This window comes from Dyella sp. (assembly GCF_036384435.1).
Classification (GTDB): domain Bacteria; phylum Pseudomonadota; class Gammaproteobacteria; order Xanthomonadales; family Rhodanobacteraceae; genus GSA-30.
This window is the reverse complement of the sequence record NZ_DASVMI010000080.1, coordinates 1-57,671: the sequence shown is the minus strand read 5'-3', so window position 1 is coordinate 57,671 and position 57,671 is coordinate 1. Positions and strand designations below refer to the sequence as shown.

Genomic DNA, 57,671 nt, shown 5'->3' with positions numbered 1-57,671 from the left:
AATTCAAAGACCAAGTCAGAGTAGACTGCCCGAAGGAACAGAAGTTATGAATTGAAATCACCGAGGGAGAGGATGTGGCCCGTCTGGAAGTCAATCGATCTGGCGAACTCGAAGTCTTCGTGCGCGTGATCGAGTTGGGCGGTTTTTCCGCTGCGGCCCGAGCCTGTGGCATGACGCCTTCAGCTGTCAGCAAACTCGTTGCACGCCTGGAGCAACGCCTTGGTACGCGCCTGGTGAATCGGTCCACCCGGCAACTACAACTCACCCCGGAAGGCTGTGTGTTCTACGAACGCGGTGTGCGCATCCTGGCTGATCTGGAAGAAGCTGAGCGATGCGCGAGCGAACACGCCGCACCCCGCGGGCGCCTGCGCGTTAACGCCAATGTCCCCTTCGGGCATCATTTCCTGCTGCCTCTGGCATCGGAGTTTCTGGAACGTCATCCCGACGTGACGTTGGATATCGTGCTGACCGATGAGGTCATCGATATCCTGGAGCAACGTACCGATATAGCCGTGCGCGCCGGCCCGCTGAAAAGCTCGAACCTGGTGGCGCGCAAGTTGGGGAGCACACGCATGATGATCGTGGGCGCTCCAGGCTACCTCGCTCGCTACGGCATGCCAACGACGCCGGATGATCTGCTTGCACACAATCGCCTGGGCGCTAACTACGTGCGAGCGCAATCCGGCTGGCCGCTGCGATATGCCAATGAAGACATCCTGTTTCCGGTGACTGGCAATGCGCAAGCCAGCGATGGCGAAGCCTTACGCCATCTGGCCTTATCTGGCCTGGGGCTGGCGCGCCTGGCTGCCTTTCAGGTTCGCCACGACATAGCCGCCGGACGACTGCTGCCGGTGCTTGAAGATTGCAATCCAGGCGATGTCGAAGAAGTTCACGCTGTCTACGTGGGCCAAGGCGGCCACCTGCCGGTGCGCGTGCGAGCGTTCCTGGATTTTCTGGCAGAGCGGGCCAATATCGGTCAAAGCCAAGCGCGAGCCATGGTAACGAAGCGCGGGTATCACCTTGCGTAAATAGCTGAGGCACGCGCCGTTCACAGCCGCAGCTGAACTGTGCGCGCTGGGCTTTGCTCGATCAGTGCGTTACCGTCCGGGTCATGTCCAGCGCATGAGCGCGGCCCATGGGCTTTCGACCTTTCGTGGCACGAATTCGGCATCGGTTCTATCGAACCGCACCAGAACCTGCTCAGCCTTGACGAACTGGATATCGTCGGAGTCCATGGTGACTACGACTCTCGCCACCTGCGGCGGGATCTGCACGACATGGCTGCCGACATGTGCGTTGTCGGCATGTCGGCGAGTTCAACATAGTGCGCGATGATTGCTCAATACCCGATGCCGGTTGTGCGTTCCAAGGCAAACACGCCCGTGACTCTAGCGGAGTAAAGCTACGTTCTGGTCGATGCGGCGCTGGATCGTGCGCAAGGTCTCTTGGGTAATGTCCTGCGGGTACATAGCTTGGGCGAGGACTGCGAATTGGCTCGCCACGTCGCAAATGCCGTCAATCATCACGCTCGCAACGTCCCGGGGCACTTCGGCCTCCTCGGCAAGTCGAAGTACATGCGCACGAGAGATCGACAGCGCCTCTCCCATGACGTCCATCTGGTGATATCCACCAGGGCCCTCACAGAAGGTCACGTCGTAAGCGGGGGCCAGTTTCCAATGGCCCTCCGGCGCCATGATGTACGCGAAGTTCTTGGGATGATCGTCCCTGTTGTTGAATGCAACGTTGAAGACGCAGCGTTCGAAGGCCACCCTCATCTCTCGCACATCATTGGTACATATCCGCGTTGCCCGCAGGAAGCTGACGTAATCCAATGCCCCTGGCATCTGGTAGTTGGCCCCCGTAAACGCGGCAAGGCTCTGCATCGGCACGCGCATTCCAGCGTGGCGATCAAAGCGCTTACTGGCGAACGCGGCGAGCCCGCCAGGCAAACTGAAGTACAGCGTGTGCGCCGTCTCAATACCGCACCTGCGCAAGCATTCAGCGTAAACCATTTCGATGGCACACACCTCAGGATGCTCGCCTTTAGCAGGAAACTTGACCAGCCAAGCGTCGAAACCGGGCCTGACGGCCGTGGTAAACCCGCCCGATTGCGGATCGCGATAGACCAGCGCCTTCGGCCTTGCGCCTTGGGGCGAGCCCCCTACCGATAGCAACGCCTGCAAGAACTCTCCGCCTTCTCCATCGAGTACCTCCTGCACGTCGGCAGCTAGCTGCTCCAATGGAATGTGTACGTCAGGCTCGGCGCCTTCGGGTACTACAGGCTCGAACGTCATGGCGCCCATCGCGTTGCTACCGACATAGGCCAACCGTTCGAGGGCACCCATACGCGCCGGAGCGAGCCCACGGCGCTTGAACATGCGATCCATGAGCAGCATGCCCCATCCATCCGGCAAGGCATCATAGACAGGCCCGGGCAGCTGCCATTGATGGTCTGGGAAGCCACGCCGCAATTGGGCTCCCTCCAGCGGCAGCGTATACGAGGATAATTCCAGGCCTCTTCGCTTGGCCTCCGGGCTGTACTGAAACACAGTCAGCGGGCGACCGGTCACTGCGGTCGTCGTGACCAGTGTGCCCCAATGCCATCGCTCCCCCCAGCCCTGATAGAAGACATCCACTCTTTCAAGCATGGTCGGACTTCTTCTTTTTTGTCCGGACGCGACTTGCGGCGCTTTCATAGCGCTTAATGTCCTCAATGCTGTCCAGCTTTGGCAGGAACAGGCCTTCGAGCTCCTTGACTCGACCAAGCGCCATCGCAACACGAACCAAGGCCTCGAAGCCGACATTACGCCCGGCTTCCAGATTGGACACCGTATTGGTCGCAATACCGGCACGCCCGGCCAGGTCGGCTTGCGTCAGGCTCAGGGCCAGACGCTCTGTGCGCAAACGAGCGCACAGACGCCTGACGACCTCACTTGGCTTGCTAAAGCTTAAATCCAACATGATGTGTACTAAGCCCCGAAACGTCGCTTAACTCACAAAATTATAGAGTTAAAGGCCCCATCCTTCAAGGAAAATAAATCCTTTATCTTGTGAATTATCGCCCCATATCGAAGCTTAGACACAATATATTGGATTTAATCCGACGCAAGTGAGCCAGCGGTAGAGCGCCGTAAAGCTATGAGGACAAGCGGTTGCACCTCGCGCGAAAGCCACAGCAGACAAGACGCGAAAGCCTGGGTCTGTCGTCGACTGGCAAAGCACGTCGAATTCAATGCTGCTCAACATCCAAAGTGGCGGCTTGCGATCCTGGGGCAAGGCTTCGATAACCTTCAACGCCTGGCCGAACAGCTTCACCCCAGATAACCCTCATCGTCCAGGCCAAGATCATCGCTGAAACCCATGGCCCGCTCGCAAAAGAACACCATCAATTCAGCCAGCCCTTCCGGTTGACCGACAGCCTTCTTGTAATCAGTGATGGCTTTCTTGGCTTTAGCGATGGAGATGTCCTGGCCTTTGGACATGCCGGGCCAAAGCCCAACGATCCATGGTTGCCTTATAGGGCTTCAATACATCACCGCCCAATCCGAGGCGCGCATGCACCACCGTCTGGTTGTCCTGGTTGACGCTATAAAGATCGCGCACCAGGCCCGACCAATGCAGCATGATCGAACCCGGCGAGCAAGGCTTTGACATTCGCCGACCCCAACGTCTCTTTTCTACCCATCTTCAAGTTTTCTCCGCGCTTAGGATCTTCTCCCAGGACAGCCAGGCCGGAGAGCGGATAACAAAGATGGTCTGTCGATGGCCTTGCGATCCTGTGCTCTTTTACAGGCCAAGAGATTGGAAAGAAAAGCCTGATTGCTGAGTCAGACCCGCAAAGCCATGGCGCCTTCGCCCCAGATCATCGATCCACAGGTTGACCAGGATGATGCCGGCCGAGCAGGCCCATGTCTGCCTGCTCATATGCCAAAGCCTGGAAAACAGCGGTGACTATTTCGGCCCACACTCCCGACCTTGCCGGCCAGGGTGATACCTCTGGGCGTTCTCTGCGCAGGTCTTCCCTGCGCATGCTGCATTGACGCTTCATGATTGGGTCGCATCCCACTTCCCGATAAACGAGTGTGGATACACGATTTACTAAACCACACCTTCCTGGAGGGCTTGGTAGGTTGTCCGAATCTCGGGCGTAAAGCCCAAGCTTCGCGCCAGCGATCCGTCCATCACGCCTGACCATGGATTGGTCAGCGGCGTGGTGGTTACTTCCATCGGAGCGCCAGCTATCTCGCTCAATTCAAGAATGGTCATCGGCGCCTCATCCACCACGTTGATTATCCGACCGTCCAGCGCCCCCCTCACTCCCAATTTCACGAAGGTGGCGATATCGCGGTGATGAATCATGCTCAACCGATTGGCCGGATGTAACTTCAGAAACTTGGCGATGTGAGGTATCTGACCGATATGTCCATCATCGTCGCCATAGACAAATCCAAATCGCAGGATCGACCAGTTCAGGTCGCTTTCGCGCAGTAGCTTTTCGGCCGCGACTTTGCTGGCTGGATAGTCCCGCTTCGGTGCGACTTCATCGCTTTCCCGGGAGGGGCCCGGGCCATCTTCGTTGTAGACAAGGCCGGTGCTAGCCATGATGAATCGCGCCTTTGGGGCATATTCCCTGGAGGCCTCGATCAGATTCCGCGTGCCATCAACATTGACCTTCCAAATCTGTTCGGCCTCCTGCGTTCGCAAAACTGCTGCAAGGTGGACAATCGTCTCAACACCCTGCATAGCAGCCTTCAACGACGATGGATCAAGAATGTCGCCCTCGACCGCTGTCACCCCGGCGGGCACGAACTTGCCAGGGCGGACGAGTGCGCGGCAATCGAATCCGGCTGCGACAAGACGGGGCAGAAGACGGGCACCGACGAGGCCAGTACCTCCGGTGACAAGAATGCTCATGATTTTCTACCTTTCTGAGATGGGAGAAGGTTATTAAGCCGTTCAGTGCCTTGACTCAGCACTCGCACGACTGTTGCCAGATCATCTTCAGCGACTCCTTGGAAGGCGGTCTTGAGGATGAGGTCAATCGGGTCGGGCAGTTTTTTCCAGAGGACCCGGCCCGCTGCGGTGATCGATAGAATTTTCTGACGCAGGTCCTGCGGATCGGTTACCTGTGCGACAAGTCCTTTTCGTACCAAAGCGGAAACAATGGCACTCAGCGTTGGCTTCTCGATTTGTAGACGGGAAAGCAGATCGCGTTGCGCCATCGGCCCGTCATGAATGAGGTGCCACAGCACATACCACTGAGAAGCGCCAAGGTCATAGGGGCGCAAGGTTGCGTCAAGGACAGCACGACTTGCGAGGTAGTACTTCTTCGCCCACGCACCTGCCGAATTGTGGTTTGAACTAGTCATGACATGCGATTTGGTTAGCTAGCGAACAATTTAGTTCGGTACCTAACCAGTGTCAAGCATCCAGGCGTCGTCCACGTGAAGGCACAACTGACGGGCGCTCGTAAAACCACCGATCGACGTGCCAAGTCGATCGGCCGGCCACATCGTGAGGGCGATTCACATGCTCGAACGTGGCTAGCGACGCGCCCATAACGACCGATCGCCCGCGTCTCGCGTCAGCAGTTGATGCGGCAGCATAGCGGCACGTGACGGCACCCCCAGGCGATACCGTCACGTATATCCCTTCCCGGTCGAAAGCCTTATGAATCTTGGACGCAGGCTTGATGTTAAGCACACCGGTTGGGGCCTGGCGCAGGAAACCAAGGATCCGCTCTTCGGTAAAACGCTTCTTCACCTGCAATCACCGTCGGTTACGGGATTGGACCCAAATCTCGCGCTACTTAAAACCGTGGGAGGCCATCAGCCTGGGTATCGGCGCTTCATTGGCACACTGCCGGCCAAAATTTCCAAGCGGCAGACGGCGTCCATTTCACGAATCGACGCAGTATTCGTTACTCAAAGTCGGTCGAGAGCGTGAGCGACTTCCACTGCTCGGCAGTTTCCTGGAGTTGAGCAGCCTTCTTGCGGAACACCGCGTAGGCATCGGAGCCAGCGCCGACCTGAAGCGGGGGCTGGCTGCTCATGACCAACTTCAAGATTGCCTGTGCAAACTTGGCGGGATCACCCTGCTGCAGATGGTTGTCGTTATCAAGCGCCCTGCGGCGGGCGTCTGAAGAAGCAGCGTAGTCATTGATAACGATCTCGCCATAGCGAACCGAGCTGCCATCGAGGAAGTCGGTGCGGAAGCGGCCCGGATAGACGCACGTCATTTGAATACCGAAGGTCGCGACCTCTTTGGCGACGCCCTCCGACCATCCGGAAAGAGCGTGCTTCGTGGCGCAATAGATCGATGAACCCTCGAAGCCTTCGATGCCTGCGATCGAGGCTATGGTCAGGATGTGACCTGAGCGCTGGCGACGCATAATTGGCAGAATGGCCCTGGTGACATCGAAGACCCCGAACACGTTGGTGGCAAATTGCTTTTCCACCGACTGACGAGTGACTTCCTCGAAAGCCCCGAGTTGGCCGTACCCGGCATTATTCACGAGCACGTCCACGCCATCGAAGTACCGGGCCGCATCTGCGGCAATGCTTTCGGCCGTATCATGCGTGACGTCTAGCCGGACCGCATGCAGGCGATCCCCATAGCTTGGCAAGGCGCGCAAAATTTGATCAGGATCACGACCCGTCGCAATGACTTGATCGCCAGTGTCCAGAGCCGCTCGTGCGATTTCAAGGCCAAGGCCCCGAGCGGCTCCAGTGATGAACCAGGTTTTCATGTCTTCGGTCCTCATTCCAAAAAGGCGCCGTCAGGGCGCTAGAGTATTCATTGCACCGAATAGCCGCCGTCGACCATAAGCATGTGACCAACGACGAAACTCGACGCGTCCGAAGCCAACCACAGCACGGCCTCCGCGACTTCACTCGCCCGGCCGGTACGGCCTACCGGATGGGCCGAGCGGATCGGATCCATCACCGAGTCCGAACCGGCCAGTTCGATGAAGCGCTCGATCATGGGCGTATCGATGGTTCCCGGTCCAACGGCGTTGATGCGGATGCCCTGCTTGGCGTAATCCAGGGCGGCGCCACGCGTCAGGCCTAGGACGGCGTGCTTTGAAGCGGTGTAGGTACTCAGTCCGCCGATGCCAACTACACTCGACATCGATCCCATGTTCACGATCGCGCCTCGACCTTGCTTGACCATCTGGCGGATCTCGGCGCGCATGCACAACCAGAGTCCACGCGCACTGACATCGAAGACGTGGTCGTAGGTGTCGTCAGGTTGGTCGGCCAGAAGCTGCGAATTCTGTGTTATCCCGGCGTTGTTGAAGGCGACATCGAGGCTCCCATAATGCTGCACGGCAGCGTCAACTAGTCGCGCGACCTGCGTCGCGTCGCTTACGTCCGTCTGGATAAAGATCGCTTCGCCGCCCGAATCGCAAATACGCCCAACAGTGGCCTGACCCCCATCGAGATTCACGTCGGCAACGACGATACGAGCGCCCTGGCTGGCAAATGCGAGTGCCGCGGCCTGACCGATGCCGGAGCCCGCTCCCGTTATCAGCGCGACGCGCCCTCTGAATTCTTCGTAACGTGGCATGATGATTCCTTTGCGTTGAACATTAAATATGGGCGGTTGAGCCCGCCTCAGGCTCGCGCCGCATCCGCGCGATAAGGCGGATAGTCGATGTAACCGCGAGCACCTCCCGTGTAATAGGTAGCTCGGTCCGCAGGGCTCAAAGGCCAGTTGTGGCGCAGTCGAGCAACCAAATCAGGGTTCGCGATGAACGGTTGGCCAAAGCCGGCCAGATCGATCACGCCCTCTTCGATCAACTGGGTGGCTCGCGCTTTTGTGAGACCGCCATCAAGTATCAATGCCATGCCCGGTGCGGCCGTCCGCCACTGGCGAAGCAGATCTTTGATAGCGTCGCTGGTCGGGCGCTGGCCTTGGGGCGTATTGAAGAACCCGGTCTGATCCATGACATGGATGTAGGCGATTCGGCGTTCGCCAAGCGCGCGCCCCAGAGCCATGTAGGTCGCCTCGCTGTCGGGGAAGATCGGCATGGAGCCGATGACGCCGAACGGCGTCAACCTGATCCCCACGCGCGCAGGACCGATTGCGGCGCACACGGCGTCCACGACTTCGAGAGTGAACCTCAGCCGTCCCTCCATGGTGGCGGCCGAATAACGGTCTGTCCTGTCGTTGACGAGCGGATTGAGGAACTGGTCGAAGAGATAACCATTGGCGGCGTGAAGTTCGATGCCGTCGAAGCCGGCGTCCATGGCGTTCCGAGCAGCTTGCACGAAGTCGGCCACTACCCTGCCGATCTCGTCGGTCGCCAGTGCCCGTGGCGCGGATGCCGGAAGGAACCCCACCTCGCCGTCGGCATTGCGTCCGAATGCCATCGCCCCCTCCGCACCGCGAGCGGTGGAACTGACGGGTGACTGGCCGCCTTGCTGTATCGATGTGTGGGAAATGCGACCGACGTGCCAAATCTGCAGGAACATGTGCCCGCCAACGCTATGCACAGAGTCGGTCACTAGACGCCAGCCGGCGATCTGGTTCGGGGTGAAGATGCCAGGGTTGTAGAGGTAGCCCTGGCCTTCGTTCGAGATCGGTGAGCCTTCGCCGATGATCAAGCCTGCGCTCGCGCGCTGGGCGTAGTAAAGGGCGACCCGCTCCGTCGCTGCATCGTCAGGGCCGCGTGACCGCGTCAGCGGCGGCATGACGATGCGATTAGGCAAGGAAAGGCCGGAAAGATCGAATGGACTGAAAAGGTCAGGCATCACAGGTGCCTCGCAATGAACACGACGTCACTCTAGATGCCCATGTGATATAAGAAAACTTTCTTTAATTACTTTCACTACGGAGCAAAATTCCTCCATGGCGATGATTGAGAGCCTCGGCGCCATGCGCGCCTTCGTGCATGCCGCTGACAAGCGCAGCTTCAAGGCTGCCGGCCAAACCGTTGGCTTGACCCCCTCGGCGGTAGGCAAGGCGATCCAAAAGTTGGAGGAACAATTGTCCGTGCGACTGTTCCACCGTTCGACGCGCTCCATCACGATCACGGACGAGGGCCTGCTGTTTCTAGATCGCTGCCGCCGCATCCTGGGCGAGGTGGAGGCCGCTCAGGCCGAACTGGGGAACGCCGGCGCAGCCCCCGCTGGCCGCCTCAAGGTTAGTGTCCCGGTCGAGCCGACATTGCTGCTGCCGTTAATGTCGGAATTCACCGTGGCGTATCCCCAGATCGAACTTGAACTCGACATCAGTGATCGCTTCGTCGAGGTCATTGATGAAGGTTTCGACGCCGTCATCCGCTCGGGCGAACCAAAGGATAGCCGTCTTTCACATCGGTCGCTGGGAAGTTTCGGTTGGCATTTTGTGGCGTCTCCTGCTTACGTTGAAGCAAATGGGAAGCCACGTGACGCTTCAGACCTGCACAGGCATCGATGCTTACGCCACCGCTACCCGGAAACTGGCAGGTTGATGCGTTGGCCCCTAGACGCCGACACGGAATTGCCGGTGACGATCACGGCCAACATGATGAGCCCTCTACTGGACCTTGCATTGCGGGGGCGCGGTATCGCGTATTTGCCATCCTTTGCGGTGCGGCGTGCGATTGGCGAAGGACACTTGGTGGAATTACTGGCCGGGCAAAGCCAGGAGCGAGGATCGATCAGCCTACTGTGGCCGGCTAGCAAATACCCTTTGCCGAAGCTGCGGGTCTTCGTGGACTTCGTTGCAGCCCGAATCGCCAGCGAGTTCACCGCCCTCATATTGACCGCCAAGTCGAAATGACCCGACGGCCAGTTTTCGGCAATATTGGCCTAATGCTGTGACGGGTCCTCCAGGTTCGGGCAAGAGTAACGATTACCGGGAAGCACGCCACCGCAGTTGAACCAAATGAAGGTAACTCTGGAAGCTCTTCATTACAGTAAGCGCGCTTCGAGATGGGCAAGAGATTTTTAGTAGCGACATAGGGCTCGCTGCACGCCATCGAGACCCTTCGCAATTCGGCCGGAAATCGGCAGCAGCTTGACCGCGTGCGATGAATGGGCGGATTTCCTAAGCAGCAGGGATTGACTCCGCGTGCCTCAAGTGACAACGAAGGTAGCAATATCAACGCTTGGACTCGGCCAACTGGCCAGCACGAATGGCGCTCCACATCGCCAGCATCCAGCCAGGATATTCTGCAGGGAGCTTGCTCACGTCGTCGATTGCAGCCAAATCTTTTTCAGTGAACGTAATGTCGGCAGCTTTGAGATTGTCCTCTAGCTGATCCATTCGTTTGGCTCCAATCAGTACGCTGGACACCACCTTCTGGTGCAGGAGCCAAGCGAGCGCGGTTTGAGCGACCGAAGCATCATGCGTTTCGGCAATCGGACGCAATACATCAATGATGTTGAACCCCCGATCGTAATCAATGTGCGGACGAGCGTTCAAATCACGGCTACCCTCGGGAACCCCTTCTCCGCGGGCCTGCTTGCCGCTTAGGAACCCGCCGGCCAGCGGGCTCCAGACAATGAGGCCGACACCTTCGCTTTCGAGCAGTAGCGTGATCTCGCGCTCCAGATCGCGCCCTGCAACGGAATAATAGGCTTGCAGCGAACTCAACCGCGTGATGTTGAGTCTTTCGGAAATGCCCAGTGCCTTCGTAAGCTGCCAAGCTGCGAAATTGGATACGCCTACATATCGAACGTGTCCTTGCCGCACAAGATCGTCAAGTGCACGCAGAGTTTCTTCGATGGGCGTCGCGGGATCGAAGCCGTGAATCTGATAAAGATCAATGTGATCGATGCCCAGCCGCTTGAGACTGCCCTTAGCCGAGTCCATGATGTGTCCGCGCGAGGCGCCTGCCCCGTTCGGCCCCTTCGCCATCGGGCCAAACACCTTGGTTGCGATCAGATAGCTATCTCGCGTTGCACCGAGATTTCGCAGGGCTTCACCGAGCAAGCGTTCCGAGTCTCCAAGCGCGTAAAAATCAGCGGTGTCGTAGAGATTGATCCCAGCCTCGAAGGCACGCCGCACCATCGCGTTCGCATCGTCCTGCCCAAGCCCTCCCATGGACTCGAACCCGGCGTTGTCTCCAAACGTCATCGCGCCGAACGCCAGCTCGGAAACGAAGAGGCCCGTATTGCCCAAGCGGTTGTATTTCATCTGCGCTCCAATCAGGGGATAGATATGACTAACCGAGAGCGTACGTTTCATCGCCACAAATCCGGTAGCCCGATCTTGCCGAATAACTGCCTGATCCTCTCTACAGAGAGAGGATCAGGTCGCCAATGGTGCAAGCGTCTGGCAAGCTGTGAGGCTTGAAACACTGTGGACGTGCCATGCCCCGCCCCTATCCGGCTAATCCCGCAGAGCGTCAGCGCGATGAGATCGAAGCCGTCATTGCACGCTTTGCTGCACTACATCACGGGCACAGCACTCCCGTACCTGGGTTAAGCGTTGCACGTATCACAACTCCAGTTCCCCCGACAGCTCAAGTCGACGCAGCATGCTTGTGCATATGCGTGCGAGGCAGCCGGCGTATTTCGAACGGGGATAGTGTTATTTTTCACGAAGAAAACCATTTTGTACTGACGGCTGTTGAACTGCCCAGCATCATCGCGATTCCCGATGCAAGTCCACATCGTCCCTATACCGCACTGCGTATCGACCTCGATCTGAATCTTGCCCGGCAAGTCATGGCAGAGATCGATATCGACACACCGAGCCATGCGCCCGGCGATACGTGCCTTGCTGTGATCAAACTCGATCCAGCGATGCTGGACTGCGTGGCACGTCTCGTGCGATTGCTGGAACGTCCCGGCGATATTGCCTTTATTTCCAAACTTATTCATCAAGAGATCCTTTATCGCCTGCTGTCTGGACCCGGCGGTGCCAGGTTGAGAAGGATCGTCCGGCTAGGGTCGCAAGGCCACAGGGTTGCCACGGTCATTGAATGGCTAAACGCAAACTTCCGTGAGCGCCTGCGGATTGAGCAACTGGCCGAAAAGGCGGGCATGGGTGTGTCGACACTGCACCGCCACTTCAATGAACTCACGGGCATGAGTCCGATTCAATACCAAAAGCAATTACGCCTGCATGAGGCACGCCGCCTGATGATGGAGGAGGAACTGGAGGTAGGCATGGTGGCACTGAAGGTCGGCTACGAAAGTGCCACTCAGTTTATTCGGGAATATCGTCGCCTGTTCGGGGCACCGCCGATGCGAGATGTAAAAACAATAAGAGAAGCAGGGCAAAATCAGAAAACCATTTAGCCGCGTGCCAGCCACTTGGAAAATGCCGCCTCACCGGCCCACGGCCTTCGATTCTGCCCGGCAGAATTTCAGCACATGCTCGGCACCTTTACCGGCCCGGTGTGCGTCGGCATGCATCGAGGTTTCCCACTCGGTCATCAACAGACCGCCTGGACCCGCATGGTTAAAGGGTTTCGCTGTGATCGACATAGGTCTTTACCGTCGCTTTTACAGTCAGAAAAACACGCCATTTGCTGGCGCGGGAAACAGAGCCATCTGCGAGGCGCCGACTTATCATCAATCAGCGCTTAGGGCAACGCAGACAGCCGTGTGGCGAGCAAGTCGGCCTGCTCGGAAAATTTCTTCGCATTGGTCTGCTTCAACTGCGCCAAGTTGTGCAGCTTCCAGCGGATACCCGGCAAGTGTTCGAGATGGGCAATGTCCAACAGCGGCCACTCAGGCTCGCCGGTAGCCAGTGACAGCAGAAAGCGACGCTCGTTGTCGTCCAGGCCCTGCTGAATTTTACGCACCATGCGTTCTCGCGCGGCAAGCAGCGCATCGAGTGGTACTGGCTCGCTCGTCATACCCTGGAAGTTGTGCTCGTAGTCATGTTGGATGTCCCGCAATGGCGGGAACAGCACTTCGTGGATCGGTCGGTTACTGCTCGACAGATAGACCACGAAAGCGCGCCGGATACCAGGCGTGATGCCTTCATGCGCAAAGAGCTGCATCACGTCGAACAAGTCACGCGGATGTTGCCGATCGAGCGCCGCCACCAGCTTGCCGCCATACACGTCTTCCAGTGACACCACCGGAATCTCCAGATCGGCCATCAGCACGTCGCGCGCGACTGGCGTAAGCGCAGCGCGGCCCACGGGTCGCACCGTCCCGCGCATCACGAAGTTCACTTCGATCTTGACCTGAATGGCATCGCGCCGGCCAGCAGTTTTGTTTCGCCTGCCGCTGCCGCTGGCGCATGCGTCTGAAACCCTCGTTTCATCAACCGCTCGGCAGCTTGCCGGACAGCCTCGTTGATGCGTTCCAGCGCCTCGTCGCGCGGCAGTGTGTGGTCGGGAAAGACCAGATCAAGATCGACCGACAAGCGCGGCATATCGCGCACGAACAGATTGATGGCCGTACCGCCCTTCAAGGCAAAGGTATCGTCCACGAAAACCAGCGGTGCCACCTGCGTCAGCAGGCGTGCGGTATCGAGATAGGTCTGTTTCATGGCTTGAGCACCAACAAGCCGTCGGTCGATCGGGACACCCAGGGCCGGTCGCTGCCCGTCGGCAACGTGGCTGGGTCGAGCTTCGCCGCCCAGGGCAATGACGCCTCACGGCCGAGTTGCAAACACAGCCGCACGGTCTTGACGTTCGTGCAGTGCTGCAACAGCTCGCCCAGCACATCGGCACGCAGGCTGTACGCGCTCTCGACGAGCTCGCGGGCTTCCTGCAACGGCTGGCGCGCGCCGATTTCGCTCAACAGTTCCAGCAATGCGCGCTCCGGCGCCGAGACCTGCGGTGCCGCGCTGCGCTGCTCGAACGGGCCAACGTGCAGCAAGGCGTCCGGCTGCTCATCGAACAGGCGCTTGCGGTGGTACTCGGCCGGGAAGCGTTCGGTGAACCATTCCGGCAGACGCGCTGCCATCCAGCCGTACAGGCGCAGCATCGGCTGCTGCGACACGTACTGGCGCACGCCATACCAGTCCAGCGCCGACTTGCCACCAACATGCAGTCCCTCGAACCGGCGCTGCAACAGTAGCAGGCTGGGATCGAGGGCTGGAGTGTCGTTCGGACGGCTATACACCCCGCGGGCCAAGCGCGTGAGCCAGCCAGCCCGAACGTAGTGGACGGCCAGATCGGCAGAGATGCCCAACGCCGCCAAGTCCTCCGAGGTCAGCGGCGTTCCCGGTGCCAGCCGGGTGTAGAGAGCATTTAATTTGCTTTTGGTAGTCGTAGCCATACGACGATTTCTACAACTTTTCCAAGCAGAAGCCAATTTGAGATGGCGCATCCAATCGTAGTCTAGATGCGACAATAACAACTTTTCCAAATTCTCACCCCTTCGGCACAGCCGCGCGCGGGGCCTGTCGGGCGTCGTCTCACCTACCCCGTCTGAACCCCCGATCCCCCGCGATGAACGCCTCCAGCATGTGCGGGATCAGCGTCGTCGCATCGACCGCCTCACCGTAGGTCTGCGCGTGCATGGCTGCATAGCGGTCGAGGTCCGCCTAGAGCGTGGCCGGACACACGAAGGTCAGCTTGATGCTTTCGTTTTCTTTGGCACCGGTCCCAGCCGCAGCTTGCGCGTCGCACTCATTGCATCGGTCCCTGCTGCACAAAGAGCGGCTGATACGTCCGCAGCACCAGATCCTTGTTCACCATCACGTTGACCTGAAACCCCGGGCGTACCGTCAGCGTCGGCTGGACGCTGAGGTCGCGGCGCGTGATTTCCTGGCCGACCTGATTGGCCGTGTCTTGCGAGCTGTCGCGCAGCGCAATGACCGTATTGCCGTTGGCGCTGCCCTGGTTCGAGACGGCCAGCTCGGAGCCGACGCCGAGCATTGTGGACAACGCGGCACCCACAAGAATACGACCCCAATGCCAGTCCACGCCGTCCTCCAGGCCCGCATAACCGGCCGGGTCGATGCCCTGCACCGGGCGCGTGGTCTGACGGCGACCATTCGCGGCACGGGCGGACAGGCCGCCTTTGATGAGGTTTTCTTGCGTGCGGTTGAACACGCTCCACAGGTCGCGGCGGCTGTCGTCGTGACGGCGCGGCAGCAGGATTTGCGATTCCGTGATGGGCACGGGCGTCGTCTCGTCGTACTTCAACGCCGGCGCCGCGCGGGCGAATACTTCCGCCTAGCCGCTGTCCAGCGTGATCGACTGCATGGCATCGCGGGATGCCTGCGCGCGGTCGAAGCCGTGCAGGACTTCGTAAGCGCCTTCGATGACGTGCCCGGCCACGTCGCCCTTGTGGGGTACGCGCACGTCCGCCACGGTGTCGCCGCAGACAAGGCCATTGCTGCACACGAACCGGAACATGCCGGCGAGCATCTGATAGCTGCTCGTTCCATCATGGGAATTGAGGAGGATGATTTCGTTGGCTTCGCGTCCGTTGATCTGGCTGACATGGCGCAAGCGAATCATGTGTTTGGTGTAGTCGCGGCGGTCGTCCTGCCGCCCGCGGGTCTGGCACACCATGAACGGCTCGAAGCCTTCGCCGCGAAGTTCTTGCAGCACCGTGGCGGTGGGGATGTAGCTGTATCGTTGCGAGCGGCTTTCGTGCGGGGCGTCCGCGAAGATGGAAGGGGCTACGGCTCGGATTTGGTCATCAAACAAGGGACGTTCCGAACGCAGCACCGGCGAACGGGAAGCGAAGCGGGATGCGAGTTGCATGGCATTTCTCCTGACAAAGAAAAAGGGGTTTGCTGTTCACACCGCACACCGGATTCCTAGATTCGGAGCCCAGCCTTTCGGCTGTTCTGTGCGGTTGGCACGAGGAACCCGGTTGGCCCTGTTGCCACCGTCTTTCCTGAGTTCATCGCCCGCGACGGTCAGGAGCGCGCGGACGGGTGCCGTCAAGGAAGAAAGCGCAGGGTTGGTGCGGCCCGCAGGCGTAGCCGAGGACACGGCCCTGCGAGCCTTGACGGCACACGGACGCGGGCTACAGTCGCGGACAAGGTGATGAAGTCAGGGGAGACGGCTGGACATGGCAACGGCCGCCTCGATGTGCAGACCGCACGCAAGCGAAGCGCGCAGGCCCGAAGCTGGAAGCCGGGCCGTAGGCGTTAGCCGAGCGGAGCGAGGGAACGATGGAAGCCCGTCAGGGGCGAGACGCCGTAGGTGGCTCGATGTGCAGCACGACAGCGCGACCGGCCATCTACTGGCCGGGGACGCCCGAAGCGTAGAGTTACTTAAGAGCGATCCGGCCGACAAAACCTCGCGTAGGAAGAAGCTTGCCCTAGGTAAAATGGACTGCAACCGATATTAGGGAGCAAGGACGATTCGCCCTGCATTTCCAAAAAGCAATAAACCTGTAGGGACTGTCCTCACCGAGGGAAAGGACCACATGCGAAATATGGCGCTGCCCAGCGCGCGAATCCCCTCTTCTACCGCCTGCTGACTCGCAGAGTATCGAACCGAGAAACGCCTATGCCGCGCAGTGCGAAAAACCGTTGGGCAAGTCTCGCTTCTGTTCTTCTGTCTTTTTGCATGGCCCGCAAAACGGCATGCGCTTTTAGGACCCGACACCATTCTTCTAATTGGACGAAAAATGGCACTCGCGTGTATGCTTCATGTACTAATTACAAAAAGTGCGGGGGCTTAAATGCGAATTGAGAAGGTCAGGGTCGAAGGCTTCCGACTACTCCAGGATGTTGAGCTCATGCTGGAGCCAAATTCGACAGTGATAGTCGGCCGGAACAATAGCGGAAAGACCTCCCTCACCGATGTCTTCGATCGCTTTATTGGGCAAAGCGGAGCTCGCTTCCGGTTAGAGGACTTCTCTGCTGTTTCACGGGCGCATTTCTTCCAAGCGAGGACGCTGAGGGAAAGTGGAGCGAAGTCGGAAGATGTGCTCGCGGCGTTTCCGAAGATCGCACTCACTCTGACATTCGCATACAACACCACCGCACCGAATTTGGGGCCCCTTGCTCCGTTTGTCATCGACTTGGATGTCACCTCCACCAAGGCGCTGGTACGTGTGGAATACAAGCCGACGCTGGCAACACTCCATATCTTGCTCGACGTCCCCACGCCCGCGGACGGCGTAGAACGAAACGGCCATTTCCTCAGGTCATTGCGTGACACGATTCCCAAGGCATATTCCATACACGTCAGCGCCATCGATCCGACAGATGAAACCAATCGACGTGAATTCGAAGGGGTCTCTGCACTTTCGGCCCTTGTTCAATGCAATTTCGTTCGAGCACAGCGCACGCTCGATCACGCTAGCCAAGGCGACGCTGACGTGATCGGAAAATTACTGAGTACGCTTTTCAAGACAGCCACGGCGCCAACAGCCGCCGCCGCCGATCAAGAACTAGCTGCGAAGCTAAAAAATTCCGTGGAAGAGATCGAACGCGGGGTTCAAGGAGACTTTGACGCAATGCTGAAGAAGCTCCTTCCGACGATGGAAGTCCTAGGCTTCCCAAGTCTCAATGACACCGAGCTAAGGCCCGAAACATCGCTCAACGTTGAGGCGCTTCTTTCGGACCACACAAGGGTGGTATACGCTGGCGCAGACGGAGTTCATCTTCCGGAGGGCTACAACGGACTAGGGACTCGCAACCTCATTTATATGTTGTTGCAGCTTGAGAGCTTCCACAAGATCTATCGCGCAAAGCCAACTCGTCCTGTTACCCACTTGATTTTCATCGAAGAGCCAGAGGCTCACTTGCATCCTCAGATGCAAGAAGTGTTCATCAACCAACTGAACATCGCAATCAAGAAACTCTCAGCCAGCTACCCGGACGAGCCCGCGTGGAAGGTGCAATTTGTGATCACGACACATTCGCCGCACGTGGCGAATGCCGCCTCATTTGAGGCCGTACGCTATTTCTTGAACGAGTTGCCTGCGACGCCGAATACGCGGCAGACGAAGGTCAAGGACTTCAAGAAGGGGATGGCAAATATACCCTCTGATGACCAGGACTTCCTACATCAGTACATGACATTGACCAAATGTGATCTCTACTTTGCCGATAAAGCGATCATGGTGGAGGGAACCACTGAACGACTTCTGATGCCGCGGCTGTCCGGGCTCGTGGACAAGTCACTAGACGACAAAAACAAGTTGGCCAGACAGTACGTCACCTGCGTTGAGGTCGGTGGAGCGTACGCTCATATCTTTTATCCCTTGCTCGATTTCCTTGAGCTCAAGACGCTGGTCGTCACGGATTTGGATTCAACCAAGCCAGTTGAGAAGGAGAACAAGAAAGGAAAAATGATCACTACCTGGGAGAAATGCCCTGTCGCTGAAGGCCAGCGCACATCAAATGCCGCGATCAAGGATTGGTTTCGGCCGTCTAATACGGAGGATGCGGACGGTTGGCAGATCTCGCCGGCTCAGTTGCTTGCCAAGTCTGCAAAAGAAAAGATCAGTGGTTGCCGCCGCATCGCGTATCAAATTCCAGAGGACCCCAAGACTGCCACCTGCGCACGAAGCTATGAAGACGCGCTCGTCCTCGCCAACCCGGATCGATTCGAATGGCCCGAGGAGCAAGACGAGGCAACCGAAGCATGGGACATCGCAAAGGGACTCGCGAAAGCAGATACCGCGTTGCGGTTCGCGATTCGCGAAAAAGAGTGGAAAGTGCCGCGATACATCGAGGAGGGCCTCGTGTGGCTATCTGAGCCGCCGCCACCGCCAGCAGAAGTCCATGAGGTGAAGAACGCCCCGGTGGTCGTATGACAGGCCAAGTTGAGAATCCCGCGCTTGAGGCAGCGCAACAGGCGCAGCTGAAAATCGACAAAGCCCTTGACGCAGGCCGCAGCTTTAGGCTTGAGGCCGGTGCGGGTGCAGGCAAGACTTATTCTTTGGTTGCTGCCCTGAAACGGCTCATTAAAGAGCGTGGACCTGCGCTCGTTCAATCCGGGCAAAAGGTTGCCTGTATCACCTTCACCGAGGTGGCGCGAAACGAGATCGCACAGGAAGTTGAGGATCATCCTGCAATCCTTGTCGACACCATCCATGGGTTCTCATGGGCCTTTTTACGCCAGTTTCAGAAGGCGTTGAGAGACAGCTTGTCGGAGATGGAGGAGCGAAAGGAGAAGATCGATCAAGGCGGCGGATTCGGTACAAAACCGGTGGAGTACGACCTCGGTTTTTTTGGAATCGACGCAGACAGGATAACGCTTAGCCACGATGACATCCCAGAGCTGATGGCGAAGCTCCTCTATCAGGAGAAATTCAGGCGCATCTTAAGCCAACAGTTTCCAGTAATCTTCATCGACGAGTACCAGGACACGCATCGCGAGTTCATGGAGTCGATAACAGAAAATTTCTTGAAGCCCGCAACCGGTCCTCTTGTTGGACTCTTCGGGGATCACTGGCAAACCATTTATCGAAGCGAGTATGAGTTGGCGCAGTACCCAATCGAAGAGATCGCTAAAGGCTCAAACTTCCGATCGGCGCCAGCCATCGTAGATGTACTCAACAACCTGCGCCCTGAATTACAGCAGGCTGTTCATGACCCAGGAGCAAAGGGAGAAGCAAGGTTCTTTCATACCAATTCCTACCGAGGCGAGCGAACGAGTGACAGGCACTCCAAAGAGGATCTGCCACCAGACTTGGCGCGAAAGACCCGGGAGGCTTTGACGCAGCGTCTTCAGGCCGAAGGGTGGGACATGAGCAAGACGAAAGTACTTATGCTCACTCACAACGTCTTGGCTGCGGAGCAAGGCTATCCAAATATCGCAGAAATATTCAGCGGCCGCACCGACCTTTTCGCAAAGAAAGAAGATCCGACGATCAAATTCTTCGCCGAGGTTGTCGAGCCGATGTGCGCGGCCTATGCTTCTTCGCGCTATGGAGAAATGTTCAAAGTTCTTGGTTCTGGTCCCGCGATTGCCAAACATGAGGATAAGGCGAATTGGCGTCGCGATATGGATGCTCTCCAGAAGCTACGAACAGAGGGAACGATCGGTCAAGTCATCGACTGTTTGCAAGCAACCAAACGACCGTCTCCCCCTGACCGCGTTTCGCGGCGCGAGGAAGAACTTAAGGCGTTGGATGGTGCTGCAGTCCCCGAGGAGGCATCCGCACTGCAACGCTACAGCAAGTTGCGGGACATTCCTTATCGAGAAGTCAGCGAGGTAGTCAGGTTCATTGAGAAGCAGACCCCCTTCGCGACACAGCACAGCGTTAAAGGGGCCGAGTTCGAAAACGTTCTCGTCGTACTTGGAGGTGGTTGGAATCACTATAACTGGCCGCAGCTTCTTGAACTGATTCACACAAAGGCGTTGAACGCCAAGAATACTAAAGGTTTCTACCGTGCCCGCAATCTCTTTTACGTTTCTATTTCGCGCCCTATGACACGGCTCGCTGTGCTTGCGACCCAGACCATTCCCTGCCCTGCGCTCGAAGCAGTCAACCATCTATTCGGGGCCGGTAATGTGGAAGAACTTAAGGTGATGCCATGAGGCGACGCTCGGGCTGAGAAAAGGAATTGACATCATCCGACCATCGAGTTGATTTTTTGATTCCCCGCACGGCTCGGCAGAGCGTTGGGAAAAGAATTCGGAGCTTGTGAATGCTATATATACCTTGGTGCGACAGAAATGTTCATGAGCAAGACAGCAAGCAGCTATGGCGCTTATCCGAGAGAGACGGAGGAAGATCTGCCGTCGAAGCCACCCTCAATACTCGAATTCGCTCTCACTACGACAATCTGGACGCAATAGCTGAAGACGTCCGTGAGTTGGGATATCCGGGCGCGGCTGCAATTTTGGCTGAGCGCATGCCGCGCTCAGCACGCGCACGGTCGGGAGAGCTTGGCGAGATCCTCGCGACTGAGTTGGTCGAGGAACATCTTGACTTCAACGTTCCGATCCGCCGCCTGCGATACAAGGATGGTCGAGAGATGGCGTTGCGCGGCGATGATTTCGTCGGCCTAAAGCTTGATGACCAAAACAATCTGCACTTCTTGAAAGGCGAGTCGAAGAGTCGCGAAAACCTTTCCAAAGCCACCATTTTGGAGGCGCGAGAAGCGTTGTCTAGAGACGATGGCAGGCCTACGGCAACATCCCTGCTTTTCGTCGCGGATCGACTCATGGAGGGCGAAGGCGAACGTCGGCAGATGGGAAGACGCATTCGCAACGAAGTCGCCAGTCGAGCGGCGCCCCCCGGGCGAACCAGTCATATGCTGTTCACCTTATCGGGCAACGCTACGCCTCAGGCACTACACGATGACCTTGCAGCGGCGGATATGGTTCGCCCCCATCTTTCTGCGCATCTGCGCATAGAAGACCACCAGGCATTCATCCAAGCCTGCTACGAGAGGGCCCTGGCACTTGGAAACGAATGAAGAACTGACCGAATTTCTGCGTGACATCACGCGAGACGGATATCGAGGTCGCCTGCAGGCGCGGGGTCAAGCAAGAGCTCTGATACGCCACGAAGGAAACTTGCCACCGGACGCTCCCGCTTTCAGCGAAGGGATCGATTCCGATCTCGCAGACTATGGCTTTTCGGTACTACGCGCTTCCTTGGCGCTACGCGAGCTTGGAGGCGATGCAGAAACTTGGCGAAAAGGCTTCGTACAGGCAGGTGGGGCCTTTGAGGCATTGGTTCAGAACGGCTCACAGGCTGACGCTTCTCGCGGGTTCTATCGAACAGCAGGCGCTGCCTCCTATCACTTGGCCAACTACTCAGCGCTGGCATTTTCGCTCCTGACGCAAGCGCAGGTTGATCAGAACCGTTCGCCTGCCGAGGATGCGCTCGCGTTCCTAATCATGCGCGACCTTCAAGGCCTTGGCCAACGTGCAAGGGTGTGGCTTAGCAGCCCAGCGAACCGCGACGAGGGAATCACCAGAGCTGCGGCCGAGGGAGAGCTTGACCCCGACGAGATCGTCTCGCGTGTCGCGACATCGACAATGTTCAGAGCACTGGTGTTCTTTGAGTTTGCCTTGCAAACTGGCCAAGAGTCGCTCGTCGTAGAAGCGCGCAACCTGTTGAGGCGGGCGATTTCGTTGAGTAAGACGGCAAGCGCAGTGTCACTTTGGTGGATTCTTCGAATCACGGCGAACCTGATAGACGACCTTTGGTCAAGCAGTCTGCACAAGGTGCTTCCCTCGGAAGGGCCGCAAGGCTCGCAAGACTATACGCAGCTCAGGAAGCTCTTTGTGTCCGAACTGTACAGCCGGAAATCCTCGGAGGTTGAGTTATGGCCCTCTCAACTGCTAGCAGCACAACGAGCCGTCGATGTGTCCGACGACCTAGTGGTCGCGCTCCCCACGAGCGCGGGCAAAACGCGGATCGCAGAGATTGCTGCGTTGATGACCTTGGCGTGTGGTCAACGCGTCTTGATAGTGACGCCACTCAGAGCGCTGTCGGCTCAAACCGAACGCTCCTTCCGCAAGACGTTCACACCTCTTGGATTTTCCGTCTCGTCGCTGTATGGAAGCAGCGGTATAGCGGGAACTGACGAGGATGCGCTGCGGGAACAGAGCATCGTCATAGCCACGCCAGAGAAGTTGGACTTTGCGCTGCGTAACGACCCCGGCATCATCGATGATGTCGGCTTGATAGTCCTAGATGAAGGGCATCTGATAGGCCCAAGCGAACGCGAGATCCGCTATGAGAATTTGGTGCAGCGCTTACTGCGGCGCACTGACCATGGTGACCGCCGGATCGTTTGTCTTTCAGCGATTCTGCCGGCGGGTGATCAGCTCAACGATCTGACTGCGTGGATTCGCAGTGACACGCCTGGCGATCCGATCCAGTCTAGTTGGCGGCCGACGCGTCAGCGCTTTGGCACCTTATCCTGGCTCGGAAATTCCGCGCGGCTGAGTTTCGATCTTGAGCAAGATGGACCATTCATTCGACACTTTGTCCCAGAGGCTCCACCCATTCGTCCTCGTCGAACTGCATTTCCAAGGGATAACAAGGAACTTACGCTCGCGGCAGCTTGGAGGTTCTCCGAGCAAGGAAAGCGAGCACTAGTCTTTTGCACCCAGCGAGATCATGTTGAAGGATTTGCGGAGACTGCACTGGACTTGCAACGACGGGGCTTTCTGCCTTCCCTGCTCGCCAATGCCCAGGAGGTCGAACGTGCCATCGCCGTAGGCAGGGAGTGGCTTGGGGCCCAGCATCCAGCAGTACGCTGTCTAGCCATCGGCGTTGCAATTCATCATGGGCGGCTCCCCGGGCCCTTCCTGCGCGAAGTGGAGGCACTGCTTGCCGCAGGCGTTCTACGCGTCACCGTGGCATCGCCCACTTTGGCGCAAGGCCTGAATCTTAATGCGGCGGTGCTTCTGATACCGAATCTATATAGGGCGGGAACTCTGATCACGGGTGAGGAATTTGCCAACGTCGCGGGACGGGCCGGCCGCGCATTCGTAGATCTTGAAGGGCTTGTGATCCACGTAATGCATCAACCGGAGGATTGGCGCCACCAGCGATGGAGAGAGTTGGTTATGTCGGCCAAGGCTCGGTCACTCTCGAGCGGCATCATTGTCGTAGTCAACGAGGTTATACGGCGCCTCGCGACGTCGGGTGTTTTTGCGCGTGGGGACGCCATGGAATACCTTTCTAGCACGCAAGAGGCTTGGTTCCCCGAGGCAGCAGATGGGGAGCTGGAGTCAGATTCAATGGAGAGCCTCATCGAGCGGCTGGATGCAACCGTCCTTGGGCTAATCGAGGCGCTTGACGCGGAAAGCACGGATTTGCCAAGACTGCTCGATGAAGCCCTTGCGGGCTCACTTTGGGCAAGGCAACTCGCCCGCCTTGACGGCGTCGAAAAGCAGAAGCAACTATGGATTCTCCTCAGCAGAACACAGCTCATTTGGAACAAGACAACGGTCGCACAACGTAAAGGGCAGTTCGCGATGGGCGTGGGCCTGGAATCGGGCCTTGCCATCGACGCGTTGGCTGCTGATCTGACCGCGCTTCTTGACCGTGGCGATGCGGCTGCCCTTGCCAGTGACGCAGATGTCCTGATCGCTGCTCTCATTGGAATAGGGGAGCTGCTTCTTGCAATCCGCCCTTTCGTCCCAGACGATCCCTTGCCAGCGAACTGGAGAGAGTTGTTGGGCGCATGGGTGCGAGGTCAAGAGGTAGCGGCCATCGGCCAAGAGGGAATGCGCGTCGTAGACGATGCGTTTGTCTATCGCCTGGTCTGGGCGATTGAAGCCCTCCGGATGAATCGGCGCATCAATGGAGGCGAATCAGAACTGCCCGTCGAAGGGGCAGCTGCCGCGTGCCTTGAAGCCGGACTACCATCCAATGCCATGGCCATGCTTGTTCGAGCCGGGCTGCCCTCGCGGGTTGCCGCCAAGACGGTTGTAGAGCAGCTTGCGCCCGGGTTCACGAATCGCGCGGAAATGAAAGCCTGGCTACGATCGGCAGAAGTGGCAGCCTTCGACCAAATTCCTGGATGGCCCACGCTTGAAACGCATGCGATCTGGCAGCAGTTCCGGCGCGACGTCCTTTCAAGCGTAGACGGCAAGTGGGCGTTACAGGAATGGACAATGCAATGGGCGACAGACTCGGCAGTTCCGCTACGTATTGAAGTCGATTCGCAAGATGGCCAAGTGTCGATTGCAACGCCAGATTTTTCGCAGCTGACGACGATCAGGCAAAAGCTTCAGATGGAGTCCCCAAGCCTATTCGAAGTCGAACCGCTGCAAAATGGAACAAGCGTCAGCATTCGCCGCGTCGGACGAGGCCAAGCGCGTTGGGTAGACTAGGTTTCATAGCCTGACACGGGCGTAAAGAAGGACTCATCTACGCTACAACAGGTTGTGCCGATAGGTATGGAAATTCACCATGTCTCCATGCACCGCATCCATGGAGTTCAACGTGAAAAATAGGTCACACGGAGTGCCGACCTCAGAGGCCTCTCTTAGTCGCGCGCTTCCGCTGCCAGGTACGGCAGCGTACGAGGCACTGCCGCAGTTTCCCAGCCATAGCTCCCTTCCCTTCCGGCGAACAATCCGTCGTGGCGAACTACGTCAGATCATCCCCCTTGCCGATACAACGATCTACGAAATGGAGCGCCGCGGGGAATTTCCTCGCCGCTTCAATCTGACGCCTCGCTGTGTCGTATGGGACTTGGCTGAAGTAGAAGCATGGGTCGAGCAACGAAAGCAGGTACCGCGCTCGGGCGTCTCGAAACCGGATGTTCACCTGCGAAAAACCCGCCCTGTTCGGACGGGTTCGAGCGAAGGATGATGCCGGCGATGCGCCTCATCCGACCAGGGCCTGTAGTTCCTTGGATGCCGATCGCGGCAACCGCTGGCCCTCCTTCGCTACGTTGACCTGCAGGGCTACCCGCGCCACATCCAGCACGTCCTTGGCCAGCGAATAGCTGCCCTTGGCCTGCAACCAGGTCAGTACGTCGGCCAGGTGCCAAATCGACGCACTGCCCTCGTGCACCGGAGCAGGAAAGCTGCCCGGATGCGCTAGCATGAGCTTGCGCATGTTCTGCCGGGAAACACCCACGATATCGGCCACGTCGGTCAGCCCGACCAGATCGGGTGCGACTTCGATCAGCTTGGCCGCCGGTATGGCAGTGCGCACGGCAGCCAACGCGCTACGCACGGCAGTCTCCGCGTCGGCTGCCTCGCGGGTGAACTCCAGCGCCAGCCGTCCCGGCTGGCCGATGCCGACCAAGGCATCGTCGCAGTCGGCTTCGCCCAGGCGCTCAACCAGCACGTCCGGGTCGCGGTCGTCGTCGGCAAGCTGGTATTTCAAGGTGAAGGTGTATTCCATCGCGCTACTCCTTGGCATCGTCACCGGCCTCGCGCTGCTTGCGATGCGTGGTGCAGTTGTCCACGACACGCCGCAAAGCGCGGGCGTGGTTGCCGGGGTTCTTTGGTGTACTCCAAATCGACGTGATGCAGAACTCGCCGCAGCGACATTCCTCGTCGTTGTACGGGCAGTAAATCCGCCCCCAGGCATGGCTGCCGCCTATTTCGACGCGCCAGCCCTGCCCTTCGGCATGTCTGAGAGCTTCCTCAACCTCTTTCTTCGGATGAGACGAACGGGCCATCAGTGATCTCCAGTATGGGGATGATTGAATGGGTTGTCAAGTGACAACCCATTCACCCTGTCAGACCGTTGCGCTCAACGTCGGAACGACGACGTTTTCTGGCATCAGCTTCGGCACATAGGTCTGCCCACCGATCCAGGCATCAACCATGTTGGCCCACTCCTGCAGCATGTGACGCCGCTGCTCGGCGTACTCGGCCTTGTTATAGATCGAGCGCGAAGAACGTCCGTCCTCATGGGCCAGACACTTTTCGATCCAGTCGCGGTTGAAGCCGATTTCGTTGAGGAGCGTCGAGCCGGTGCGGCGCAGGTCATGGACGGTGAACGACTCCAACGGCAGGCCGGCGGCTTTGGCTCGTTCCGCCACGATCTGCGTGACCCGGTTGAGGGTCGCATTCGACATGCAGCGGTCGGCGTCATAGCGCGACGGCAGCACGAACTTGGAGCCGGCCGCGCACGTGTGGAGTGCCACGAAGATGTCGAGGGCCTGGCGCGAGAGATAGACCACATGGGGATTGCGCCCCTTCATCCGCTGCTTCGGAATGGTCCAGGTCGCGTTCTCGAAATCAACCTCATCCCAGGTGGCTTGGATCAGCTCGCTCTTGCGCACCAGCGTCAGCAAGATCATGCGTAGCGCCAGCCGAATGGTCGGATAGGTCGCCACCGATTCCATCTGTCGCGCCATCAGACGGATCTCAAGCGGCGACAGGGCGCGATCCTTTGGCACGAAGGTCGCGATCGACGCGGCACCGACGTCGGCGGCGGGGTTCTCCAGCTTCTCGCCGTGCAGGATGGCGAAGGCATAGACTTGCTTCACGATGTCGCGGATGTGCACCGCAGTGGCAGGGGCCCCGCGCTCCTTCACCTTGTTACACAACGCTCGCAGGTCGTCGGCGGTAATTTCGTTGAGCTGGCGGTTCTCGAAAGCCGGCAAGATGTCCCGATCGACGATGCTCTTGCGCATCGCCTTGGTGCTGTCGGCCATCCGGGCGCCGGCCAGCCACTTCTCGGTCATCTCGCCGAATGTCTTGGCAGCGGTCAGGCGGCGCTTCTCGCGCTGCTTCTCCAGCGCGGGGGACTTGCCATGAGCGACGGCCTTTTTGGCGTCGATCAGCTTTTCACGGGCAAGAGCTAGCGAAATACCGGTCGGCCCGTAGCGGCCGATGGTCAGGGTTTCACGGCGGCCATTCAGACGGTAATCGTAGCGGAAGGTGACGGTACCGGTAGGCGATACCGTCACGTACATCCCGTCCCGGTCAGAAGCCTTATAAATCTTGGACTTAGGCTTGAGATTGCGCAGTGCGGTGTCGGTAAGCATCGTGGTTTTTCTCCTAGTTCGTGACGGCTTTTACCGTCATGGGTCAGGAGACCCGCTGATGCCCGGAAAGCCGCATGAAACAAGCTTTCCCTAGGAGCTTTTTACCGTCAAAGACCGGTTTGGTCTGGATAGTAAACGGGAGGGTCTTAATCCGGCCTCCGGTTCTTACCGCCACTTCCACCGCCAACCTGTTCTGCTGGCCGGCGATAGCCACCGATAGCTGCCGTGACGTATTTCTTTTTAAATCAACACGTTACGGCAATTTCTCGATAACTGGCGATAGTCCCCGAAGGACGTTAATTCACTCCCACTCGATCGTAGCCGGTGGCTTGCCGCTAATGTCATAAACCACGCGAGAAACACCGCGTAGCTCATTGATAATCCTGTTGGAAACCCGCCCAAGGAAATCGTATGGGAGGTGGGCCCAGTGGGCGGTCATGAAGTCTATGGTTTCCACGGCGCGCAGGGCGATGACCCATTCGTAGGCACGGGCGTCGCCAACGACGCCTACGGATTTGACCGGCAGGAAGACGGCGAAGGCCTGGCTGGTCTTGTCGTAGAGGTCCCAGCGGCGCAGTTCTTCGATGAAGATCGCATCGGCCTTGGCCAGGATTTCGGCGTATTCGGGCTTTACTTCGCCCAGGATGCGTACACCAAGGCCGGGGCCTGGGAACGGGTGGCGGTAGACCATGTCGCGCGGCAGGCCCAGCTCCACGCCGATACGGCGGACTTCGTCCTTGAACAGTTCACGCAGTGGCTCGACCAGCTTGAGCTTCATGTGCTCGGGCAGACCGCCAACATTGTGGTGGCTCTTGATGACGTGCGCCTTGCCGGTCTTGCTGCCGGCCGACTCGATCACATCGGGGTAAATCGTGCCCTGGGCCAGCCACTTCACCTGGCCGCCGCTGGCCTGGGTGATCTTGGCCGATTCCTCGTCGAAGATCTCGATGAACAGGCCGCCGATGATCTTGCGCTTGGCTTCCGGATCGCTGACGCCAGCGAGCGCATCGAAATAGCGCTGCGCAGCATTGACGCGGATGACCTTGACGCCCATGTGCTGGGCCATGGTGGCCATGACCTGGTCGCCTTCCTGCCAGCGCAGCAGGCCGGTGTCGACGAACACGCAAGTGAGCTTGTCGCCGATGGCACGGTGCAGGAGCGCGGCGACCACAGAGGAATCGACGCCGCCGGACAGGCCCAGCAATACCTGATCGTCACCCACCTGTTCGCGTACGCGGGCGATCTGGTCTTCGATGATGTTGGCAGCGGTCCACAAGGTACGGCAGCCGCAGATGTCGGCGACGAAGCGACGCAGCAGCGCCTCGCCCTGCTTGGTGTGCGTGACTTCCGGGTGGAACTGCACACCGTACCAACGCTTTTCTTCGTTGGACATGGTCGCCACCGGCACGCGGTCGGTGCGACCGGTGATAGTGAAACCGGGCGGCGCCATGGCGACATGGTCGCCGTGGCTCATCCACACATCCAGCGCCGGTTTGTCGGCCGGATGATCGGTAAGGCCCTTGAGCAGGCTGTCCTCGGCGACGATGTCGACGGTGGCATGGCCGAATTCGCGCGCATCGGCCGCCTCGGTCGCACCACCCAACTGCGCGGCCAGGGTCTGCATGCCGTAGCAGATGCCCAGAATCGGCAGGCCTGCATCGAAGACTTCCTGCGGCGCCTTGGGTGCGCCGGCGACGGTGGTCGATTCGGGGCCACCGGACAGAATGATGCCCTTGGCACCGAAGTGGGCGATCTCGGATGGATCGTGATCCCACGCCCAGATTTCGCAATAGACACCGATTTCGCGGATGCGGCGCGCGATGAGCTGGGTGTACTGCGCGCCGAAATCGAGGATGAGGATCTTGTCGGTGTGGATGTTTGTGGTCATCGGGACTCGGGACTCGGGACTCGGGACTCGGGACTCGGGTCCCTGCCCCGTCATGGAAAACGTGATGCATCGACGCGATTGATCGCGCCGATGTTTTGTCATGGCTTTGCCAGTCCCGGCTCCCGAGTGCAGGGACTCGCAAACATCAGGAATTGAGCCGATAGTTCGGCGCTTCCTTGGTGATCTGGATATCATGCGGGTGCGCTTCGGTGACGCCAGCGGAGGTCACCTTGACGAATTGCGCGTTGTTGCGCACGTCGTCGATGGTGGCGGCGCCCAGGTAGCCCATCGAGGCACGCAAGCCGCCGATCAACTGGTGGATGATGTTGCGCAGCGGGCCACGGTACGGCACGCGACCTTCGATGCCTTCGGGAACCAGCTTGTCGGCGTCGGCTTCATCCTGGAAGTAGCGATCCTTGGAGCCAAGCGCCATCGCGCCAAGCGAACCCATGCCGCGGTAGCTCTTATACGAACGGCCCTGGAAGAGCTCCACTTCACCGGGCGATTCTTCGGTGCCAGCGAACATGGAACCGAGCATCACGGTGGATGCGCCAGCGGCCAGTGCCTTGGGGATGTCGCCGGAGTAGCGGATGCCGCCATCGGCGATCAGCGGGATTTCGTCCTTCAGCGCTGTGGCGACCATATCGATCGCGGTGATCTGCGGCACGCCCACACCCGCAACGACGCGCGTGGTGCAGATGGAGCCCGGGCCGACGCCGACCTTGACGGCGTCCACGCCCGCATCGAGCAAGGCGCGCGCGGCTTCACCGGTGACGATGTTGCCGGCAATGACCTGCACTTGCGGATAATGCTTCTTGACCCAGCCGGCGCGCTCGATCACGCCCTGCGAATGACCGTGCGCGGTATCGACCACGATGACATCCACGCCGGCATCGACCAGGGCGGCGACGCGATGTTCGGTATCGCCACCCACGCCGACCGCCGCGCCAACCACCAGGCGCTGGTTGCGATCCTTGGCGGCATTGGGATTGTCACGGGCTTTCTGGATGTCCTTGACGGTGATCAGGCCGCGCAATTGGAAATCGTCGTTGACCACCAGCACCTTCTCGATGCGGTGCTTGTGCAGCAACTGGAGCACTTCGTCCTGGTCGGCGCCCTCGCGCACGGTGACCAGCTTCTCTTGCCGCGTCATGATGTTGCGCACCGGGTCATCATGCTTGCGCTCGAAGCGCAGGTCGCGACTGGTGACGATGCCGACGAGCTTTTCGCCATCGACCACCGGCACGCCGGAGATATTGTTGGCGCGGGTCAGTTGCAGCACTTCGCGAATGGACGTGTTGGGCCCCACGGTGATCGGGCTGCGAATGACGCCGGCTTCGAACTTCTTGACCAGCCGTACTTCAGCGGCTTGCTGATCGGCGGTCATGTTCTTATGGATGATGCCGATGCCGCCGCTCTGCGCCATGGTGATCGCAAGGCGAGCCTCGGTGACCGTGTCCATCGCCGCCGAAACGATCGGGATGTTCAGCCGAAGGCTACGCGTTAAACGGGTTGAAGTGTCTACGTCGCGAGGGAGGACGGCCGAATGGGCCGGAACGAGGTAGACGTCGTCGTAGGTGAGAGCCTCGGCGAGGATACGCATGCGAAAAGTCCCGCTGCAAAGAGAGGATTATACGCGCCATCCCGATGCTGCGCCACACCATCAAGCGCGAGATGCGTCAATCCGCCCTCGCCTCCGCTGCCTCCAGGGTATTTTCCATCAGCGTGGCCACCGTCATGGGGCCTACGCCACCCGGCACGGGAGTGATCCAGCTCGCGCGTTCGGCGGCGGTGTCGAATGCCACGTCGCCAATGAGACGGCCATCATCAAGACGGTTGATGCCCACATCGATCACCACCGCGCCCGGCTTGATCCATTCGCCTTTGACCAGGCCTGGTCGGCCCACCGCCACGATGACGATATCGGCCTGACGCACGAATTGCTCCAGCCCCTGCGTGAACTTGTGGCAGCAGGTGATGGTGCAGCCGGCGATCAGCAGCTCCAGCGCCAGCGGACGACCGACGTGATTGGAAACGCCCACGACCACGGCATGCTGGCCGCGCACCGGGCGATCGGTGTGGCCGAGCAAAGTCATCACGCCCTTGGGCGTGCACGGACGCAGGCCAAAGCGACGCAGTGCCAGCCGGCCGACATTGATGGCCTGGAAGCCGTCCACGTCCTTGGCCGGATCGATGCGATCGACCAGGGCGTCTTCGTCGATATGTTCGGGCAATGGCGACTGCACCAGGATGCCATGCACTTGCGGGTCGGCGTTCAGCCGATCGATCAGCGCGAAGAGGTCGTCCTGACTGGTGCTTGCCGGCAAGTCGTAGTCGAAGGAACGAAAACCCACCTGGTGACAGGCCTTGCGCTTGTTGCGCACATAGACCGCCGAACTGGCGTCGGTGCCTACCAACACCACGGCCAGTCCCGGCGCGTCCAGACCCTTGGCCTGGCGCTCGGCCACGCGCTTGCCGATGCGGTCCAGCAGTTCCTGGGCGATGCGTTTGCCATCGAGGATGCGCGCGGTCATGGGGTTTTCCTTAGCCTGCAAAGCGCGACATTATCCTGGCTACCCGATGGCCGCACAAACGCGATGACAATGCCCGTTCAGCCCCAACTCGTTCCCGAACCGCTCGATGCCCCACCACTGATGCTAAGGCCCTGGCAACAGGCCTATGCCCCGGCCTTGTGGGAGGCGGTACGTCAGTCGCAAGCCGGTGTCGGTCGCTGGCTGCCCTGGTGCCATGCCGACTACGACCTGGACGAGGCATTGCGCTGGATCGCGTTTTGCCAGCAGGGCTGGGACGACGGCGACCACTATGCGTTTGCGGTATTCGATGCCCAGGACCAGCTGGTCGGCGGCGCCGGCCTGAACCAGATCGATCGCCGCGACTGGCGTGCCAATCTGGGCTACTGGATACGCGACTCGGCGACGGGCCAAGGCTACGCCTCGCGTGCTGCCCGCGCGGTGGCAACGTTCGGCTTTGCGACGTTGGTGTTGAACCGGATCGAAATCGTGGCCGCCACGGGCAATCTGGCCAGCCAACGTTGCGCCGAGCGGTTGGGCGCGCAGCGTGAGGGCGTGGCACGGCGACGCGTGGTGCTGCACGGCAACGCGGAGGATGCCGTGATCTATGGCCTGGTGGCGGACGACCTCACCTCGCCCAGGTGATCGGGCCACGCATCCGGCGATGGGTGAGGCCAAGCCGCCTGACAGGCCATGCACGGTTCAGAGGGGTGAGGCGGCCTTAAGACTGCCCCACCCGGCTCTCTGCTTCGTGCACCTGGCCGTATCAGGTGGCTTGGCTCCTTATCATCTGTTGGCGTAGCGCCCCAGCTCTCTCGTCCAGGATCTCCAGCGCAGCGGCAAGGCCCTCGACAAGCCCATGCGCCTCATACCAGTTCGCAGGTAGCGGCCGGTTGGGCGAGGGATGGCGAGCGGCCACGCAATAGGACAGCGTACGAACCAGCGCCAGGGAGCCACGCATGACATCTTCTAGCGTGCTGGGTGGCCGTGATTGCTCATCGGAGAGAGAAGTCAGCTCAATGGGAAGTTTTGAGCTCGCGCGTGCCGTATCATCGGCGTCAGCCATGAACAACTCCTGTGGTTAAGTTGATTGTGGTTAGCGGGTCGTGTGGGGTACCAGCCCATGCGGCCCGCGCTTCCTGCTCATCGCAGTGTCGCTCGTGATCGTGTCTTGAAGTGATGCACGAGCGACACGCCGAACATGCCACAAATCGCGGCAAAAAGCTGTAGTACTGGATGCAAAAACGCCGCAAATCGCGGCGTTTTTTCGTATCGACGAGAGAACTACAGACGGAGTTTGTGCGATGGGACGATATCGCCTTGAATCCGAAGAGTCACACGCTTCTGTCGTAGGAGCGACTTCAATGTGATCGCGCACCCGAGCTCTTCACGCCGCTGAGAAAAATCTCGATACCTGCCATGAAATCCGCACGATCATCATGCGCGGGTAATTGCGCGGCCATGCTGCGGGTGAAGGGATACGCATCGGCATCTAGTTGCGACCACGTCGTGGATGTCGCATGCAGAAAGCTGGATCGCTCCAGGCCCCGGGCGATAGCGAATTGCGTATTGGCGGCGTTCTGGCCACCAACACCGAGAATATAGTTAAGCAAGGCCGAGACCGTGGGCCATTGCGCGGCATCGGGCACGCCCAATGCACGCAGCGACTGGCCGAGGCCTTCGACAATACGCACGCCGGGCAGTTGACCCGATGCCTGCACCAGCGCCGACCCCACCCAGGGATGTGCATTCATGGCATCGAACATGCCAAGGGCAATGGCACGAATGGTGTCTTCCGGCGAGGCCTTTGCCATGCACGCCTGCATCGTGCGCGCCACGATTACATCGCAGGCAGCCACCAACAAATCATTCTTGTTGGCCACATGCCAATAGATAGCGCCGGGCCCGGTGGCGAGCTTTTCGGACAAGGCACGAAACGTAAGACCGCCCTCCCCGCCGGTATCGAGTATCTCGATAGACGCTTCGATGATGCGGTCGCGCGAAAGCGACTCGCCGCGACGCTGGGAACTGTCGGTCCTGTTAGCCATACATGCATCTTGACACACGTGGAACGGCGTTCCAAGCTAAATGGAATGATGTTCCATTCGCATCGAACTTCGCCAGGGAAACTCTCCGATGACTCCAACCATTGCCATTGTGGGTGCCGGCCTGGGTGGGCTGATGCTGGCGCGAGTGCTTCACGTCCATGGCGTGGCCTCGACGGTGTACGAGGCGGAGGCGTCCCCGGATGCACGCTCTCAAGGCGGCATGCTCGATATTCACGAGCACAACGGACAGCTTGCGTTGAAGGATGCGGGGCTGTTCGAAGCCTTCCAGGGCATCATCCACGCAGGCGGCCAGGCGACGCGCGTGCTCGATAGCCAGGGCCATGTGCTGCTCGACCAGCCCGATGACGGACATGGCGGCCGTCCGGAGGTCCCGCGCGGCGAACTGCGCCGCGTCCTGATCGAGTCGCTCCCGGTCAATGCCATTCGCTGGGGCTGCAAGCTCACGGCCGTGATGCCGCATGGCGATGGTAGGCACACACTGCGTTTTGCCGACGATTCCGAGGCAAGCGCGTCACTGCTGGTCGGAGCCGATGGCGCATGGTCGCGCGTACGCCCGCTGGTTTCCAAGGCTACGCCTGTCTACACCGGCATGGCGTTCGTCGAAACTTATCTGCTCGACAGCGACAACCGGCATCCGGCGGTGGCTCGCATGGTGGGTGGCGGCTCGTTGTCTGCAACGATGCCCGGCAAGGGGATCATGGCGCACCGCGAACCCGGGGGCGTGCTGCACACGTATGTAGCGCTGCGCAAACCGCAGGCATGGATGGCCGATATCGATTTCTCGCACGCGGCGACAGCCCTCGCACGCATTGCCAAGGAGTTCGATGGCTGGGCACCGGCGTTGCGTGCCTTGATCACCGATGGCGAAACACCCCCGGCTTTACGCTTGCTGCATACGCTGCCGGTGGAGCATCGCTGGGATCGCGTGGCCGGCGTCACCTTGTTGGGAGACGCGGCGCATTTGATGTTGCCTTCCGGCGAGGGTGCGAATCTGGCGATGTACGACGGCGCGCAGCTGGGCAAGGCGATCGCAACCCACCCTGGCGATATCGAGGCAGCCCTGACGGTCTACGAACGAGCGCTGTTTGCGCGCAGCGCGGCCGAGGCGATGGACGCCCATGCATTGCAGGAGATCTGTTTTGGCAACGACGCGCCCCGGAGCCTGGTGGCGATGCTGCAGTTGGCCGGCTGAAACGTGAACCGCATTGACTGTCGATCCATCAACCGGCTGCCGCGCACCACTGCACGATGTCTTCGTATCCGGTGAACTGGGCTTGCGGGCCGCAACCAGGGCATTGCGGATCGCGTGGCAAGCGGGTTTCGCGAAAACGCATGCCGAGTGTGTCGAAAGACAGCAGGCGACCGACCAGCGGTTCGCCGATGCCGAGGATCAGCTTGAGTGCTTCGGTGGCTTGCAGCAGGCCCACGATGCCAGGTAGCACACCAAGAACACCCGCTTCACTGCAATTGGGGGCATCGGCAGCGGCGGGGGGCTCAGGAAACAGGCAGCGATAACATGGCGAGTCGACGCGCCGTGGATCGAACACGCTGACCTGTCCGGTAAAGCGTTCCACCGCGCCATAGATCATCGGCAGACGCAGGCGTTGCACGGCGGCGGCAATGAGATAGCGCGCGGGAAAATTGTCGGAGCCATCGACGACCAGGTCATGGCCTTGCAGCAGACGTTCTACGTTGTGCGCCTGCAAACGCTCGCTATACGGCACTACGTTGATACGCGGATTGAGAGCATTCAAGGCCATCCTGGCTGATTCGGTCTTGAGCATGCCCACGCGCGCATCGGCGTGCACCACCTGCCGGTGCAGGTTAGAACGTTCAACGCGATCGTCATCGATCAAGGTGAGTTGGCCGATGCCGGCGGCAGCCAGATAGAGCGCGGCAGGCGCACCCAGGCCACCTGCACCTAACAACGCCACCTTGGCCTGCCCGAGCTTGGCCTGGCCGGCCTGGCCGACTTGTGGCAAGCGCAACTGGCGCGCGTAGCGCTCGGCTGCGTCGGTATCGAGTGTGCCGGCACTGACGGGCAAGCCCTCGGTCTTCCAGCGTCCGAAGCCACCGGCAACGGAGGCCACCTGGGTATAGCCCATGCGTTGCAGTGCCTCGGCGGCCAGCAGAGAACGCTGGCCGCTGCCGCACATCAGCAGCACCTGGCGATCTCGGCTGGGCTCTTGTTGCTCGATACGCAGTTCAAGGAAGCCACGCGAGATGCCGAGCGCGCCGGTAGCGAGCCCGGTGGCACGCTCGTCGTCTTCGCGCACATCGATCAGCAGGGCGCCCCGGGCCTGACGCGCGAGGGCTTCAACGGGGGGGATTTCTTCGACCTGCTGGCGCAAGGTTGCAAGCCAGCTTTCGCGATTGAGGGGGGTGGTCATGGCGCCTAGTTTACGCCTGCCGGGTACAGCGTGAGGGCGCCGCACGCCACACAAAGCCCTCAAATCACGATTCATTGGCCGCCAGGGGCTTTGAAACCTGCAAGCGGCGACCGCTTCGCGACTGACATGGCTCCCACCGGCGATGGGTATTGCGGCGATGACTACTTGCGCCGCTTCATCTCGCGAATCATGCGCTGACGCTTACGTAGCTGGCCTTCGGTCAGTACGTTCTTCTTGCCGGCGTAAGGATTATCGCCATCGCGGAAGTCGATGCGAACCGGCGTGCCTTCCAGCTTGAAACGCTGGCGAAAGAAGTTTTCCAGGTAACGCCGATAAGCCGGCGCAATATGCTTGGTGCGGCTGCCGTGGATGACGATGGTCGGCGGATTGCTGCCGCCAGGATGGGCGAAGCGCAGCTTGGGGGCGTGACCACGCACCAGCGGGGGCTGATAGCCTTCGTAGGCGCGCTCCAGGGTGCGAGTGAGTTCAGATGAACCCAGCTCACGCGTGGCTGCCGTATGCGCGCGCACTACAGCGCGCATCAGCTCGCGCAGGCCCGAGCCATGCAGGGCCGAAATGAACACACGCTTGGACCAGTCGACGAACTGCAAGCGACGTTCAAGCGCGCGCTCACATTGCTCGCGCTGGTAGGCATCCAGGCCGTCCCATTTGTTGACGGCGATGACCAGCGCCCTGCCCTCGTCGACGGCATGGCCGATGAGCGTGAGATCCTGGTCGGCCAGGTTCTCGCGTGCGTCGACCAGCACGACTACGACCTGCGCGGCGGCCATCGATTGCAGCGTCTTGATGACGCTGAATTTCTCCACCGCCTCTTCCACGCGCGCCTTGCGGCGCACACCGGCGGTGTCGATCAAGGTATAACGCTTGCCGTCACGCTCCAGCGGCACGCGGATCGGATCGCGCGTGGTACCGGCAACATCCGAAACGATCAGGCGATCTTCGCCAAGCAGGCGGTTGATCAGGGTGGACTTGCCAGCATTCGGGCGGCCTACGATGGCCACGCGGATGCTGTCGTCTGTGGCGGAGATCACTTCCTCCGCATCGGGGGGCAGCAAGGGCTGCACCACGGCGATGAGTTCTTCCGTGCCACGGTTGTGCGCAGCCGACAGCGGCAAGGTATTGGCGATGCCAAAGACGGCAAACTCCGCCATGGCATTTTGCAGATCCAGGCCGTCCGTTTTGTTGACGGCAGCAATGATCGGCTTGCCGCTGCGACGAAGCTCACCAAGGATGGTGCGATCCTGCGGCAGCAGGCCATCGCGCGCATCCACCACGAACACGAGCACATGGGCTTCCTCGATGGCCAGCCGCACCTGCTGTGCGGTCAGTCCATCCAGGCCCTGCTCGTCGCCGGAAAGACCACCGGTGTCGACGATCACGAAAGGCTTTTCGCCAAGACGGCAGAAGCCGTAATGGCGATCGCGTGTGACGCCCGGCATATCGGCCACCAGGGCGTCACGGCTGCGCGTCAACGCGTTGAAGAGGGTCGATTTACCGACATTGGGACGACCGACCAGGGCGACGACGGGCAACATGGCTTGGCACAGGCCTTATCAGTGGCCGGCCAGACGGTAAGCGCCGATACGGCCCTTCACGTCCTCGACGTAAACCACATCACCAACCACCAGCGGCTGGGCACGGATGGGCTTCTTGGACAGGCGCTCGCGACCGGCCAGCGCACCATCACCGCTCTGGAGCCAATGCACATAGCCTTCCAGGTCGCCAACCACCACGTAGTCGTTCTGCGCGGCCGGCGCGGTCAGCCAGCGATACTTGAGCTTGTCGTTCTTCCACATGTCGGAGCCGCCGCTCTTGTCGAAGCTCCACACCTGCGACTGGTCGTCCACGCCGTAAAGCGCATTGCCGTGCACGTCGATCGAGGTGAAGGTGGAGAAGGGGCGCGTCCACAACGGACGGCCACTGGGGCCATCCACCGCGACGAGGTTGCCATGATAAGCAGCGCCGTAAAGCGTGTTGCCGTCCAGCAGGATGCCGCCATCGGCGTCGCTGAGGCGATCGATTTCGGTACGGCCCTCACCGCTGGCGAGCGACTGCTCCCACAGCTTGTCGCCGTTGTCCAGGCGCAGCGCGACCAGCTTGCCGCTGTCGCTGCCGAAGAACACCACGCCGTTGGCACCGAGCATCGGGCCATTGCCGCGCAGGCTCAGAAGCGGCACGGTGCTCTGATCGTAAGCCCAGCGACGCTCGCCGGTGCTCGAATCAAACCCGTAGACGCGGCCATCGCCCGTGCGCACCACGACAAGATTGCCGACGATGATCGGTGCAGACAGCACTTCGGAATTAAGCGTGGCCGTCCAACGATCGCTGCCGTCCTTCGCATTCAGGCCATAGACATGACCATCGAGCGTGCCAACCACCAGCAGGTCACCGGAAGCGGCCGGGCCACCGGCGAAATAGGTGTCCTTGCGCTTCTTGTCGCCCCAACCAAACCAACCGTGCTGGCGCGAACTGGTGCTCCACAGGGTCTTGCCCGACTGGGCATCGAATGCGGCCAGGTGACCGTCGACACTGGCGGCGTAGAGCACGCCATCGGCATATGCCGGGCGCAGGCGCACACCGCTATCGCCAGCGCCCTTGCCGACGCTGTTACGCCACAGGCGGCTGACCTGGACGGTCGGCTTGAAACCCTTCTCCAGCGGGGTCGGCGGCTGGACGTTCTCTTTCTTGAACGAGTGGCAACCAGCAAGCGCCACCAGCGAGGTCAGCGCGATCAGCAATAAACGACGGTTCATGCACCCTGCTTTCCGGCCACGGCCAGATCATCGATTTTGTTCTGCAACAAGGCACCGCCCTGTGGCGCGTTGTCACCCATCGCCGCCTTGGCAGCTTCGTAGGCCTTGAGAGCCTCCTCGGGATGACCAAGCTTGACCTGCGCGTCGCCGCGTAGTTCCTGGCTGATGCTTTCGTAGCTCTTGGGCGGCATCTTGCCCAAGGTTGCCAGCGCATCGTCCGCCTTGCCCATCGCCAGCTGTACCTGCGCGGTGCGGTACTGCATCAGCGCCTTGAGTTCGGCGTCGGGAGCATATTTCTCGGCCTCTGCCAGCGACACCAGGGCTTTGTCCAATTGCTTGGCGGTGACCTGCCGCTGGGCACGTTCGCTGGCAGCAAAGCTGGCATAGGCCGTATCGGAATAATCCTTGAGCAGGGTGTCCGTGAGCGTTTCGGCCAGATCAGGCTTGCCGGTCAGCGCAGCCGTCTGGGCTTGCTGGTAAATCTCGGCCGCCTGCCCTTCATGGCCCTGGCGATGGCTCTTCCACTGTTGCCAGCCGAAGATGCCAACCAGGCCGATCGCTACACCGACGATGATCGAAAGGCCGTTCTGACGCAGCCACTTCTGTACGCGTTCGCTTTGTTCGTAATCGTCGTACGCTTCAAATGCCATGCTGAAAATTCACCGTTGAAGGGGCCCACGCAGGGTACGCGCCGACAGGCGGCGCCCATGAGGGGAAGGCCGGATCTCGTCCGGCCATGAGCCGACGAAAGGACAATGCCCAAGCATAACTTAACTTGCCCCCGGCCGCGTAGACCGGGGGAGGCTGGGCCAGTGACTCAGAGGCTGGCTGGAGCGGAAGTCGCGGCGGCCTTGCCGTCCTGTACATCCATGTGGAAATGCGCCACGTTGGCCCGTCGGAAGCTCTCCAGCGCCACCGGCTGGCCGTCGAGAGTGACCTGGGCGCCATTGGCGTTGCCGATAAGTACATCGAGCGGCTGGTCGCTCTGGTAGGTTTTGCTGGTGCCTGCGCGCAGCAAGCTGAACTCCAGGCGTGAACCGTCCTTGCGCGTGATATTCACCCAGCTGTCGTTGGGTACATTCAATACCAAGCTATGTGCTCCGGACCCGGTTACCTGTGGTGCGCTGATGACCGGCTTGGCTGCGTTATCGCCGCTACCCAGGTTGGGGAATGGCGCCATGGAAGCCAGCAAGGGCTGTTGGTCATCCTGGCGGGGAGACTGCACTTGCGGCACCGTAGAAGCCGGCGCCGACTCGGTGGCAGCCAGTGCCGCCGAACTACTGTCTGCGGGCAGATGGGCTGCCAGGGCACTGGTTGAGGATGCCGGAGCTAGCGGCTCCTGCTGCGCTACGGGCGAGGCATCGAGCGGCGCCAGATGACTGATGTCGCGATCGAACGCGCCGCGCATGCCCAGCCAGATGGCGGGCACGGCAATTACGCCGGTCAACACCACGTAGGTTGCGGCACGCAGGTAGTTTTCCAGCAGGTATCGCGAATGGGAAATGCCGCCGGTGGCCACCAGCGCAGGCTGCGCCTGGGTGGGCTTGAGGCGTTCAAGTTCAGCCTGGATCGTGGCCTCATCAACGCCGAGGAAGCGCCCGTACTTGGCCAGGTAGCTGGTCAGGTAGACCTGGTAATCGATGCCGCTGTAGTCGCCGCCTTCAAGCTGGCGCAGCACACGAATGGGCAGGCGCAAGGTCTGACCACAATGTTCCACGCTCAGGCCCCGCGCCTCACGAGCCGCGCGCAGGCGTGCGCCGAACTGGGACGTCGCGCCAGGCGACGAGGTTTCCATGGCCTGGGCGGAAGCATTGAACAGCTCAGTGCCGCGATCTTCGTTTTCGGCCGGTTGTGACTGTTTGGAGGTCATGGGCTAGCGGTGATATCGAGGGCACGCGCCTGTTCCGACTCCGGGAACTGGGACTGCAATCGCCGACGGTAATTGAGGGCGGCATCCTTGTCGCCCAGGCGGGTTTCGATGTCGAAGCCGAGCTTCAATGCCTGGGGGCTTGCTTGGCCCAGGGCATCGTAGCGCTGCATGAAGGCGCTGGCGCGGAACGCATCGTTACGCTGGTAAAGCATATTGGCGAGCTGATAAAGCGCCTCGCCATTGTTCGGATCAACGGTCAACGCCTTGCGGAAATCTTCCTCCGCGGCGGCGGGATCACCCGCCGTGATGTGGCAGGTACCGGCATTGATCCAGGCCACCGAGGGCGCCTGGTTGAACGGGTCGGCGACAGCCTTCTGGAAATACGGCAGCCCCTCGGCGGTACGCCCGGTACGACACAGGAACGCGCCAAGGTTGTTGTTCGGACCGCCGCGCGCCGGATCGATGCCTTGCGCCTTGCGGTAATGCAACTCGGCATTGGCCGTGTCATGGATGCGCTCGTAGGTCGCGGCGATCAACGTCTGTGCCGGCTCGTATTTTTCGTCGTACTTGAGTGCCTTGTTGAACTGCGTCAAGGCACCCTGTAGATCATTGGTTTGCAGATAGTGCTGACCCAGCTCGGTGAAGACACGTGCCGAATCCTGATTCTTGCTGCCCTTTGGCTCGCGCAGGCGACTCTCCGGCGTATCCGGACGTTCCGTGACACAACCGGCCATCATCAAGGCCAGTGCGGCCATCAGGGCAACACGCTCAAGCCGCATGGGCCGCTCCATCTTCAAGACGCTTGCGAAATTCCGATTGACGACGCGTGCGATCGAGAACCTGTCCCTTGAGCTGTCCGCAAGCGGCATCGATGTCGTCGCCACGCGTGCGACGCAGCATGGTGAGGATGCCGGCATTGAGAAGCTGCGTCTGGAACGCGCGAATCACGTCGGTATCGGACCGCTCGAAGCGCGTGCCGGGGAAAGGATTGAACGGGATCAGGTTGACCTTGCAGTTGGGCAGGCGGCGCATCAGCTTGATCAGCTGGCGGGCATGCTCGGGCTGGTCGTTGATGCCCTTCATCAAGGTGTATTCGAAGGTGATCGAGGTGCGCGGCTTACGTGCCAGCCAGCGCTGGCAGGAGGCCACCAGTTCGGCGATCGGGTAACGCTTGTTGAGCGGTACCAGTTCGGTGCGCAACTCGTCATTGGCCGCATGCAGCGACACTGCCAGCGAGACATCGATGGCCTCGGACAGCTTGTCGATCATCGGCACCATGCCGGCGGTCGACAGCGTCACGCGCTTGGACGCCAGGCCGAATCCGAAGTCATCGCGCATCAGGCTCATGGCCTTGACCACATTGTCGAAGTTGAGCAACGGTTCGCCCATGCCCATCATGACCACGTTGGTAATGCGACGGTTCTGGTGCGTGACGTTGCCCAGGTATTTGGCCGCGACCCACATCTGTCCGATGATCTCGGACGTGGCAAGGTTGCGATTGAAGCCCTGCGTGGCAGTGGAGCAGAACTGGCAGTTCAGGCCGCAGCCTACCTGCGAGGACACGCACAGCGTGCCGCGGGTCGGCTCCGGGATGTAGACCGCCTCGATGGCGTTGCCGCCATCCATGCCCAACAACCACTTGTGGGTACCATCGGCCGCGCCCTTGTCGAACAAGGTCTTGGGTGGGCCGATGTAGCACGACGCCTCGAGCTTGGCTCGAAGCGCCTTGCCTACGTCGGTCATGTTCTCGAAGTTGTCTTCCAGGCGGTGGTAGATCCACTTCATGACCTGGTCGGCGCGGTACGGCTTTTCGCCGATGTTGGCGAAAAAGTCACGTAAGCCCTGTCGATCGAAATCGAGCAGGTTGACCTTGTCGGTGGTGGTGGTTACTTCAGCCTGGCTCACAACACGACGACCTCAGCGCGAAAAGACTTCCGTCTCGGCGAAGAAATAAGCAATTTCGACCTTGGCCGTCTCGGCCGCGTCCGAACCGTGCACGGCATTGGCGTCGATCGAATCGGCGAAGTCGGCGCGGATGGTGCCCGGCGCTGCATCCTTCGGATTGGTCGCGCCCATCAGCTCGCGGTTCTTCAGGATGGCGTTGTCGCCTTCCAGCGCCTGGATCATCACCGGGCCGGAGATCATGAATTCGACCAGCGCATTGAAGAAGGGACGCTCACGATGCACGGCGTAGAAGCCTTCGGCCTCCTTGCGCGACAGATGCTTCATCTTGGCGGCTACGACCTTCAGGCCAGCCTTCTCGAAGCGGGCATAGATTTCGCCGATCACGTTCTTGGCAACAGCGTCGGGCTTGATAATGGAAAGGGTGCGCTCCAGCGCCATGTCGATCTGCTCCGGGGACAGGATGTCTAGGTTTTGTGTTGGGGCATTGCCGACCCCCCGGTCGGCAAATTTGACCAAATCCGTCATGAAATGAGGATTTAGCACGGGAAAGTCTGACAGATTCTAGCTATTTCGCAAGTTGAACACATCCGCCGTGCCAAGTACGTCATCCGCGTCTAAAACAAACGTTTGACGGAAGCGTTCGAGCGAGGTATTCTCAAACGATCGTTTGATACCTACTGCCCAGGCCCGAACGTGCAAACCTCACAGCAATCGACGAAAGAACGCATCCTCAGTGCCGCCGAAGTGTTGTTTGCCAGGCACGGATTCGAGGGCGCTTCGCTGCGCCAACTCACCGCTGCCGCCGGCGTCAATCTGGCAGCGGTCAACTATCACTTCGGCTCGAAGGACCGCCTGGTGGAGGAGGTTTTCCGCCGCCGCCTTGACGAGCTCAACAGTCGCCGCCTCAAGGCGCTGGCGCGTATTGCCGGCCAGCCGGAGACTACGCTGGACGATGTGCTCGCCGCGTTTATCAAGCCAGCCCTGGAACTGTCACATGACGGCAGCGGCACGCTGTTCATGCGCGTGCTGGCGCGAGCTTTTGCCGAGCATGACGACACCCTGCGCAAGTTCCTGTCGGATAATTACGGCCACGTGATGCGTCAGTTCACGGCCGAATTCGCACGCCTGCTACCGCACTTGAGCAAGGAAGAGCTCTACTGGCGCATCGACCTGGTCTCCGGCGCACTGACCCACGCCATGTCGGGCTTCGGCATGATCCAGCGCAAGAGCGATGTCACCGAGACGGTGCATCGCGAGCAGACGGCCGCGCATCTCATCCGCTTTTCCGCCGCGGGCCTCAGTCATCCCTGAGGATCCGCGCGCTTCATCAGCTTTACGTCAGCACCTTTCGTGTCCGTACTTCGTCGGAGATACCAATGACTGCAACACCTCTACGTATCCGCAAGGCCGCGGTACTCGGCGCCGGTGTCATGGGCGCGCAGATCGCCGCGCACCTGACCAACGCCGGTGTCGAAACTGTCCTGTTCGACCTCCCTGCCAAGGAAGGCCCCAAGAGTGGGATCGCGCTGAAGGCCATCGAGAACCTGAAGAAGCTGTCCCCTGCCCCGCTGGCCGAGAAGAACATCGCCGCCGCGATCATTCCGGCCAACTATGACGAGGACATGGACCATCTCAAGGACGTGGACCTGGTGATCGAGGCGATCGCCGAACGCATGGACTGGAAGCTGGATCTATACAAGAAGATCGCTTCACACCTTTCCAAGACCGCCATCATCGCCTCCAACACCTCGGGCCTGTCGATCAATGGCTTGGCTCAAGCGCTGCCCGAAGACATGCGCCATCGTTTCAGCGGCGTGCATTTCTTCAATCCGCCGCGCTACATGCACCTGGTGGAGCTGATCCCGACGCGCCTTACCGACAAGAACGTGCTCGACGGCCTGGAGGCCTTCTTGACCACGACCGTCGGCAAGGGCGTGGTGATTGCCAAGGACACGCCTAACTTCATCGGCAACCGCATCGGTGTGTTCTCGATGCTGTCGACGATGTACCACACCGAACAGTTCAAGCTCGGCTTCGACACCGTCGATGCACTGACCGGTCCGGCCGTGGGCCGTCCCAAGAGTGCCACGTACCGCACGGCGGACGTGGTGGGCCTGGACACCATGGCGCACGTGATCAAAACCATGGCCGATACGCTGGCCGACGATCCGTGGCACGAATACTTCAAGGCGCCCACATGGTTGCAGGCGTTGATCGACCAGGGCGCGCTGGGTCAGAAAACGGGTGCCGGCTTCTACCGCAAGGCCGGCAAGGACATCGTGGTGCTTGATGTGGCGAAGAAGGATTATCGCCCCTCCGAACAGAAAGCTTCCGACGAAGTGGCCGCGATCCTGGCCATCAAGGACCCGGCCGAGAAATTCGGCAAACTGCGTGCGTCCAGCGACGTGCAGGCGCAGTTCCTGTGGGCAACCTTCCGCGACCTGTTCCACTACACCGCCTATCACTTGGCCGACATCGCCGATACCGCGCGTGATGTCGATTTCGCCATCCGTTGGGGCTACGGCTGGAAGCTCGGCCCGTTCGAGACCTGGCAGGCCGCTGGCTGGCAGCAGGTAGCGCAGTGGATCGAGGAAGACATCGCCGCCGGCAAGACCATGAGCAAGGCGCCGCTGCCCAAGTGGGTCACCGATGGCCGCCAGGGCGTGCATGGCAAGAGCGGTTCGTTCTCGGCCGCTTCCAATAGCGACAAGCCGCGCTCGCAGCATCCGGTCTATCAGCGCCAATTGTTCCCCGATCCGATCCTGGGCGAGAAGTTCGACCAGGGCACGACCGTGTGGGAAAACGAGGGTGTTCGCCTGTGGACGCTGGGCGACGACAACGTCGGCATCATCTCGTTCAAGACCAAGATGAACACGGTCAACGATTTCGTGCTCGATGGTATCCAGCACGCCGTGGGTATTGCCGAGGAAAAGCTCAAGGCCGTGGTGATCTGGCAGACCGGCGAGCCGTTCTCGGCTGGCGCGGATCTCAAGGGTGCGCTGGGCCTGTTGCAGGCGGGCAAGATCGACGACTTCGACAAGATGGTCGCCAACTTCCAGCGCACCAGCATGCGCATCAAGCACTCGCTGGTACCGGTGGTGTCGGCCGTGCGCGGCCTGGCCCTGGGTGGCGGTTGCGAATTCCAGATGCACTCGGCCCGCACCGTGGCAGCCCTGGAAAGCTACATCGGCCTGGTCGAGGCGGGCGTGGGCCTGTTGCCTGCCGGCGGTGGCCTGCATGAACTGGCTGTGCGTGCAGCCCAGCAGAATCCGGGCGACCCGTTCGAAGCACTGAAGAAGGTGTTCGAGACGGTGGCCATGGCCAAGGTGGCCGGCAGCGCGCTGGAAGCCAAGCAGATGGGCCTGATGCGCGACAGCGATGTGGTGGTGTTCAACGCCTATGAGCTGTTGTATGTGGCCAAGAAAGTCGCGCAGTCGCTGGCTGAAGCGGGCTATCGTCCGCCGCTGCCGCAGCGCGCGATTCCGGTCGCGGGCGACGTCGGCACCGCCACGTTCAAGGCCTCGCTGGCCAACCTGCAAGCGGGCTACTTCGCCTCCGAGCATGACGTGGAGATCGCCTCGCGCATCGCCGATACGCTGTGTGGCGGCAATGTCGAACGCGGTTCGCAGGTAGACGAAGAATGGCTGCTCGAACTGGAGCGCAAGCACTTCGTGGAGCTGGCGCAGACGGAGAAGACGCAGGCCCGCATTGCCCACACGATGACTACCGGCAAACCCCTGAGGAACTAGTGAGCGCGCCAGTCGCGCGGAATGGGAAGTGAGAGAACAGCGCGCTTCGCGCCCCTCGCTTCCCGCTCTTTCCCCACTATCTCCTTCAACGATTCTTTGGAGCTTTCCATGAGCAAGCAAATCCAGGACGCCTACATCGTCGCCGCCACCCGTACACCGGTCGGCAAGGCGCCGCGCGGCGTGTTTCGCAACACCCGTCCCGACGACATGCTGGCCCACGTGATCCGCGCCGTGATGGCGCAGGCACCGGGCATCGATCCGCATGAGATCGGCGATGCCATCATCGGCTGCGCCATGCCGGAAGCCGAGCAAGGCATGAACGTGGCACGCATCGGCGTGCTTCTGGCCGGCCTGCCGGACACCGTACCGGGCGTGACGGTCAATCGTTTTTGCTCTTCCGGTGTGCAGGCCATCGCCATGGCTGCCGATCGCATTCGCCTGGGCGAGGCCGAACTGATGATCGCCGGCGGCACCGAGAGCATGAGCATGGTGCCGATGATGGGCCACAAGGTCGCCATGAATCCGGCGATCTTCCAGGACGAAAACATCGGCATCGCCTATGGCATGGGCATTACCGCCGAAAACGTGGCCAAGCAGTGGAAGGTCAGCCGCGAGGAACAGGATACGTTTTCTGCGCTCAGCCATGACAAGGCGCTGGCAGCGATCAAGGCGGGTGAATTCAAGGACGAAATCACCCCTTTCACCCTTGACGATCGTTACCCCGATCTCAAGACTCGCGGCATCAAGACTGATAGCCGCGTCATCGATACGGATGAAGGCCCACGTCCGGGCAGCACGGTTGAAGTACTTGGCAAGCTCAAGCCGGTGTTCCGCAACGGTCAGTTCGGCGGTTCGGTGACGGCGGGCAACTCTTCGCAGACCTCCGACGGCGCCGGTGCGCTGCTGCTGGCCAGCGAAGCGGCGATCAAGAAGTACAACCTGCAACCGCTGGCTCGCTTCGTCAGCTATGCCGTGGCCGGAGTGAAGCCTGACATCATGGGTATCGGTCCGAAGGAAGCCATCCCGAAGGTGCTCAAGCAGGCCGGCCTGACGCAGGACCAGATCGACTGGATTGAACTCAACGAAGCCTTTGCCGCGCAGTCGCTGGCCGTGATCAAGGACCTGGGCCTGGATGCCTCCAAGGTCAATCCGCTGGGCGGCGCCATCGCGCTGGGTCACCCGCTGGGCGCGACCGGCGCGATCCGTGCCGCCACCTTGGTGCATGGCATGCGTCGCCATAAGAAAAAGTACGGCATGGTCACCATGTGCATCGGTACCGGCATGGGTGCGGCAGGCATCTTCGAAGCGGTCTAAACGATCGATCCGCAGGCAAGCAGAACGGCGGCGCTACGGCGCCGCCTTTTTTTCAGCGACGCAAGACACTGGCGGCCTGACGCATGGCCCGGACGTGTTGGTCCAGTCGCGACACCATCGCGTGGTTGATATCGATGCCAATGTCGAGGGCATCGTGCAAAGCGTTCTCGACCTCATAGGCATCGGCAAGCGACTCGCGTTCGAAGATGAGGATCAGACCGCCAAGCACGTGATGCAGCCACTCGGCCATCGCCTGCGGATCGGCGGCCGCGAGCAGGGTCGGCAGCTCTGCCATCTTGCGCTCCGTCTCGGCAATGCAAGTATCAAGCAAAGATAGCATCGCCTTGTCCGTGCCCATCAATCTGCGCAGCCGGCCGCTATCAACGACGACATCGGCCTTGGGTTCGCCAGCATCCTGTGCGTTTCTTCCCAACATATGCTCCAGGTCAGGCAAGCGCACGGGCTTGGCCAGGAAGTGGTCCATGCCCGACTGTTTGCAACGCGTGACGGTGTCGGGATAGGCATCGGCGGTGACCGCAATCACACGCATGGCAACCGCTTCGGGCAACGCACGAATGTGTCGCACCAGTTCAAAGCCGTCCATGCCGGGCATATGGCAGTCGGTGAACACGATGTCGAAGGAGCGCTCGGCAAGGATATCCAGCGCTTGAGGACCGCTCGACGCCTCGCGGCAGTCCATGCCCAGCATGGCCAGTTGCATGCATAGCAATTGGCGGTTGGCCGGATGGTCGTCCACGACGAGCACCCTGCCCGTCGGCGCAGGCACGGGTGCGTCAAAAGGCAACGCAGGGACGCCGCTGGCCGATGTAGCGATACACGGCGGGCAGACCGTGGAAGTGGCATCCGTTGGAGGCAACTTCATGGGCAGGATCACACGCACGCTGGTGCCATGAGCCAGCTTGCTCTCCAGTGAGATGTGGCCTCCCATCAATTGGGCCAGGTGCCGACAGATCGTCAGACCCAAGCCACTACCGCCAAAATATCGAGTGGTGGAAGGGTCGCCCTGCACGAATGGTTCAAAAATCTGCTCCTGTACACAGGTTGCGATGCCTATTCCGGTGTCTTTCACGCAATAACTCAACCATTGCGCCGACGGTTCGTGCCGAAGCACATCGACATCGAGACTGACGGTGCCCGCCTGGGTGAACTTGACTGCATTACTCAACAGATTCAGCAGGATCTGCCGCAACCGGCCGTCGTCGCCGACAACGCTGGAAGGAACGTCATCGCTTACCCGGATTTGCAGCGACAAGCCTTTGGCCTGTGACGAGGACGCCATGATGGCCGCTACCGCGTCGACCAGTCGTCGGACGTCCATGGGTGTTTCGGCGACCACCAACTCACCCGATTCGACCCTTGAAAAGTCGAGGATATCGTTGACGATGCGCAGCAACGATTCGGCTGAATCGCTCATCACGCTGACCATCTGCCGTTGCTGTGAGGTCAGCGTTGTCTGGGCCAGCACATCGAGCATACCGATAACCCCGTTCATGGGGGTGCGGATTTCATGGCTCATGCTCGCCAGGAATTGCGATTTTGCCTGGGTAGCTTGCTCGGCCGCGTCACGCGCATGTGCCAAGGCTTGTGCCTGTTCATGCTCCAGGGTGACATCGCTCCAGAAGCCGCTCCAGTAAATGCAGCCGTCCTCCCCCTTGCGTGGCCGGGCCTGCGAATGGATGAAGCGAATGCGCCCGGCAACATTGGCTCGCAGTTCCACTCGCAAAGGCGTCATTTCGCGTGCCGATTCGTGCAACGCATCGAGCAACATGGCGCGATCCTCTGCGTGCACGGTGTTCAACACGACCGACTTGTCCGCGAGGATCTCTTCCGTGTTCAATCCCATCAAAGGCGCAGGATCGCCACCGACGAAAATGAAACGGCGCGTGCCATCGGGCCACATTTTCAGTTTGTAGACCACCGCTGGCAGGTTGGCAGCAACATCGGCAAGCATTCTCTCCGATAGTTGGCGCAGACGCATTTCCCGTCGAAGCTTCAAGTACGCGTACGTCAATGCCAGCATTGCCACGGCGCCCGCCAGCAGCAAGGGCAACAGTTGCAGCAAAAGCGTGCCCAGGCTGGTGCCAAAGCTGTAACGCGATGAAAACCATGCATTACGAATGGCCGCATGTTCGCGTGGCGTTATCGCGGTTATGGCGCGATCGAGCAACGGTCGCAAGGGCTCCAGACCGGGGCGCACGCCCACGGCCAGCGGCTCGTCAACACCAGTAGGCGCCACCACGCGCAGGACACCAAAATAATGGCGACTCAGCAGATCATCCACCGATGCCAGGTTACCCAGCATGGCGTCACCCTCTCCCGCAGCCAGGCGCTTCATGGCCACTTCGACGGAAGACACCGGTAATAAGCGGTAATCAAGCAACCGCGTCAGCGCACTGGCATCGGCGGACCGCTGGGGATTGGCGAGAATCGTCCTGCCTAGCAGGTCATCCAATCCGGCGGTGGACGGATGACGCTCGCGCAAGACGATCATCAAGGGAAAGCTGACGTAGGGCTGGGAAGATTTCATGTATCGATCGGCGATACCACCGGGCACCATCGTGCCTAGCAGATCCACGCGCCGTTCACGGATCAAGCCCATGGTTTCGTTCCAGTCCTGCGCTGGAACGAAATTGAGACGCAGACCGAGTCGATCAGCGATCTCATGCAGATAATCGATCGCCAGACCTTGGACATGCCCGCTTGCATCGACCACAGTGAACGGGCGGAAGCTTTTGTCCACCGCGACGTTGAGCGTTGGCAACGAACGTAGATAAGCCCGTTCGGCGGACGTCAGCGGCAAGGGCTCAGTTGGCGATGCCGGTACAGGCTCCCGGGCATTGCCCGGCGTGAGGTCGAATAAACCCAGCCAAAGGCAAAACACGGCGATATAGCGTCGTTTCACGCTTGGTCCTCCGTCCTTGACACGCCCGGTCAGGGCATGGCGATTGCGTCCTTCAGGCCGGCATCCCCCGGCCATCGTGCGATACCAGCGGTGCCGTCCTTGCACGGCACTACCACGATCACAGACCTTATCATGCGCGAACGCGTCCCTCTGTGTGCTGAAGATCCCATGTCGACCATGCAAGCCATCGATATCGCCCAGCCGGGCCCCCCGGAAAACCTGCGCCAGGTCACGCTCGCGCGCCCGTCGCCTGGGCCAGGCGAGGTCTTGATCGAGGTAAGGGCATCGGGCGTCAATCGCCCGGACATCTTCCAGCGCCAGGGCGCCTACCCGCCGCCTCCCGGGACCTCGTCGCTACCGGGCCTGGAGGTGGCCGGCAGATTGGTCGAGGGCGACCTGGGCGGCGACAACCCCTTTGGGTTGCGCATCGGCGACGAAGTGTGTGCCCTGCTTGCCGGTGGCGGCTATGCCAGCTATGCCACCGCTCCCCTGCTGCAATGTTTGCCGGTACCGCGTGGGTTGAGCCTGGAACAGGCCGCGTCGCTACCGGAAAACTATTTCACCGTATGGAGCAACGTCTTTGACCGAGGGCGCCTGGGGCAAGGCGAAGGTGGTGCGCAGGAGAGCCTGTTGGTGCAGGGAGGCTCCAGCGGCATCGGCATGGCCGCGATCCAGTTGGCGCACGCGTTCGGTCATCGCGTCTTCGCCACAGCCGGCAGCGATGCCAAGTGCGAGGCCTGCCGATCAGCGGGCGCCCAGGTAGCGATCAACTACAAGACTGCCGATTTCGTGGAAGTCATCCGCGAGCACACCGACGGGCGCGGCGTCGATGTGGTCCTGGACATGGTAGCCGGCGACTATGTGTCGCGTGAACTTGAATGCCTGGCCGAGGACGGTCGACTGGTGGTCATCGCCACCTTGGGAGGCCATAAAGCCACACTGGACATGGGCAAGCTGATGCGACGCCGTATCACTGTCACGGGCTCCACCCTGCGGCCGCGCCCGGTTGCGTTCAAGGCGGCGATTGCACGCGCCTTGCACGACAAGGTATGGCCCTTGATCGAAGCCGGCCAGGTACGCCCGGTCATCGACAAGGTGTTTCCTGCTGCCGATGCCGCCAAGGCGCATGCGCTGATGGAAAGCAGTTCGCACATCGGCAAGATCATGCTGCGCTGGTGACGACTGCGCCACGTCATCGAGATGGAAATACCTGCTATACGCAGCCGGGTCGATCGATGATGCACTGTTGACAAAATCGCCGGTCAAGGTGCGCCGGCTCATGGCCGTAAGCTCGGCGGAAAGAGCCTGGGATAACGGCTCGTACAGGCGCGCCAGTGCCCGGCTCCCTCTTATGCCGAACCCTCACGCCATGCGCGCTCCATTGGGCACCGGGCGCTCGACCGTGGTCACGACCACGCCTTCGTCGGTGTGAAACCCGGTCAGCAGGAACTGTGAACGAAACGGCCCGATCTGCTTTTCCGGGAAATTGAGTATGCCCACGATCTGCCTGCCGATCAGGTGCTGCGGTTGATACAGGTGTGCAATCTGCGCGCTGGTTTTCTTTTCGCCATAGGGCCCAAAATCCACCCATACTTTCCAGGCTGGTCGACGCGCCTCGGGGAACGGCTCCACGCGCACCACGGTGCCGGCAACGATCAGGACTTTCTGGAAGTCATCCCAACCGATGGCGTGAACATCTTCAACTACTAGGTCATTCATCCTTCCAACCTCGTCTTGAACCAATCCTTGCCCTGCTGCCACCAGTAGCTGGCTTGCGCGGCGAGGTAACCGATCGGGCGATGCGCATGGTCCAGGCCATAACTGGCAAACGGTTTCCACGCATCGCTACCCTGCGCGATGGCCGAGGCAAGCAGTTCGCCAGCCGCGCATGTGGGAGCTAGACCATGCCCACCGAATGCCTGCGCCCACCACAGTCCGTCGCCACGTGTACCAATCTGCGGCATCTGATGTCGCGCATAGCTCATCAGGCCCGACCATGCGTGTTCGACGCGCACGCCCTTGAGCGACGGAAATACACGCAACATGTCGTTCATCAGAAGACGTTGGACGGCGCGCGCCGAGCGATCACGCACCGAAATGCGCCCACCCCAGAGTAGACGCGTGTCATTGAGCGGCCGGTAATAGTCAAAAGCAAAACGGGTGTCGTAGATCGCAGCGCGACTGCGCAGCAGATCAAACAGGCGATCGCCCAGGGGCTCGGTCACCATCACATATGTGGCAATCGGCAGGATGGCCCGATCGATCTGGCGCTGCAAGCCACCGAGGTAACCGCCGCAAGCCATGACCACCTGCTCGGCAAGTATTTCGCCGTGCGCCGTGCTGACACGCCACGCATGGCCTTCGCGGCGCACACGCCAGGCATCGGTATTTTCATGAATCGCCACACCTTGCCCGCTCGCCGCCCCAGCCAGGCCGATGGCAAAATTCAAAGGGTGCAGATGCAACGCATTGCGCTCGTAAAGACCGTCGAAATAACGCTCGCTGCGTATCAACTCGCGTAGTTGCGATCGCGGCACCCATTCCCAGTCCACGCCGTAATGCTCGGCCAGCAATTGTTGGCGTTGCCGCAATACGTTGGGGTCGCGAAACCAGTTCGCCCATAGCACACCGTCGTCCACCACATCGCAACGGATGGCATAGCGCGTGGTCAACTGACGTATGCGCTCGACAGCATCGGTGGTGCGAGCGAACATCGCTCGTGCCGTTTCGCCGCCCTGGGCATCGAGCAGCGCCTGTTCGCCCAGCGAATATCCGGCAAACACAAAACCACCGTTACGTCCGGATGCACCAAACCCGATCTGCTCGCGCTCCAGCAACACGACATCGCGCACACCGCGTTCGGCTAGGCTCAGCGCCGCATGCAAACCGGCAAACCCGCCGCCCACAATCACGACGCGGGCCTCCCGCCGTTCCCGCAACGGCGCGAACGCTTCGTAGGCGTTCGCGGTGGAGCGGTAGTAGGACGGGGCGGGAGTGTGGGCCATCGCTCAAGTAGACGGTCGATTGCGTCGCGTGTAAAGGGGACTCCATGCAGGAGCAGTTTCAGGGAACCTCTAAAAACCGATCCTATCCGTCGTCCCGGCGCAGGCCGTGACCCAGTGACTTGACTCCGATGGAGCTGAAGTCGGCAGATTCCGACCTTCGCCGGAATGGCGACTTCGATGAAAGTTTTTTTGGAGGTTCCCCTCGGTCACGATACAAGTTGCGGCTTGGAGGTTAAACGGCCCAATCTGCGACTGCATCGCAGATTGCTTCGCGACTGAAGTCGCTCCTTCACATCGCCTGGGACGTCATCCGATCCGGCAAGCCGTTTGATCCCAATATCGCTCTTGCTTAGATCGGCGCGAGACGGTATCTACGGGGCGAGGCACGTTGCAATACTGGATTCACGCGACTTCACTCCACCAAGCTTACGCCAAGCGCACGCTGGTCGCTCATGCCGCGATCATCCACCACACGCACGTTGTAGTTGCCGGCGCCGGTGGCGTTCCAGAACAACAGTTCGCCTGGAGCGCTGTGGCCAATGTAGGCGTCGTTGACGAACCAGTACAACTGACGCACGGCGGCATCGGCATTGGCACTGAAACTGATCGGGTCCTTGCCCTGGTTCTTCAGGCGCATGGTGTAGATGCTGCCACGCAAGGGCGAGGTAATTTTCGGCGGCTCGCCCTCGGCAACACCACCCTCGACGCAGGCATCGTTCTGCGGGGGCTTGCGGCGGGGGATGCCGGCCTGTACGAAAACACGTTGAAGTTCGGAAGGCCAGAACTCGTAGACTTCGATGTGCGTGCGCTTGCCGGCATAGGGCGGACACGCCGGCTTGCCAGTGTCGTCGTCGATGACCACCGGGCGATGTACCTGGCTCACGCGAATGGGCGATTTGCCGGGTATGAACCATGTCCAGCCTTTTTGTGGGCACCACTGATTGGGCAGGTCGCCGCTGGCCAGGCAAATCTGCTCGCGCTTGAGGTTGGCTGGCATGCGATGGATCGGTTCGCTCAAACCCGGCCACTGTGCATGCATGGCGTCGACGATCTGGAAGAACAGAGGTGCGGCCGCCTCCACGCCCACGAACGCAGGATTACCACTGCCATCGAAATTGCCGACCCACACGATCAGAACGTAAGGGCCGAAACTGCCTGACGTCCACGCATCGCGAAACCCCCACGACGTGCCGGTCTTCCAATAAATGGGCAGGCGCGATGGATTGGCGCCCGTCGCTTCGTCCGGGCGCGGGTTCTGGCGTAGCATATCCATCACCATGAAGCTCGCCTCCTCGCTCAGCAGGCGCGTGCCGTCCGAGCGAGGCTCGGCGGCCAGCCAGCGCAGAGGGCGCAACTGACCGCGATTGACCAACATGGCGTAGAGCGAAGCTTCTTCCTGCATGGTCACCTCGCCGCCTCCCAACACCAGTGCCAGGCCATAGTGCTTCTCGCTGGCCAGGCGACTGATACCAGCACTCTTGAGGAAATCGTAGAGACTGGGTTTATTCAACTGGGAGGCTACCCAAACGGCCGGGATGTTGCGGCTGCGAATCAGTGCATCGGTCGCGGTGATGGGCCCAAGGAAATGACCGTCGAAATTTTCTGGTGTGTAGGGTCCGAACGAGGTGGGCACGTCGCGTAGCACCGTCTGCGGGTGCAGCACGCCCTGATCGAATCCCAGGGCGTAGATGAAAGGCTTCAGGGTCGAGCCTGGCGAACGCTTTGCCAGTGTGCCATTGACCTGTCCCTGGATCGACGAATCTCCGTAACCGGCCGAGCCGACCAGTGCCTTGACGCTCATGTCGCGTGTATCGACCAGGATTGCCGCGGCGTTGCGCACGCCAGTCGCGTTGCCGCGCTGGACGAATCCGGCGACCTGCCGCTCCAGCGTATGTTGCATGTCGAGGTCGAGCGTGGTCATGACCCGACTGTCTACGGACGTACCCAATACCTTGCGGGTTACCAGGATCTGCTCGACCGCATGCGGCGCTTCGAACGGCAATTGCGAAAGCGGACGCAAGTTGAGCGGCAGTTCGAACAAAGGCCTGAGCGCCGCATCCTTTGGGTGCTCATGCACCCAGCGCGCGTACAGGCGATTGCGTGATTGGGCCAGGTACTTACTGATTACCCCGATCGGTGCATCGCTGTCGAGGCTGGGTGCACGCAGTCGGCGGCTGGGGTCCTGGGGAATCACAGCAAGCGTGAGTGCCTCGGGAAGATTCAACGCCGCAGGTGACTTGTCGAAATACGCCAGGCTCGCCGCGCCGGCTCCTTCGACGTTGCGTCCATAAGGCGCATCGTTGAGGTAAGCCTCCAGGATCTGGTCTTTCGAATAAAACAACTCCAACCGTACGGCGAGCGCTACCTGTTTGAGCTTGCCCCAGGGCGAACGCGTATTGAGCCGGTACAACAGACGGGCCAACTGCATGGTGATGGTCGATCCACCTTGCGGATTGCCGTGGCGCACGTAAGTTACCCAGGCACCGCGCACGAGGCCGTAGGCATTGAAGCCAGGATGCCAGCGAAACCAGCGATCCTCGTGCAATTGCACCGCCTCGACCAGGGCTGGCGACATATCTTTCAGCGGCACCCACAGACGGTAACGATCGTCGTCGGCCAGGGTCAGTCGCAGCAGGCGGCCATGATCATCGTAGACGGCTGTCGAGGACGGCAGAGCATCTCGCAAGGGCGAATGTGGCCACAGACGGATACCCACCAACACGCACAATACCAGCGCCGCGCCCACCAGCCAGTTCTGCCAGCGCCTGATCCAGCCGACGAGGTGCTGGGCGATAAGGGACAACCACCGGCTCATGCGTATTCGACGCCGCCGCTCCGTTACCGGAGCGGCGGCACTGCCTCATTTCAAGGTTTGCGCACGACGGTAATCGTCGCGCCGCCCGGCGCACGGGCCTGAATCTTGCGGTCGTAGAGCGATTCACCGAATGCCGGCGGCACGATGAACTTGCCGGCATTGGTTGCCTTGATGCGATAGACGAACTCACCTACTTCCGGCGTTGCCGTGCCATAGAGCACGACGCGATCCTCGCGCACATCGGCGTATTGGAGGTGCCAGCTCGGCTGACCGACGCCGATCGGTGAACGCCACGCGCTGGCATCGACCTTGCTGTCGCCCCCCTGATCGCTGTCGCTATCGCTGCTGTCGCCAGCGGCCTGCGGGTCGGTCACCGGCGGTGGCGGCTGAATCACCGGATCAAAGCCGCCGGGCAGGAGATCGACGATCGCCAGGTTGTCCACATACCGGCTGGTGGTCGAGCGCACCTTCACATGCACGTCGATCTCGTCGCCAATGGTGACCTTGTCGATCGGCTTGCCGTTGGTGTCGGTGTAATCACGGGTGATTTCCACACCATCGCGCTGCGCCTTGCTCGGGGTATCGCGGTCATAGCCAGACTGGCTCACTACATACCATGCCGGCAGCGTGCTGCCATTGGTCAGGCGCAAGCGCGCGGTGGCAGGCGTCCAGGTACCCGATTGCAGCATGCCATCGACCTTGCCGATGGACGCGACGCTGCCATCGGCCTTGACCGCACCGATCGTCAACAGGTTTACGTCACCCGGTGCCTGGGTTGCATAGGCATCGAGGGCCAGGATGGTCATGGACGACGAATAGGTATTGAACCGTCCCTGCTGGAGCGGGCGCACGATATTCTCAAGGGCCTGCGGCGGCAACGACTTGAGCTGATCGGGGAAATGCTTGGCCACCAGGTACAGCGTGACCGCATCGCGCGTGAGTGGATCGTAGTAGTAGTGATAGCTCCAGGGTTCGCGATCACCCGACTCGGACAACAGCTTGAGCGGACCGGCAAGCATTTGCCCTGCCAGCTTGTCCTGCTTGAGCAGCTTGTACGAGGCAGCAATCCAGGCCGCGGTCAGGTCGTTCTTCCAGTCCTTCGATTGCGTTTCACCCAACCGTTTCTGCAACGAAGCCAAGTCATTAGTAGTGACGTTACCCTGGCGCGTCAACAGATAGATGGCATAGG

At 60.3% G+C, this 57,671-nt stretch carries 46 protein-coding genes and 4 pseudogenes; 14 read left to right on the top strand and 36 right to left on the bottom strand.

Annotated features, from left to right (window positions below; all coding sequences use genetic code 11):
- Positions 1–74: 74 nt before the first annotated feature.
- The gene (locus VF436_RS07655; protein ID WP_330903412.1) at positions 75–1,028 is read left to right on the top strand and encodes a LysR family transcriptional regulator; all 954 of its coding nucleotides are present in this window, start codon (positions 75–77) and stop codon (positions 1,026–1,028) included.
- Positions 1,029–1,109: 81 nt separating this feature from the next.
- Here VF436_RS07655 and VF436_RS07650 read toward each other — a convergent pair whose 3' ends face one another.
- From VF436_RS07650 to VF436_RS07605, 10 genes are all read right to left on the bottom strand, one after another.
- On the bottom strand, positions 1,110–1,274 hold the full coding sequence (locus tag VF436_RS07650) for a hypothetical protein (protein ID WP_330903411.1): 165 nt from the start codon (positions 1,272–1,274) through the stop codon (positions 1,110–1,112).
- Positions 1,275–1,388: 114 nt separating this feature from the next.
- On the bottom strand, positions 1,389–2,648 hold the full coding sequence (locus VF436_RS07645) for a type II toxin-antitoxin system HipA family toxin (RefSeq protein WP_330903410.1): 1,260 nt from the start codon (positions 2,646–2,648) through the stop codon (positions 1,389–1,391).
- Positions 2,641–2,961, bottom strand: a complete 321-nt coding sequence (locus tag VF436_RS07640) for a helix-turn-helix transcriptional regulator (RefSeq protein ID WP_330903409.1) — start codon at positions 2,959–2,961, stop codon at positions 2,641–2,643. The genes VF436_RS07645 and VF436_RS07640 overlap by 8 nt, the downstream gene beginning before the upstream one ends.
- A gap of 350 nt (positions 2,962–3,311) precedes the next feature.
- A complete protein-coding gene (locus tag VF436_RS07635) occupies positions 3,312–3,482 on the bottom strand; it encodes a hypothetical protein (protein WP_330903408.1) in 171 nt (56 codons plus the stop codon).
- 304 nt (positions 3,483–3,786) lie between these two features.
- Positions 3,787–3,924 (bottom strand): hypothetical protein, encoded by a 138-nt coding sequence (locus tag VF436_RS07630; protein ID WP_330903407.1) that lies wholly within the window; start codon positions 3,922–3,924, stop codon positions 3,787–3,789.
- 174 nt (positions 3,925–4,098) lie between these two features.
- Complete coding sequence (locus VF436_RS07625; protein WP_330903406.1) at positions 4,099–4,914, bottom strand: NAD(P)-dependent oxidoreductase; 816 nt, start codon at positions 4,912–4,914, stop codon at positions 4,099–4,101.
- Positions 4,911–5,369: a MarR family transcriptional regulator gene (locus VF436_RS07620; RefSeq protein ID WP_330903405.1), complete on the bottom strand. Its 459-nt coding sequence runs from the start codon at positions 5,367–5,369 to the stop codon at positions 4,911–4,913. The genes VF436_RS07625 and VF436_RS07620 overlap by 4 nt, the downstream gene beginning before the upstream one ends.
- 551 nt (positions 5,370–5,920) lie before the next feature.
- On the bottom strand, positions 5,921–6,748 hold the full coding sequence (locus VF436_RS07615) for an SDR family NAD(P)-dependent oxidoreductase (RefSeq protein WP_330903404.1): 828 nt from the start codon (positions 6,746–6,748) through the stop codon (positions 5,921–5,923).
- 47 nt (positions 6,749–6,795) lie between these two features.
- Positions 6,796–7,569, bottom strand: a complete 774-nt coding sequence (locus VF436_RS07610; protein ID WP_330903403.1) for a glucose 1-dehydrogenase — start codon at positions 7,567–7,569, stop codon at positions 6,796–6,798.
- Between the two features lie 47 nt (positions 7,570–7,616).
- Positions 7,617–8,756: an alkene reductase gene (locus tag VF436_RS07605; protein WP_330903402.1), complete on the bottom strand. Its 1,140-nt coding sequence runs from the start codon at positions 8,754–8,756 to the stop codon at positions 7,617–7,619.
- A gap of 97 nt (positions 8,757–8,853) precedes the next feature.
- Here VF436_RS07605 and VF436_RS07600 point away from each other — a divergent pair, with 97 nt between their 5' ends.
- Positions 8,854–9,768 carry a LysR substrate-binding domain-containing protein gene (locus VF436_RS07600; protein ID WP_330903401.1) on the top strand — a complete coding sequence of 305 codons (915 nt, stop codon included), beginning with the start codon at positions 8,854–8,856 and terminating at the stop codon, positions 9,766–9,768.
- Positions 9,769–10,089: 321 nt separating this feature from the next.
- On the opposite strand, the gene VF436_RS07595 is transcribed toward VF436_RS07600, so the two are convergent.
- Positions 10,090–11,178, bottom strand: coding sequence for an aldo/keto reductase (locus tag VF436_RS07595; protein WP_330903400.1), 1,089 nt, complete (start codon positions 11,176–11,178; stop codon positions 10,090–10,092).
- A gap of 125 nt (positions 11,179–11,303) precedes the next feature.
- On the opposite strand from VF436_RS07595, the gene VF436_RS07590 reads away from it, so the two are divergent.
- Positions 11,304–12,236, top strand: coding sequence for an AraC family transcriptional regulator (locus tag VF436_RS07590; protein ID WP_330903399.1), 933 nt, complete (start codon positions 11,304–11,306; stop codon positions 12,234–12,236).
- 287 nt (positions 12,237–12,523) lie between these two features.
- Here VF436_RS07590 and VF436_RS07585 read toward each other — a convergent pair.
- The 4 genes and pseudogenes from VF436_RS07585 to VF436_RS07570 all read right to left on the bottom strand — a co-directional run bounded on the left by VF436_RS07585 (position 12,524) and on the right by VF436_RS07570 (position 15,616).
- Positions 12,524–13,443, bottom strand: a pseudogene (locus VF436_RS07585) (nucleotidyl transferase AbiEii/AbiGii toxin family protein).
- The gene (locus VF436_RS07580) at positions 13,440–14,177 is read right to left on the bottom strand and encodes a type IV toxin-antitoxin system AbiEi family antitoxin domain-containing protein (RefSeq protein ID WP_330903398.1); all 738 of its coding nucleotides are present in this window, start codon (positions 14,175–14,177) and stop codon (positions 13,440–13,442) included. The pseudogene VF436_RS07585 and the gene VF436_RS07580 overlap by 4 nt, the downstream one beginning before the upstream one ends.
- Positions 14,178–14,316: 139 nt before the next feature.
- A pseudogene (locus VF436_RS07575) lies at positions 14,317–14,534 on the bottom strand (DUF2274 domain-containing protein).
- Positions 14,531–15,616, bottom strand: a pseudogene (locus VF436_RS07570) (DUF932 domain-containing protein). Before VF436_RS07570 ends, VF436_RS07575 begins: the two co-directional pseudogenes overlap by 4 nt.
- 931 nt (positions 15,617–16,547) lie before the next feature.
- Between VF436_RS07570 and VF436_RS07565 the strand changes: the two are divergent.
- The 5 genes from VF436_RS07565 (at position 16,548) to VF436_RS07545 (ending at position 25,112) form a co-directional block, all read left to right on the top strand.
- Positions 16,548–18,632, top strand: a complete 2,085-nt coding sequence (locus tag VF436_RS07565; protein ID WP_330903397.1) for an ATP-dependent endonuclease — start codon at positions 16,548–16,550, stop codon at positions 18,630–18,632.
- The gene (locus tag VF436_RS07560; protein WP_330903396.1) at positions 18,629–20,362 is read left to right on the top strand and encodes a UvrD-helicase domain-containing protein; all 1,734 of its coding nucleotides are present in this window, start codon (positions 18,629–18,631) and stop codon (positions 20,360–20,362) included. The genes VF436_RS07565 and VF436_RS07560 overlap by 4 nt, the downstream gene beginning before the upstream one ends.
- A 110-nt stretch (positions 20,363–20,472) precedes the next feature.
- A complete protein-coding gene (locus tag VF436_RS07555) occupies positions 20,473–21,246 on the top strand; it encodes a Hachiman antiphage defense system protein HamA (protein ID WP_330903395.1) in 774 nt (257 codons plus the stop codon).
- The gene (locus VF436_RS07550; protein WP_330903394.1) at positions 21,233–24,628 is read left to right on the top strand and encodes a DEAD/DEAH box helicase; all 3,396 of its coding nucleotides are present in this window, start codon (positions 21,233–21,235) and stop codon (positions 24,626–24,628) included. Before VF436_RS07555 ends, VF436_RS07550 begins: the two co-directional genes overlap by 14 nt.
- A 172-nt stretch (positions 24,629–24,800) precedes the next feature.
- A complete protein-coding gene (locus tag VF436_RS07545) occupies positions 24,801–25,112 on the top strand; it encodes a helix-turn-helix transcriptional regulator (RefSeq protein WP_414649826.1) in 312 nt (103 codons plus the stop codon).
- Positions 25,113–25,127: 15 nt separating this feature from the next.
- Here VF436_RS07545 and VF436_RS07540 read toward each other — a convergent pair whose 3' ends face one another.
- From VF436_RS07540 to folD, 6 genes are all read right to left on the bottom strand, one after another.
- Positions 25,128–25,652 carry a DNA-binding protein gene (locus VF436_RS07540; protein ID WP_330903392.1) on the bottom strand — a complete coding sequence of 175 codons (525 nt, stop codon included), beginning with the start codon at positions 25,650–25,652 and terminating at the stop codon, positions 25,128–25,130.
- 4 nt (positions 25,653–25,656) lie between these two features.
- Positions 25,657–25,932, bottom strand: coding sequence for a hypothetical protein (locus tag VF436_RS07535; RefSeq protein ID WP_330903391.1), 276 nt, complete (start codon positions 25,930–25,932; stop codon positions 25,657–25,659).
- 60 nt (positions 25,933–25,992) lie between these two features.
- Entirely contained in the window at positions 25,993–27,249 is a 1,257-nt protein-coding gene (locus VF436_RS07530; RefSeq protein ID WP_330903390.1) for a tyrosine-type recombinase/integrase, read from the bottom strand.
- Between the two features lie 301 nt (positions 27,250–27,550).
- On the bottom strand, positions 27,551–29,137 hold the full coding sequence (gene guaA / locus VF436_RS07525) for a glutamine-hydrolyzing GMP synthase (RefSeq protein ID WP_330903389.1): 1,587 nt from the start codon (positions 29,135–29,137) through the stop codon (positions 27,551–27,553).
- Between the two features lie 145 nt (positions 29,138–29,282).
- Positions 29,283–30,740: an IMP dehydrogenase gene (guaB, locus tag VF436_RS07520; protein WP_330903388.1), complete on the bottom strand. Its 1,458-nt coding sequence runs from the start codon at positions 30,738–30,740 to the stop codon at positions 29,283–29,285.
- A 76-nt stretch (positions 30,741–30,816) separates the two neighbouring features.
- A complete protein-coding gene (folD, locus tag VF436_RS07515; RefSeq protein ID WP_330903387.1) occupies positions 30,817–31,671 on the bottom strand; it encodes a bifunctional methylenetetrahydrofolate dehydrogenase/methenyltetrahydrofolate cyclohydrolase FolD in 855 nt (284 codons plus the stop codon).
- Positions 31,672–31,740: 69 nt separating this feature from the next.
- Here folD and VF436_RS07510 point away from each other — a divergent pair, with 69 nt between their 5' ends.
- Positions 31,741–32,313 carry a GNAT family N-acetyltransferase gene (locus tag VF436_RS07510; protein ID WP_330903386.1) on the top strand — a complete coding sequence of 191 codons (573 nt, stop codon included), beginning with the start codon at positions 31,741–31,743 and terminating at the stop codon, positions 32,311–32,313.
- A gap of 121 nt (positions 32,314–32,434) precedes the next feature.
- Here the strand turns inward: VF436_RS07510 and VF436_RS07505 are convergent, their stop codons facing one another.
- Complete coding sequence (locus VF436_RS07505; RefSeq protein WP_330903385.1) at positions 32,435–32,734, bottom strand: hypothetical protein; 300 nt, start codon at positions 32,732–32,734, stop codon at positions 32,435–32,437.
- Positions 32,735–33,029: 295 nt separating this feature from the next.
- The gene (locus VF436_RS07500) at positions 33,030–33,716 is read right to left on the bottom strand and encodes a TetR/AcrR family transcriptional regulator (RefSeq protein ID WP_330903384.1); all 687 of its coding nucleotides are present in this window, start codon (positions 33,714–33,716) and stop codon (positions 33,030–33,032) included.
- Between the two features lie 88 nt (positions 33,717–33,804).
- Here VF436_RS07500 and VF436_RS07495 point away from each other — a divergent pair, with 88 nt between their 5' ends.
- Complete coding sequence (locus VF436_RS07495) at positions 33,805–34,929, top strand: NAD(P)/FAD-dependent oxidoreductase (protein WP_330903383.1); 1,125 nt, start codon at positions 33,805–33,807, stop codon at positions 34,927–34,929.
- Between the two features lie 28 nt (positions 34,930–34,957).
- Here the strand turns inward: VF436_RS07495 and moeB are convergent, their stop codons facing one another.
- The 8 genes from moeB to ndk all read right to left on the bottom strand — a co-directional run bounded on the left by moeB (position 34,958) and on the right by ndk (position 43,114).
- Positions 34,958–36,127: a molybdopterin-synthase adenylyltransferase MoeB gene (gene moeB, locus VF436_RS07490; RefSeq protein WP_330903382.1), complete on the bottom strand. Its 1,170-nt coding sequence runs from the start codon at positions 36,125–36,127 to the stop codon at positions 34,958–34,960.
- A gap of 161 nt (positions 36,128–36,288) precedes the next feature.
- Complete coding sequence (gene der, locus VF436_RS07485) at positions 36,289–37,683, bottom strand: ribosome biogenesis GTPase Der (protein WP_330903381.1); 1,395 nt, start codon at positions 37,681–37,683, stop codon at positions 36,289–36,291.
- 18 nt (positions 37,684–37,701) lie between these two features.
- Positions 37,702–38,901 (bottom strand): outer membrane protein assembly factor BamB, encoded by a 1,200-nt coding sequence (gene bamB, locus VF436_RS07480; protein WP_330903380.1) that lies wholly within the window; start codon positions 38,899–38,901, stop codon positions 37,702–37,704.
- Positions 38,898–39,551, bottom strand: a complete 654-nt coding sequence (locus VF436_RS07475) for a YfgM family protein (protein WP_330903379.1) — start codon at positions 39,549–39,551, stop codon at positions 38,898–38,900. The genes bamB and VF436_RS07475 overlap by 4 nt, the downstream gene beginning before the upstream one ends.
- Before the next feature lie 167 nt (positions 39,552–39,718).
- Positions 39,719–40,771: a RodZ domain-containing protein gene (locus VF436_RS07470; protein WP_330903378.1), complete on the bottom strand. Its 1,053-nt coding sequence runs from the start codon at positions 40,769–40,771 to the stop codon at positions 39,719–39,721.
- Positions 40,768–41,550 (bottom strand): type IV pilus biogenesis/stability protein PilW, encoded by a 783-nt coding sequence (pilW, locus tag VF436_RS07465; RefSeq protein WP_330903377.1) that lies wholly within the window; start codon positions 41,548–41,550, stop codon positions 40,768–40,770. The genes VF436_RS07470 and pilW overlap by 4 nt, the downstream gene beginning before the upstream one ends.
- Positions 41,540–42,676: a 23S rRNA (adenine(2503)-C(2))-methyltransferase RlmN gene (gene rlmN, locus VF436_RS07460; RefSeq protein ID WP_330903376.1), complete on the bottom strand. Its 1,137-nt coding sequence runs from the start codon at positions 42,674–42,676 to the stop codon at positions 41,540–41,542. The genes pilW and rlmN overlap by 11 nt, the downstream gene beginning before the upstream one ends.
- Positions 42,677–42,688: 12 nt before the next feature.
- On the bottom strand, positions 42,689–43,114 hold the full coding sequence (ndk, locus tag VF436_RS07455; protein ID WP_330903429.1) for a nucleoside-diphosphate kinase: 426 nt from the start codon (positions 43,112–43,114) through the stop codon (positions 42,689–42,691).
- Between the two features lie 255 nt (positions 43,115–43,369).
- Here ndk and VF436_RS07450 point away from each other — a divergent pair, with 255 nt between their 5' ends.
- From VF436_RS07450 to VF436_RS07440, 3 genes are all read left to right on the top strand, one after another.
- Positions 43,370–43,987 (top strand): TetR/AcrR family transcriptional regulator, encoded by a 618-nt coding sequence (locus VF436_RS07450; protein WP_330903375.1) that lies wholly within the window; start codon positions 43,370–43,372, stop codon positions 43,985–43,987.
- 65 nt (positions 43,988–44,052) lie between these two features.
- Entirely contained in the window at positions 44,053–46,425 is a 2,373-nt protein-coding gene (locus VF436_RS07445; protein ID WP_330903374.1) for a 3-hydroxyacyl-CoA dehydrogenase/enoyl-CoA hydratase family protein, read from the top strand.
- A gap of 108 nt (positions 46,426–46,533) precedes the next feature.
- Complete coding sequence (locus VF436_RS07440) at positions 46,534–47,739, top strand: acetyl-CoA C-acyltransferase (RefSeq protein ID WP_330903373.1); 1,206 nt, start codon at positions 46,534–46,536, stop codon at positions 47,737–47,739.
- A 52-nt stretch (positions 47,740–47,791) separates the two neighbouring features.
- On the opposite strand, the gene VF436_RS07435 is transcribed toward VF436_RS07440, so the two are convergent.
- Positions 47,792–50,662: a response regulator gene (locus tag VF436_RS07435; RefSeq protein ID WP_330903372.1), complete on the bottom strand. Its 2,871-nt coding sequence runs from the start codon at positions 50,660–50,662 to the stop codon at positions 47,792–47,794.
- 168 nt (positions 50,663–50,830) lie between these two features.
- Here VF436_RS07435 and VF436_RS07430 point away from each other — a divergent pair, with 168 nt between their 5' ends.
- Positions 50,831–51,841 (top strand): NAD(P)H-quinone oxidoreductase, encoded by a 1,011-nt coding sequence (locus tag VF436_RS07430; RefSeq protein ID WP_330903371.1) that lies wholly within the window; start codon positions 50,831–50,833, stop codon positions 51,839–51,841.
- A 183-nt stretch (positions 51,842–52,024) separates the two neighbouring features.
- Here the strand turns inward: VF436_RS07430 and VF436_RS07425 are convergent, their stop codons facing one another.
- The 4 genes and pseudogenes from VF436_RS07425 to VF436_RS07410 all read right to left on the bottom strand — a co-directional run.
- Entirely contained in the window at positions 52,025–52,381 is a 357-nt protein-coding gene (locus VF436_RS07425; protein WP_330903370.1) for a tRNA-binding protein, read from the bottom strand.
- The gene (locus VF436_RS07420) at positions 52,378–53,667 is read right to left on the bottom strand and encodes an FAD-binding oxidoreductase (RefSeq protein ID WP_330903369.1); all 1,290 of its coding nucleotides are present in this window, start codon (positions 53,665–53,667) and stop codon (positions 52,378–52,380) included. The genes VF436_RS07425 and VF436_RS07420 overlap by 4 nt, the downstream gene beginning before the upstream one ends.
- A gap of 412 nt (positions 53,668–54,079) precedes the next feature.
- Positions 54,080–56,482, bottom strand: coding sequence for a penicillin-binding protein 1C (gene pbpC / locus VF436_RS07415; RefSeq protein ID WP_330903368.1), 2,403 nt, complete (start codon positions 56,480–56,482; stop codon positions 54,080–54,082).
- Between the two features lie 50 nt (positions 56,483–56,532).
- A pseudogene (locus VF436_RS07410) lies at positions 56,533–57,671 on the bottom strand (alpha-2-macroglobulin family protein); the annotation flags it as partial.

What these genes read in the sequence shown, in the direction of transcription:
- VF436_RS07645 (WP_330903410.1), bottom strand. Translation starts at nt 2,648, where the DNA reads ATGCTTGAAAGAGTGGATGTCTTCTATCAGGGCTGGGGGGAGCGATGG.
- VF436_RS07640 (WP_330903409.1), bottom strand. Translation starts at nt 2,961, where the DNA reads ATGTTGGATTTAAGCTTTAGCAAGCCAAGTGAGGTCGTCAGGCGTCTG.
- VF436_RS07635 (WP_330903408.1), bottom strand. Translation starts at nt 3,482, where the DNA reads ATGTCCAAAGGCCAGGACATCTCCATCGCTAAAGCCAAGAAAGCCATC.
- VF436_RS07630 (WP_330903407.1), bottom strand. Translation starts at nt 3,924, where the DNA reads ATGAGCAGGCAGACATGGGCCTGCTCGGCCGGCATCATCCTGGTCAAC.
- VF436_RS07625 (WP_330903406.1), bottom strand. Translation starts at nt 4,914, where the DNA reads ATGAGCATTCTTGTCACCGGAGGTACTGGCCTCGTCGGTGCCCGTCTT.
- VF436_RS07620 (WP_330903405.1), bottom strand. Translation starts at nt 5,369, where the DNA reads ATGACTAGTTCAAACCACAATTCGGCAGGTGCGTGGGCGAAGAAGTAC.
- VF436_RS07615 (WP_330903404.1), bottom strand. Translation starts at nt 6,748, where the DNA reads ATGAAAACCTGGTTCATCACTGGAGCCGCTCGGGGCCTTGGCCTTGAA.
- VF436_RS07610 (WP_330903403.1), bottom strand. Translation starts at nt 7,569, where the DNA reads ATGCCACGTTACGAAGAATTCAGAGGGCGCGTCGCGCTGATAACGGGA.
- VF436_RS07605 (WP_330903402.1), bottom strand. Translation starts at nt 8,756, where the DNA reads ATGCCTGACCTTTTCAGTCCATTCGATCTTTCCGGCCTTTCCTTGCCT.
- VF436_RS07600 (WP_330903401.1), top strand. Translation starts at nt 8,854, where the DNA reads ATGGCGATGATTGAGAGCCTCGGCGCCATGCGCGCCTTCGTGCATGCC.
- VF436_RS07595 (WP_330903400.1), bottom strand. Translation starts at nt 11,178, where the DNA reads ATGAAACGTACGCTCTCGGTTAGTCATATCTATCCCCTGATTGGAGCG.
- VF436_RS07590 (WP_330903399.1), top strand. Translation starts at nt 11,304, where the DNA reads ATGCCCCGCCCCTATCCGGCTAATCCCGCAGAGCGTCAGCGCGATGAG.
- VF436_RS07580 (WP_330903398.1), bottom strand. Translation starts at nt 14,177, where the DNA reads ATGGCTACGACTACCAAAAGCAAATTAAATGCTCTCTACACCCGGCTG.
- VF436_RS07565 (WP_330903397.1), top strand. Translation starts at nt 16,548, where the DNA reads ATGCGAATTGAGAAGGTCAGGGTCGAAGGCTTCCGACTACTCCAGGAT.
- VF436_RS07560 (WP_330903396.1), top strand. Translation starts at nt 18,629, where the DNA reads ATGACAGGCCAAGTTGAGAATCCCGCGCTTGAGGCAGCGCAACAGGCG.
- VF436_RS07555 (WP_330903395.1), top strand. Translation starts at nt 20,473, where the DNA reads ATGCTATATATACCTTGGTGCGACAGAAATGTTCATGAGCAAGACAGC.
- VF436_RS07540 (WP_330903392.1), bottom strand. Translation starts at nt 25,652, where the DNA reads ATGGAATACACCTTCACCTTGAAATACCAGCTTGCCGACGACGACCGC.
- VF436_RS07535 (WP_330903391.1), bottom strand. Translation starts at nt 25,932, where the DNA reads ATGGCCCGTTCGTCTCATCCGAAGAAAGAGGTTGAGGAAGCTCTCAGA.
- VF436_RS07530 (WP_330903390.1), bottom strand. Translation starts at nt 27,249, where the DNA reads ATGCTTACCGACACCGCACTGCGCAATCTCAAGCCTAAGTCCAAGATT.
- guaA (WP_330903389.1), bottom strand. Translation starts at nt 29,137, where the DNA reads ATGACCACAAACATCCACACCGACAAGATCCTCATCCTCGATTTCGGC.
- guaB (WP_330903388.1), bottom strand. Translation starts at nt 30,740, where the DNA reads ATGCGTATCCTCGCCGAGGCTCTCACCTACGACGACGTCTACCTCGTT.
- folD (WP_330903387.1), bottom strand. Translation starts at nt 31,671, where the DNA reads ATGACCGCGCGCATCCTCGATGGCAAACGCATCGCCCAGGAACTGCTG.
- VF436_RS07510 (WP_330903386.1), top strand. Translation starts at nt 31,741, where the DNA reads ATGCCCGTTCAGCCCCAACTCGTTCCCGAACCGCTCGATGCCCCACCA.
- VF436_RS07505 (WP_330903385.1), bottom strand. Translation starts at nt 32,734, where the DNA reads ATGGCTGACGCCGATGATACGGCACGCGCGAGCTCAAAACTTCCCATT.
- VF436_RS07500 (WP_330903384.1), bottom strand. Translation starts at nt 33,716, where the DNA reads ATGGCTAACAGGACCGACAGTTCCCAGCGTCGCGGCGAGTCGCTTTCG.
- VF436_RS07495 (WP_330903383.1), top strand. Translation starts at nt 33,805, where the DNA reads ATGACTCCAACCATTGCCATTGTGGGTGCCGGCCTGGGTGGGCTGATG.
- moeB (WP_330903382.1), bottom strand. Translation starts at nt 36,127, where the DNA reads ATGACCACCCCCCTCAATCGCGAAAGCTGGCTTGCAACCTTGCGCCAG.
- der (WP_330903381.1), bottom strand. Translation starts at nt 37,683, where the DNA reads ATGTTGCCCGTCGTCGCCCTGGTCGGTCGTCCCAATGTCGGTAAATCG.
- bamB (WP_330903380.1), bottom strand. Translation starts at nt 38,901, where the DNA reads ATGAACCGTCGTTTATTGCTGATCGCGCTGACCTCGCTGGTGGCGCTT.
- VF436_RS07475 (WP_330903379.1), bottom strand. Translation starts at nt 39,551, where the DNA reads ATGGCATTTGAAGCGTACGACGATTACGAACAAAGCGAACGCGTACAG.
- VF436_RS07470 (WP_330903378.1), bottom strand. Translation starts at nt 40,771, where the DNA reads ATGACCTCCAAACAGTCACAACCGGCCGAAAACGAAGATCGCGGCACT.
- pilW (WP_330903377.1), bottom strand. Translation starts at nt 41,550, where the DNA reads ATGCGGCTTGAGCGTGTTGCCCTGATGGCCGCACTGGCCTTGATGATG.
- ndk (WP_330903429.1), bottom strand. Translation starts at nt 43,114, where the DNA reads ATGGCGCTGGAGCGCACCCTTTCCATTATCAAGCCCGACGCTGTTGCC.
- VF436_RS07445 (WP_330903374.1), top strand. Translation starts at nt 44,053, where the DNA reads ATGACTGCAACACCTCTACGTATCCGCAAGGCCGCGGTACTCGGCGCC.
- VF436_RS07440 (WP_330903373.1), top strand. Translation starts at nt 46,534, where the DNA reads ATGAGCAAGCAAATCCAGGACGCCTACATCGTCGCCGCCACCCGTACA.
- VF436_RS07430 (WP_330903371.1), top strand. Translation starts at nt 50,831, where the DNA reads ATGTCGACCATGCAAGCCATCGATATCGCCCAGCCGGGCCCCCCGGAA.
- VF436_RS07425 (WP_330903370.1), bottom strand. Translation starts at nt 52,381, where the DNA reads ATGAATGACCTAGTAGTTGAAGATGTTCACGCCATCGGTTGGGATGAC.
- VF436_RS07420 (WP_330903369.1), bottom strand. Translation starts at nt 53,667, where the DNA reads ATGGCCCACACTCCCGCCCCGTCCTACTACCGCTCCACCGCGAACGCC.
- pbpC (WP_330903368.1), bottom strand. Translation starts at nt 56,482, where the DNA reads ATGAGCCGGTGGTTGTCCCTTATCGCCCAGCACCTCGTCGGCTGGATC.